Source organism: Paraburkholderia elongata (assembly GCF_013177735.1).
GTDB classification, from domain to species: Bacteria; Pseudomonadota; Gammaproteobacteria; order Burkholderiales; family Burkholderiaceae; genus Paraburkholderia; species Paraburkholderia elongata.
The window spans coordinates 1-57,671 of sequence record NZ_WOEZ01000191.1; the positions used below are offsets into that span (position 1 = coordinate 1).

Annotated in this window: 47 protein-coding genes; 17 read left to right on the forward strand and 30 right to left on the reverse strand. The window is 61.7% G+C overall.

Annotated elements, in window-relative coordinates; genetic code table 11:
• Positions 1–157 precede the first annotated feature (157 nt).
• Both GNZ13_RS33455 and GNZ13_RS33460 read right to left on the reverse strand, forming a co-directional pair.
• On the reverse strand, positions 158–424 hold the full coding sequence (locus tag GNZ13_RS33455; RefSeq protein WP_172172524.1) for a hypothetical protein: 267 nt from the start codon (positions 422–424) through the stop codon (positions 158–160).
• An 87-nt stretch (positions 425–511) separates the two neighbouring features.
• Complete coding sequence (locus GNZ13_RS33460; protein WP_172172526.1) at positions 512–1,990, reverse strand: sigma-54 interaction domain-containing protein; 1,479 nt, start codon at positions 1,988–1,990, stop codon at positions 512–514.
• Positions 1,991–2,301: 311 nt separating this feature from the next.
• Between GNZ13_RS33460 and GNZ13_RS33465 the strand changes: the two genes are divergently transcribed.
• Entirely contained in the window at positions 2,302–3,702 is a 1,401-nt protein-coding gene (locus tag GNZ13_RS33465) for a GntP family permease (RefSeq protein WP_172172528.1), read from the forward strand.
• Positions 3,703–3,786: 84 nt separating this feature from the next.
• Here the strand turns inward: GNZ13_RS33465 and GNZ13_RS33470 are convergent, their stop codons facing one another.
• Complete coding sequence (locus GNZ13_RS33470) at positions 3,787–7,332, reverse strand: ATP-binding protein (RefSeq protein ID WP_172172530.1); 3,546 nt, start codon at positions 7,330–7,332, stop codon at positions 3,787–3,789.
• Between the two features lie 613 nt (positions 7,333–7,945).
• Between GNZ13_RS33470 and GNZ13_RS33475 the strand changes: the two genes are divergently transcribed.
• The 5 genes from GNZ13_RS33475 (at position 7,946) to GNZ13_RS33495 (ending at position 13,246) form a co-directional block, all read left to right on the forward strand.
• A complete protein-coding gene (locus tag GNZ13_RS33475) occupies positions 7,946–8,197 on the forward strand; it encodes a hypothetical protein (RefSeq protein WP_007178686.1) in 252 nt (83 codons plus the stop codon).
• A 349-nt stretch (positions 8,198–8,546) separates the two neighbouring features.
• Positions 8,547–9,539, forward strand: a complete 993-nt coding sequence (locus GNZ13_RS33480; protein ID WP_172172532.1) for a DedA family protein/thiosulfate sulfurtransferase GlpE — start codon at positions 8,547–8,549, stop codon at positions 9,537–9,539.
• A gap of 93 nt (positions 9,540–9,632) precedes the next feature.
• Complete coding sequence (locus GNZ13_RS33485; RefSeq protein ID WP_172172534.1) at positions 9,633–11,345, forward strand: FAD-dependent oxidoreductase; 1,713 nt, start codon at positions 9,633–9,635, stop codon at positions 11,343–11,345.
• Positions 11,346–11,578: 233 nt separating this feature from the next.
• Complete coding sequence (locus GNZ13_RS33490) at positions 11,579–11,857, forward strand: hypothetical protein (protein WP_172172536.1); 279 nt, start codon at positions 11,579–11,581, stop codon at positions 11,855–11,857.
• Between the two features lie 165 nt (positions 11,858–12,022).
• Positions 12,023–13,246, forward strand: a complete 1,224-nt coding sequence (locus GNZ13_RS33495; RefSeq protein WP_172172538.1) for a winged helix-turn-helix domain-containing protein — start codon at positions 12,023–12,025, stop codon at positions 13,244–13,246.
• A 22-nt stretch (positions 13,247–13,268) separates the two neighbouring features.
• On the opposite strand, the gene GNZ13_RS33500 is transcribed toward GNZ13_RS33495, so the two are convergent.
• The 4 genes from GNZ13_RS33500 to GNZ13_RS33515 form a co-directional block, all read right to left on the reverse strand.
• The gene (locus GNZ13_RS33500) at positions 13,269–13,868 is read right to left on the reverse strand and encodes a LysE family translocator (protein ID WP_172172540.1); all 600 of its coding nucleotides are present in this window, start codon (positions 13,866–13,868) and stop codon (positions 13,269–13,271) included.
• 116 nt (positions 13,869–13,984) lie between these two features.
• Positions 13,985–14,242, reverse strand: coding sequence for a hypothetical protein (locus tag GNZ13_RS33505; protein ID WP_172172542.1), 258 nt, complete (start codon positions 14,240–14,242; stop codon positions 13,985–13,987).
• Between the two features lie 157 nt (positions 14,243–14,399).
• Positions 14,400–16,583, reverse strand: a complete 2,184-nt coding sequence (locus tag GNZ13_RS33510; protein ID WP_172172544.1) for an NHL repeat-containing protein — start codon at positions 16,581–16,583, stop codon at positions 14,400–14,402.
• 235 nt (positions 16,584–16,818) lie between these two features.
• Positions 16,819–17,688 (reverse strand): LysR family transcriptional regulator, encoded by an 870-nt coding sequence (locus GNZ13_RS33515; RefSeq protein ID WP_328807340.1) that lies wholly within the window; start codon positions 17,686–17,688, stop codon positions 16,819–16,821.
• Positions 17,689–17,816: 128 nt separating this feature from the next.
• Here GNZ13_RS33515 and GNZ13_RS33520 point away from each other — a divergent pair, with 128 nt between their 5' ends.
• Positions 17,817–19,247, forward strand: coding sequence for an MFS transporter (locus GNZ13_RS33520; RefSeq protein ID WP_172172548.1), 1,431 nt, complete (start codon positions 17,817–17,819; stop codon positions 19,245–19,247).
• 521 nt (positions 19,248–19,768) lie between these two features.
• Here GNZ13_RS33520 and scpB read toward each other — a convergent pair.
• From scpB to GNZ13_RS33535, 3 genes are all read right to left on the reverse strand, one after another.
• Positions 19,769–20,569 (reverse strand): methylmalonyl-CoA decarboxylase, encoded by an 801-nt coding sequence (gene scpB, locus GNZ13_RS33525; RefSeq protein ID WP_172172550.1) that lies wholly within the window; start codon positions 20,567–20,569, stop codon positions 19,769–19,771.
• A gap of 84 nt (positions 20,570–20,653) precedes the next feature.
• On the reverse strand, positions 20,654–21,913 hold the full coding sequence (locus tag GNZ13_RS33530; RefSeq protein ID WP_172172552.1) for a CaiB/BaiF CoA transferase family protein: 1,260 nt from the start codon (positions 21,911–21,913) through the stop codon (positions 20,654–20,656).
• 175 nt (positions 21,914–22,088) lie between these two features.
• Positions 22,089–23,417 carry an MFS transporter gene (locus GNZ13_RS33535; protein WP_172172554.1) on the reverse strand — a complete coding sequence of 443 codons (1,329 nt, stop codon included), beginning with the start codon at positions 23,415–23,417 and terminating at the stop codon, positions 22,089–22,091.
• 175 nt (positions 23,418–23,592) lie between these two features.
• On the opposite strand from GNZ13_RS33535, the gene GNZ13_RS33540 reads away from it, so the two are divergent.
• Positions 23,593–24,510, forward strand: coding sequence for a LysR substrate-binding domain-containing protein (locus GNZ13_RS33540; protein WP_172172556.1), 918 nt, complete (start codon positions 23,593–23,595; stop codon positions 24,508–24,510).
• A gap of 75 nt (positions 24,511–24,585) precedes the next feature.
• Here GNZ13_RS33540 and GNZ13_RS33545 read toward each other — a convergent pair whose 3' ends face one another.
• Complete coding sequence (locus GNZ13_RS33545; protein WP_172172558.1) at positions 24,586–25,485, reverse strand: DMT family transporter; 900 nt, start codon at positions 25,483–25,485, stop codon at positions 24,586–24,588.
• 142 nt (positions 25,486–25,627) lie between these two features.
• On the opposite strand from GNZ13_RS33545, the gene GNZ13_RS33550 reads away from it, so the two are divergent.
• Complete coding sequence (locus tag GNZ13_RS33550; protein ID WP_236002311.1) at positions 25,628–26,566, forward strand: AraC family transcriptional regulator; 939 nt, start codon at positions 25,628–25,630, stop codon at positions 26,564–26,566.
• A gap of 13 nt (positions 26,567–26,579) precedes the next feature.
• On the opposite strand, the gene GNZ13_RS33555 is transcribed toward GNZ13_RS33550, so the two are convergent.
• The 4 genes from GNZ13_RS33555 to GNZ13_RS33570 form a co-directional block, all read right to left on the reverse strand.
• The gene (locus GNZ13_RS33555; RefSeq protein ID WP_172172562.1) at positions 26,580–29,600 is read right to left on the reverse strand and encodes an FAD-binding and (Fe-S)-binding domain-containing protein; all 3,021 of its coding nucleotides are present in this window, start codon (positions 29,598–29,600) and stop codon (positions 26,580–26,582) included.
• Positions 29,601–29,624: 24 nt separating this feature from the next.
• Positions 29,625–30,374, reverse strand: coding sequence for a 2-keto-4-pentenoate hydratase (locus GNZ13_RS33560; protein ID WP_172172564.1), 750 nt, complete (start codon positions 30,372–30,374; stop codon positions 29,625–29,627).
• Positions 30,375–30,411: 37 nt separating this feature from the next.
• Positions 30,412–31,698, reverse strand: a complete 1,287-nt coding sequence (locus GNZ13_RS33565) for an MFS transporter (RefSeq protein ID WP_172172566.1) — start codon at positions 31,696–31,698, stop codon at positions 30,412–30,414.
• Positions 31,699–31,974: 276 nt separating this feature from the next.
• Entirely contained in the window at positions 31,975–33,195 is a 1,221-nt protein-coding gene (locus tag GNZ13_RS33570) for a pyridoxal-phosphate-dependent aminotransferase family protein (RefSeq protein WP_172172568.1), read from the reverse strand.
• Between the two features lie 162 nt (positions 33,196–33,357).
• Here GNZ13_RS33570 and GNZ13_RS33575 point away from each other — a divergent pair, with 162 nt between their 5' ends.
• Together GNZ13_RS33575 and GNZ13_RS33580 are read left to right on the forward strand one after the other, a co-directional pair.
• Positions 33,358–34,083 (forward strand): GntR family transcriptional regulator, encoded by a 726-nt coding sequence (locus GNZ13_RS33575; RefSeq protein WP_172172570.1) that lies wholly within the window; start codon positions 33,358–33,360, stop codon positions 34,081–34,083.
• A gap of 1,041 nt (positions 34,084–35,124) precedes the next feature.
• Positions 35,125–36,711 (forward strand): Na+/H+ antiporter, encoded by a 1,587-nt coding sequence (locus tag GNZ13_RS33580; protein ID WP_172172572.1) that lies wholly within the window; start codon positions 35,125–35,127, stop codon positions 36,709–36,711.
• Between the two features lie 53 nt (positions 36,712–36,764).
• On the opposite strand, the gene GNZ13_RS33585 is transcribed toward GNZ13_RS33580, so the two are convergent.
• Positions 36,765–37,058, reverse strand: coding sequence for a hypothetical protein (locus tag GNZ13_RS33585; RefSeq protein WP_172172574.1), 294 nt, complete (start codon positions 37,056–37,058; stop codon positions 36,765–36,767).
• A gap of 262 nt (positions 37,059–37,320) precedes the next feature.
• On the reverse strand, positions 37,321–37,959 hold the full coding sequence (locus tag GNZ13_RS33590) for an HD domain-containing protein (RefSeq protein ID WP_172172576.1): 639 nt from the start codon (positions 37,957–37,959) through the stop codon (positions 37,321–37,323).
• A gap of 240 nt (positions 37,960–38,199) precedes the next feature.
• Between GNZ13_RS33590 and GNZ13_RS33595 the strand changes: the two genes are divergently transcribed.
• Together GNZ13_RS33595 and GNZ13_RS33600 are read left to right on the forward strand one after the other, a co-directional pair.
• The gene (locus GNZ13_RS33595; RefSeq protein WP_172172578.1) at positions 38,200–39,162 is read left to right on the forward strand and encodes a GlxA family transcriptional regulator; all 963 of its coding nucleotides are present in this window, start codon (positions 38,200–38,202) and stop codon (positions 39,160–39,162) included.
• Between the two features lie 54 nt (positions 39,163–39,216).
• The gene (locus GNZ13_RS33600; RefSeq protein WP_172172580.1) at positions 39,217–39,975 is read left to right on the forward strand and encodes an SDR family oxidoreductase; all 759 of its coding nucleotides are present in this window, start codon (positions 39,217–39,219) and stop codon (positions 39,973–39,975) included.
• A gap of 660 nt (positions 39,976–40,635) precedes the next feature.
• Here GNZ13_RS33600 and GNZ13_RS33605 read toward each other — a convergent pair.
• From GNZ13_RS33605 to GNZ13_RS33650, 10 genes are all read right to left on the reverse strand, one after another.
• A complete protein-coding gene (locus tag GNZ13_RS33605; RefSeq protein ID WP_028196001.1) occupies positions 40,636–41,001 on the reverse strand; it encodes a response regulator in 366 nt (121 codons plus the stop codon).
• Between the two features lie 21 nt (positions 41,002–41,022).
• Entirely contained in the window at positions 41,023–41,994 is a 972-nt protein-coding gene (locus tag GNZ13_RS33610; protein WP_172172582.1) for a chemotaxis protein CheX, read from the reverse strand.
• 44 nt (positions 41,995–42,038) lie between these two features.
• Complete coding sequence (locus GNZ13_RS33615; protein ID WP_172172584.1) at positions 42,039–42,578, reverse strand: hypothetical protein; 540 nt, start codon at positions 42,576–42,578, stop codon at positions 42,039–42,041.
• The gene (locus GNZ13_RS33620; RefSeq protein WP_328807339.1) at positions 42,575–43,318 is read right to left on the reverse strand and encodes a methyl-accepting chemotaxis protein; all 744 of its coding nucleotides are present in this window, start codon (positions 43,316–43,318) and stop codon (positions 42,575–42,577) included. The genes GNZ13_RS33615 and GNZ13_RS33620 overlap by 4 nt, the downstream gene beginning before the upstream one ends.
• A 57-nt stretch (positions 43,319–43,375) precedes the next feature.
• A complete protein-coding gene (locus tag GNZ13_RS33625; RefSeq protein WP_172172586.1) occupies positions 43,376–45,766 on the reverse strand; it encodes a HAMP domain-containing protein in 2,391 nt (796 codons plus the stop codon).
• A gap of 285 nt (positions 45,767–46,051) precedes the next feature.
• A complete protein-coding gene (locus GNZ13_RS33630) occupies positions 46,052–46,747 on the reverse strand; it encodes a DNA alkylation repair protein (RefSeq protein ID WP_172172588.1) in 696 nt (231 codons plus the stop codon).
• A gap of 656 nt (positions 46,748–47,403) precedes the next feature.
• Positions 47,404–47,652 carry a hypothetical protein gene (locus GNZ13_RS33635; RefSeq protein ID WP_172172590.1) on the reverse strand — a complete coding sequence of 83 codons (249 nt, stop codon included), beginning with the start codon at positions 47,650–47,652 and terminating at the stop codon, positions 47,404–47,406.
• 372 nt (positions 47,653–48,024) lie between these two features.
• Positions 48,025–48,543 (reverse strand): hypothetical protein, encoded by a 519-nt coding sequence (locus GNZ13_RS33640; protein ID WP_172172592.1) that lies wholly within the window; start codon positions 48,541–48,543, stop codon positions 48,025–48,027.
• 223 nt (positions 48,544–48,766) lie between these two features.
• The gene (locus GNZ13_RS33645) at positions 48,767–49,246 is read right to left on the reverse strand and encodes a nuclear transport factor 2 family protein (protein WP_172172594.1); all 480 of its coding nucleotides are present in this window, start codon (positions 49,244–49,246) and stop codon (positions 48,767–48,769) included.
• A 13-nt stretch (positions 49,247–49,259) separates the two neighbouring features.
• On the reverse strand, positions 49,260–49,961 hold the full coding sequence (locus GNZ13_RS33650) for a TetR/AcrR family transcriptional regulator (RefSeq protein ID WP_172172596.1): 702 nt from the start codon (positions 49,959–49,961) through the stop codon (positions 49,260–49,262).
• 109 nt (positions 49,962–50,070) lie between these two features.
• Between GNZ13_RS33650 and GNZ13_RS33655 the strand changes: the two genes are divergently transcribed.
• Positions 50,071–50,724, forward strand: coding sequence for a YceI family protein (locus GNZ13_RS33655; protein ID WP_172172598.1), 654 nt, complete (start codon positions 50,071–50,073; stop codon positions 50,722–50,724).
• A gap of 98 nt (positions 50,725–50,822) precedes the next feature.
• Here the strand turns inward: GNZ13_RS33655 and tdh are convergent, their stop codons facing one another.
• Positions 50,823–51,854 (reverse strand): L-threonine 3-dehydrogenase, encoded by a 1,032-nt coding sequence (gene tdh, locus GNZ13_RS33660; protein WP_172172600.1) that lies wholly within the window; start codon positions 51,852–51,854, stop codon positions 50,823–50,825.
• A gap of 13 nt (positions 51,855–51,867) precedes the next feature.
• Positions 51,868–53,067, reverse strand: coding sequence for a glycine C-acetyltransferase (locus tag GNZ13_RS33665; RefSeq protein ID WP_172172602.1), 1,200 nt, complete (start codon positions 53,065–53,067; stop codon positions 51,868–51,870).
• A 164-nt stretch (positions 53,068–53,231) separates the two neighbouring features.
• Here GNZ13_RS33665 and GNZ13_RS33670 point away from each other — a divergent pair, with 164 nt between their 5' ends.
• The 3 genes from GNZ13_RS33670 (at position 53,232) to GNZ13_RS33680 (ending at position 55,513) form a co-directional block, all read left to right on the forward strand.
• The gene (locus GNZ13_RS33670) at positions 53,232–53,858 is read left to right on the forward strand and encodes a helix-turn-helix domain-containing protein (protein ID WP_172172604.1); all 627 of its coding nucleotides are present in this window, start codon (positions 53,232–53,234) and stop codon (positions 53,856–53,858) included.
• 125 nt (positions 53,859–53,983) lie between these two features.
• A complete protein-coding gene (locus tag GNZ13_RS33675) occupies positions 53,984–54,382 on the forward strand; it encodes a DUF2471 family protein (protein ID WP_115779261.1) in 399 nt (132 codons plus the stop codon).
• A gap of 63 nt (positions 54,383–54,445) precedes the next feature.
• The gene (locus GNZ13_RS33680) at positions 54,446–55,513 is read left to right on the forward strand and encodes a tyrosine-type recombinase/integrase (protein ID WP_172172606.1); all 1,068 of its coding nucleotides are present in this window, start codon (positions 54,446–54,448) and stop codon (positions 55,511–55,513) included.
• A gap of 88 nt (positions 55,514–55,601) precedes the next feature.
• Here GNZ13_RS33680 and GNZ13_RS33685 read toward each other — a convergent pair whose 3' ends face one another.
• Positions 55,602–56,807 carry a DNA-binding protein gene (locus GNZ13_RS33685; protein WP_172172608.1) on the reverse strand — a complete coding sequence of 402 codons (1,206 nt, stop codon included), beginning with the start codon at positions 56,805–56,807 and terminating at the stop codon, positions 55,602–55,604.
• Positions 56,808–57,671: the final 864 nt, after the last annotated feature.

Consider the following 57,671-nt stretch of genomic DNA (forward strand, 5'->3'; position numbering starts at 1 on the left):
GCAGATCAATGCCACTAAACTTCATTTCAGCCTCCTGAACGGGTCGGTTGGGCGTTGCATCCCAACTCTAGACCCTGGCCGCCCCCCTCCTTGGGGCGGCCAGGAGGCCTTTCAATGATTATCAATCCCGTTACGCCAGCCGTTGGCTGGCGTAACGTCATTTCGATTTCGCGCGGCAGGCGTATATCAGACTGAGCGTGCCGTTGTCGCGGGACTGGCGCACGACGTCGAAAGCGCCGCCGCAAGCCGCGTTTGCCTGCTGTGAGCAGGAGTCGGAGCCTGCTGGACACTGAACCAGCGTAGTCGGGCGGCCGTCCGACAGAAACAGCGGTGCGCTGCTGCTGCAACCGCTCAGCACCGCGATTGCGGGAAGCGCCAGCGCGGCACAGGCCCGGCGCGCGAAAGAGGAGAGACTGCGTTTCATTAGAAACCCCGATCACATCTTGTTTTTCGATCACGCGATTGTGCCACGCGGCAATTGCGCTGCGTCACTCGATGCCGCCGGACTTGGTCACACTTCGATGCCGTATGCCGCGATCTTCTTATAGAGCGTCGCGCGGCCCATGCCGATCTGCATGGCCGTCTCGATCACGCGACCGCCGTTGGCGCGCAAGGCGTCGCCAAGGTAGCGTTTTTCGAACGCGGCCATGGCGTCGCTCCACGACGTCGCTTCGGTCGCCCCAGAGGTCGCCCCCGAAGCCGCATCTGAAGTGTGCGCTTCAGAGACCATGGATACGTGCGGACGATGGCCGCCATGAGCCGGACCGATGAACGGCGCCAGCGCACGCGCATCGATTCGCTCGCTGTCCGAAAGCATCACCGCCCGCTCCAGCGTGTTGCGCAGCTCGCGCACATTGCCGGGCCACCCATACGAACACAGCAGCCGCAACGCGTCGTCCTGCAATTCGAAGTGACTGGCGCCGCGTGCTTGCGTCGACAGGTCCTCGAGCATGGCGTAGGCAAGCGCCTCGATATCGGACGAACGCTCGCGAAGTGCCGGCGCCTGGATCGTCAACACGTTCAGCCGATAGAACAGATCCGCGCGGAAACGCCCTGCGGCGACAAGCGCCGGCAAATCGGCCGAGGTCGCGGCAATAATCCGCACATCCGCGCGCACGATCCGGTTCGAGCCAAGCGGCTCGAACTCCTTGTCCTGCAGCACGCGCAACAGCTTGCCCTGCAAAGGCAGCGGCATGTCGCCGATTTCGTCGAGAAACAGCGTGCCGCCGTTCGCGAGTTCGAACTTGCCGACCCGCCCCTTCCGGTCGGCGCCGGTATAGGCGCCGGGCGCTGCGCCGAAGAATTCGACTTCGAGCAAGGTGTCCGGAATCGCCGCGACGTTGACAGTCACGAGCGGCTGATTCGCCCGCGCCGAACCGCCGTGAATGGCATGCGCCAGCAGTTCCTTGCCCGTGCCGGTTTCGCCGAGCAATAGCACCGGTGACTCGAGTTGCGCGGCGCGGCGCGCCTGGCGCTTCACCTCGAGACTGGCCGCGCTCGTGCCGACAAAACTGCCGAACGTGTACTTCGCCCGTCTTGCCTGTGCGAGCGATTGACGGGTCGCGATCAATTCTTCCTGCACCCGCGAGTAGTGGGAAAAAAGCGGCGTGAGCGCCTTCAGTTCGTCGAACAACGCGAAACCCACCGCTCCGACCGTTTCACCCGCATCGTCTTTCAGCGGCAGCCGCGTCACGACAAGCGGCTCGCGGTCCGTTTCGAGGATGTCGAGCAGAATCGGTTTGCCGGTGTTCACGACCTCGCGCATCAGGCTGTTGGGAATCACCTCCTCGCAATCCCGACCAATCGCCTGCTGCGGGTCCGAAAAACCAAAGCGCGCGGCGTAGCGCTTGTTGATCCAGACGACGCGTGCTTGGGCGTCGACGATGAACGTGCCTTCGCTGAAGTTTTCGAAGGTACGGAAGAGCGAATCCATCGCGCGGCGGAGTACGTCGCCGTAGGTGGCAGGAAGGCCCGCCCAGTCGTTCATCATGGTGTCGCTGTCTCCGGCTATCGTTCTATTTATGCTTGTCTCATATCGTAGACAGCTTATCTCATCGACGAGATCGCCAGCAAGCTCACCACATAAGGGTTTAACCTCAATTCGGTCTATGTTCATATGATTTTCGTCCCGTTTTCGAGACATTTGGGTACAATCGGCCGCATCACGTTTCGAACTTCGCCTGTGAAATCAACGGGCAGGCCACTGCAGCGCGCATGGCATGGAACCTGCGTTTGCGGGCGCCGGGCCGTCGCACTCATCGGGACGGCGTACACGTAGAACAACCAAGCTTTGGAGACTCAATGTCCTTTGTCATCGTCCTCGCCGCGCTGGCGTTTCTGATGTTTGCCGCGTATCGCGGCTACAGCGTCATTCTGTTCGCGCCGATCGCCGCCCTCGGCGCGGTGCTGCTGACCGATCCGGGCGCCGTCGCACCGGTGTTCTCCGGCATCTTCATGGAGAAGATGGTCGGCTTCGTGAAGCTCTACTTCCCCGTGTTTCTGCTGGGCGCGGTGTTCGGCAAGGTCATCGAACTGTCCGGTTTCTCGGAGTCGATCGTGGCCGCGGCTATTCGCTATATTGGCCGCTCACGCGCCAATGCGGTGATCGTCGCGGTGTGCGCACTGCTCACCTATGGCGGCGTATCGCTGTTCGTGGTGGTGTTCGCCGTGTATCCGTTCGCGGCCGAGCTGTACCGCCAGAGCAATATTCCGAAACGCTTGATGCCTGGCGCGATCGCGCTCGGCGCGTTCTCGTTCACAATGGATTCGCTGCCGGGCACGCCGCAGATCCAGAACATCATCCCGACCACCTTCTTCAAGACGACGTCCTGGGCCGCGCCCGCGCTTGGTGTAACCGGCTCGCTGTTCATCATCGTGGTCGGCCTCACGTATCTGGAATGGCGCCGCCGCGCGGCGATGGCAACCGGCGAAGGCTATGGCACGGATCTCGTCAACGAGCCGGAGCGCGTCGAATCGAAGCAACTGCCGCATCCGCTGCTGGCCGTTGCGCCGCTGGTGCTGGTCGGCGTGGCGAACTTCCTGCTGACCCGCTCGATTCCGAACTGGTACGGCGCGTCGTACACCATCGCACCGGACATCCTGCCGGGCATCCATGCGCCGGTCACGACGGCAATCAAAAGCGTCGTCGCGATCTGGTCCGTTGAAGGCGCGCTGCTGCTCGGTATCATGATGGTCGTGGTGACGGCGTTCGGCCGTGTGCGCGAACGCTTCGCGGTCGGCACCAAGGCGGCGGTGGCGGGCGCACTGCTGGCTTCGTTGAATACCGCGTCGGAGTATGGCTTCGGCGGTGTGATCGCGGCTTTGCCGGGCTTCCTGGTGGTCGGCGACGCGCTGAAGAGCATTCCGAATCCGCTCGTCAATGCCGCGGTTTCGGTGAGCTCGCTTGCGGGTATCACGGGTTCGGCATCGGGGGGTATGAGCATCGCGCTCGCGGCCATGTCCGACACGTTCATCAAGGGCGCGGAAGCGGCGCATATTCCGATGGAAGTGTTGCACCGGGTCGTTGCGATGGCGAGCGGCGGGATGGACACGCTGCCGCATAACGGAGCCGTGATCACGCTGCTGGCGGTGACGGGTTTGACGCACCGTCAGTCGTACCGCGATATCTTTGCGGTGACGGTGATCAAGACGTTGGCGGTTTTCTTTGTGATCGCCGTGTATTACTTGACCGGGTTGGTTTGATCGACCGATTCGCTGACTGGCTCAACGTGCCGAATCGATCGGGGCGTTGAGCTTGGGTCTCGTGTGGGGCGTCATGCGAGACAATCAATGCATCGACGCTTCATCCAGCCCAAAGTGATCGCATATCGCCTCGTGCAGCGAGATCGCACGTTCGTCCATCTCGGTCGTCCAACGTTCGCCGTTCTCGCATAGCCGTTGCAGTTCGCGGCATTGCTGTGCGAATCGCTGCTCCTGCACGACAAGGAACCCGCCGGCCGCGCTATGCGCCCAGCCGCCCAATGCTTCCCGGTCTTCCTGTTCGACAATCGCCAGCAGCCTCGGCAGATCGTTTTGAAGATGCTCCTTGAGCATGGCCGTGAAACGCAACTTGTCGTCCGCGCTGAGCGTGTTCGCCGGGTCGGTGGCTGCGCCAGCCGCCGCCGAGGTCGCCGCAGCCGTCTGCGCGCCTGTTGCCGATGCCGGCGTCGCTGCTGCCGCCGGTACCGGCGCAAGCTGCGGCTTCGCGGACGTCACCGCGAGCAGCGCCGCCTCCAACTCACCCAGCGACGCCGGTTTCGCGACATACCCGGTAAAGCCTCGCTCGCGCCAGCCTTCCTGCTGCTGGTTGTCGGTCACCGCGCTAAAAGCCAGCACCGGTAAGTCCGCATGCGCTTTACGCAGTGCCGCCAGCAACGCGTATCCATCCATGACCGGCATGTGGATATCGGTCAGCACCACTTCGAAATGCCCCTGCTCGAATGCCGCCAGCGCTTGACGCCCGTCGCCGGCAATCGTCGGCAGGCAGCCTAGCGCATCGAGTTGCTCGACGATCAAGGTTTGGATCAGCGGATTGTCTTCGGCGACCAGCACCGTCAAGCCTTGCAAGGCCGGATCGGCTTCGGGAAGTGGCAATGCGGCGGGGGCCGACAACGTCGCTACGGCATCGGCGGCACCCGTGGCCGCGAGATCGATCGCAGCCAGAATCGCCTTGCGGCTGAACTCCGTCACTTCGAGCACGCCGTCGCCACACGCAGTGGGACGATGGGGTCCGGTGCGCGTGATCCACACCACTCCGGCCGGGCGCACCGCACGCAACGCTGCAATCGCTTCGAGATCGTATTCGCCGGTGACCACCATCGCCTCCGGCCGGTTCACGCGCAACCACGCTTCTGCGCTGCGCATCGACACGACCGTGTGAACAGTCCACCCTACCCGGTGCAAGCCGCTGTCGAGGATCTGCCCTGACTCGCGTTCCTGCGACACCACCAGCACGTTGCCGCGGCGCGCCGGTTCGACGACCGGCTCGCGCAACTCATCCGGGGGCAGGGCGAGCGGGATCGAAGCGCTGAACGCGCTGCCGACACCCAGCACGCTCTCGACCGAAATATGGCCGCCCATCAGCTCGCACAGCCGCGCGCAGATCGACAAGCCGAGGCCGGTGCCGCCATAGCGGCTCGACGTGCTCGCTTCGCCCTGCACGAACGGACTGAAGATGCGCGCCACCAGCGCCTGATCCATGCCGATCCCCGAATCGCAGACCCGGCAGATCAGAATCGGGCGGCCTTGCAGATCGTCCTTCACTTCGGCATTCAGCGTGATCTTGCCGCACGAGGTGAATTTGAACGCGTTGCTCAGCAGGTTGTTGACGATCTGCGCGATGCGCGTGCGGTCGCCACGCAGCACCTGATCGAGCGTCGGCGACAGATGCGCATAGAAGCGAATAGCGCGATCCGCCGTCATGGGCGCGTAGGACAGCGCGATATTCTCGAAATCGTCGAGCGGACGGAACGACTCGCTCACGAGCTTCATCTCGCCGGCATCGATCTTCGAAAAGTCGAGAATGTCATTGACGATGTGGCGCAGCGCATCGGCCGCGACATTCAACGCCGTGAGTCGTTGCGCGTGCGCTTCGAGCCCCGGTGTACGGGCGAACAATTCGAGGTTGCCAAGCAGCGCGTTCAGTGGCGTACGGATTTCGTGGCTCATCGATGCGAAGAAATTCGAGCGAGCCCGCATCGTGATCTCGGCGGTCTGCTGTGCGAGCCGCAATTGTTGTTCGAGCGCATGTTGCGCGGTGACATCGAGGATCGCGCAGAACAGCACATCCTCGTCGGCGTAACGTGCCGGCGCGTAGGTGAACTGTAGAAACTGCGCATGCGGCGAGGCGCTTTCGTCGGGCGCCGGTTGTGATGGCGGTTGTGGCTGTGATTGCGCTTGCGGCTGCGCAGGCGCAACAAAAGCGGCGATCCTGGCGAATGCGGTAATCGAAGGCTCATCCGGCGCCTGCGCGCGAATCTCGTCGACGATATGCGACGGCAAGCGGCTGCGGCCGGCTTCGATGTGCAGCAACTCGTCGGCCAATGCGTTGGCGATGATGATCGAATAGTCGCTCTGCCGGACAATGCACAAACCGACCGGCGTCGCACTGACCAGGACGTGGTTGATGGTTTCGCTTTCCAGTGCGCGCGACGTTTCCGCGAAGGTGCTGCGGATCAGGCGCAGCCCCCAGAACCGCGCCGCCAGCGCGATCCCCGCCAGGACCAGCAGCGCGAGGCCGGCGAGCGCGGCCAGTTGCCAACCGAGCGCGGCCATCAGCTCGCGCCACGACAGATAGCTGACCAGCGAGCCGAAGCCGGACATCAACGGCTCGCTCAGAATCACGCCATCGCGGGTGTAACGGTATGCATCGGATGGCGTATGCGCGACTGCGTCTTGCAGCATGGCTGCAGTCGGCGCATCGACGGACGGCGACGACACGATCACATGACGGTCCGCCGTCATCAGCAACAGCGTTCCCTCGCGGTCAGGCCGCGCGAGACGCGCTAACAGCCCGTCAAGCGGAATGCTCATCGCGATCAGGGTGGTTGGCGTATCGCCGGCATAGTAAGCGCTCACCGCGGAGATCACCGGCACGCCTTGCAGCGGATCGCGATATGGGCCGAGCCAGATCCGCCCGCCCTTGCCGGGCACGCGCTTGCCGATTTGCGCCTGCAGTTGCTGTTCGAGGGTCTCGCGCAACGTGCTCACGATCGCCGGTTGCAAAGGCGGCGCAGCCGCGACGCCGCGATCGGCGCCTGAATTAGCGACCGGTTGAGCGAGCGAAGGCAGGATCGCGGCATAGTCTTCGGTCAGCCCGAGCAGGATCGCCCGTTGCGGTAGCTCGAACGACTGCTGGGTCACTAGGGTCGACTGCGCGGCTTCATAGATACGCCACAGGTTCGTGCCGAATTGCGGCCCCCATGCCGCGCGCGTGGCGTCGCCGACCAGCAAGTCGAATTGCGCGTCGACCCTTTGCACCGTACCGCGCGCAACGCCGCTCAGGCGCACCGCATCCTCGACGCTTGCAGGCACGCGCAGTACGTTGTCGGTGTCGTGATAGTAGTCGAGCGTAAATTCGGCACGCCGCATAAACGATTCCTGCCGATGCAGGAGCCGCGAGATGTCGGCGGCGCTCTGGGACGCGAACGTTCGCCGGTATTCGAGTTGCTTGTCCGCGGCAAGGACGGCAAGCAGCAGCGCAAAGATCACCACGATCAACATCAGCGAAGCGATCGTCGCGAGGTACAACCGTTGTTGACGCTTCGCGCTATGGGCCAGCGACGCGAATGCGTGCGCCAGTGATTCCTGAGTACGGTCGAGGATCTTCTGCATCGGCTGGCAAAGTTAGCGTGGTTCGCGCACACAGACCGCTGCGGCTCAGTGGAGCACGGAACACGTCTGCAGCCCTTTAATCGGCGCAGTTTAGCGCTTTTGCAGATAGCACGCGAAGCATCCGGCACTGATTTTCACGGCTACTCGGAACGCATGAAGGCAACCACGCACAAAGCGGCGCTGGATCCGGCGCATAAGGCAGCGCCAGAATTTAGGCGCAACGCTGCGCACGACGTCGAGCAGGAAGAATCGACATTGATCTGATAGATCGGCGTTACTCCCACCTCGACAGCCGACAATTGACGCATCACGATGCGAACGTCAGCGCCCAATTAGTTGCACGGGCTGGCTGACCCGAGTAACAACGGCGTTTAGCAGCCCGCCCTTTCAAGGACGGGCTATTTTTTTGCCGCCTCGTGCTCTCGTTGCGCTCGTCCGTAACCGAAGCGCGCGTCAGCACCGTGACAGCCGGGGAGAAGGGCTGCACCGCCACGGGGCACGAAAAATGCAGCCGTCGTTGCGGGGAGTCGCGTTAAACTGGTTATCACAGTCGGGCGCCGCGCTCACGTGCCCGTACAATGGTTCGATCAACAACGGAACAAGGACAACCTCGATGCGCACTACCGGGTCCTCCGGGTCAATGGCCCTGCTCACTGAATACGACGACGCAACGGCGCGCGAACTCCGCTCGCTGCGCCTCGAATCGACAGAAGACGGCAAAGGCATTCTTCTGATCGAGGTCGATGAGCGCAAGCCAGGCATTCACCGCGAAGTGCGCTACGAAATCACGCCTGCCGAACTGATTGCGGCGATTCGCGCGCATGGCGCGGAGTTACCGGGCGAACAGCACAATCATCGCCAGTAAAGCTGCTGCGCACGGTATCACGCTCACGCGCGAATGCCGTGCACGGCCTCTGCAGCGCCAGCTTGGGTTTGCGTACTGCAGGACAGCCTGCGGGCGTCCGTAGGGTTTTATTCGCCTTATTCGCCACTAGTTTGCCGCGCGAAAAGCTTCATCAATTCCGCTTTGTTCCATGAGCGCTTCCAATCCGCGCTTTTAGTCCGCCGGGTATGCCGCAGTCGCGCTTTTAAGATCCGAATAGCGGGCCTATTTCCCGGGCGTTTGCACGTCTTGAAAATACGTCCATAATCCTTACATACTCCTTTGTTTTCCCTACCTGCGCCGTGCTCGAAAGGGCTGCGGATGTAAGCCGATGCTACATGATCTCGTCGAGCAATATGGACCAGCACTCGTCTTCGCGAACGTGCTGGCCGCCTCGCTCGGGCTGCCGGTGCCGGCGATGCCGTCGCTCGTGCTGTTCGGCGCGATGGCGGCCATGCATCCCGGGTCAGTGGGCACGCAACTGATGCCGGTCCTTGTGTTGTCGATATTCGCCACGTTGATCGGCGATAGCGCCTGGTATCTCGCCGGCCGTATATACGGCGGCAACACGCTGAAAACGATCTGCCGTCTTTCGCTGTCGCGCGACACCTGTGTAAAAAAGACCGAACGCTTTTTTGGCCGCTGGGGCGTGCGCGTGCTGGCAGTGGCAAAGTTCGTGCCGGGCCTGTCGATCGTGTCGATTCCGATGGCCGGCGCAATGGGCGCGCGCTATCGCACGTTTCTCACGTACGACAGTATCGGCGCCGCGTTGTGGTCGGGTACCGGTTTGATCATCGGTGCGCTGTTCGCCCGGCAAATCGACATGCTGTTCGCCATGGCCGGACGCCTGGGCCGCACGGCCGCGCTGGTGGCCGTCGCGTTGCTGCTGCTGTATGCGGCCTATCGCTGGATTCGCCGTCGCCAGCTGATTTCCAAGCTCGCGACCCAGCGAATCGACGTCGACGAGCTGGCGGCGCTGGTCGCGGCCGGCAAGGCGCCGGTAGTGTTCGATATCCGCTCGCAGGAGAAGCGCGCGCTCGACCCGTTCGTGATTCCGGGCTCGCAATTCGCCGACGAGCGGCAGCTCGACGAGATCGTCGCGACGTACCCGCACGATCAGAAGGTGGTGATTTACTGTTCGTGCCCAAATGAAATCTCGGCGGCATGGATGGCCAAACAGATGAACGAAGCCGGCTTCGCCGACGTGCTGCCGTTGCGCGGCGGCATGGAAGCCTGGCGCGACTCGGGCAAAGTGGTGGACGCGCTGTCCGGCATGTCGCCGCCCGACGTGGCGGTCGACGATATCGCGCCGAAGGCCGTGTAGCGCAGCAGCGCATTCACATCGGCGCCCTCGCGCGCCCGCGCCGCTTCGCCCCCCGTGTCGATCAATCAGGATGAACACAGAAGGAGCGGTTCAATGCTGTCGACTCAAGAAGCAGAAGGGCAACAAACCGTCGTCGCCGACGCGCCGTTTTCGTCGCTCTCGACGCGCATGCATCAGATGTTCCCCGAACTCACGTGCGCAGAAATCGATCGTCTGCGCCGGTTCGGCGAAGTGGGCCACTGGGAAGCCGGTGAGCTGCTGTTCGAGACCGGCCGCACCGGCCCAGGCATGTTCGTCGTGTTGAATGGGCGCGTGAAGGTTTATCAGCGCGATGGCATCGGGCGCGAAGTGGTGATTGCAGAACATGGCGCCAAGCAGTTTCTCGCTGAAGTCGGTCAGTTGTCCGGGCGGCCCGCGCTGGTCAACGGCATGGCCGTCAACTCGGTCGACGCTTTGCTGATTCCGCCGGACAAGCTGCGCGCGCTGATTGTCGCCGAGGCCGAACTGGGCGAGCGCATCATGCGCGCGCTGATCCTGCGGCGCGTTGCGCTGATCGAAAAGGGCGCGGGCGGCCCGATCCTGATCGGCAACAGCAGGGACGCCAGGCTCGTGATGTTGCAAGGCTTCCTGTCGCGTAACGGTCATCCTCACTCGGTCATCGACGAACGCGACGAAGACGCGCTGCGTCTGATCGAGCAATTCGCCGCGCAGGAAGAAGACATGCCGCTGGTGATCTGCCCGGACGGCTCGGTGCTGCGTCATCCGAGCATGCCGGAACTCGCCACTTGCCTCGGCTTGCTGCCCGATCTCGACGATTCGCATGTGTACGATGTTGCGATTGTCGGCGCGGGACCGGCCGGCCTCGCCACCGCCGTGTACGCGGCGTCCGAAGGCCTCTCGGTCATTGTGCTCGACAGCCGCGCGCCGGGCGGCCAGGCGGGCGCCAGTTCGCGGATCGAAAACTATCTCGGCTTTCCGACCGGCATCTCCGGTCAGGCGCTGGCAGGCCGCGCGTTCGTGCAGGCGCAGAAATTCGGCGCGCACGTCGGGATTCCGGTCCATGTGAAGGCGCTGCATTGCGCGGAGTCGCCGTATCGGCTGGAGCTCAAGTGCGGCGGCAAGATCACCTCCCGCACCATCGTGATCGCGAGCGGCGCGGTCTATCGGCGCCCTGCGATCGAAGGGCTCGACCGCTTCGATGGGCGCGGCGTCTACTACTGGGCGTCGCCGGTCGAGGCCAAGCTGTGCAAGCGCCAGGAGATCGTCATCGTGGGCGGCGGCAATTCGGCGGGCCAGGCGATCGTCTATCTGGCGACGCACGCGGCCAAGGTCCATGTTCTGATCCGCCGAAGCAGTTTTGAAGCCACCATGTCGCGCTATCTGATCGACCGGATCCGCTCGCTGCCGAATGTGTTCGTGCATCCGAATTCGGAAATTGGCCGGCTCGAGGCGGACGAAATCGGACTGGCGTCGGTCTCGTTGAAGAAGCCGCTGCCGGACGGCACCGAAAGCTTCGATACGCGGCACCTGTTCCTTTTCACCGGCGCGGATCCGAATACCGACTGGCTGCGCACCTGCGGCGTGGCGCTGGACGACAAGGGCTTCGTGCTGACCGGCACCGGCGTGGATGGCGCATCCGTCTGCGATCTCGCTACGACTGTCGAGGGCGTGTATGCGATCGGCGACGCGCGCGCCGGGTCGACGAAACGCGTCGCGGCGGCAGTCGGAGAAGGCGCAGCTGTAGTCGCGCAGATCCATCAGCTGCTGGCGGTATCGGCGGGAGAAGCGGTCGCGTTGGGGGCCTGAGCGGGCTCCCGGGTAATCTGCTGTTACACACGCCTTCAACTGGTTGCACCTGCTTTGCTTTCTGTCTCGCAAGATTGCCGTCAGCCATTCGACAGCGAATGGCTGACTCTTTCGACCGCAATCTTGCATGGGACCAGAGTAATCGCGCTGAAGCGCGAACTCTGGTCGACAGCTAAAGCGCTAACTCTGGTCGACAGCTAAAGCGCCAACTCTGGTCGACACCGGAGACAAGCATGATCCAACGCGCGATTGTTTTCGCCGCCTTCGGCCTTGCCGCCGCCTGCGCATCGACCTCTGCCTCGGCCCGGGTGGACGTCGGCGTGTTCGTCAATACGCCCGGCCCTTTTTATGCACCGCCGCCTGTGGTTTATGCGCCCCCGCCGGTCGTCTATGCGCCTGTGCAACCGGTGTATGGCTATGGGTATCGCGGCGATTACTACCGCGGGTATCGCGAGCGCCATGACAATGGCCGCCACCGCGGCTGGGATAAGCACCACAGGCGCGACTGGTAATGTCCCTTCGGCCGCCTTGCCTTCCACGGTGCCATGTTCCGGTCGTGCCCCACGCCGATTCGTCTGCCTTATTCGCGCTACAGTAGCGGCTGCTGAACCAGGCCGGACCTCGCGTCCGCTCCCATCGCAGTCACTCATTGACCAACGCTCGTGACCGACGCCCGCGTGAAGACTCTTTCGCTATCCGCCGCACGCACTCTGCATCTGGCCGCGCAAGGTTTGCTGACGCCGCCGCGCCGCAAGGCCGTCAAAGCCGACGTGCTCGACGCGATCCGCCGCATGGCGCAATTGCAGATCGACACGATTCACGTCGTCGCGCGCAGTCCGTATCTCGTGCTGTTCAGCCGGCTCGGCGCGTATCCGCAGCAATGGCTCGACGAGCATCTCGCCGAGGGCAAGCTGTTCGAATACTGGTCGCATGAAGCCTGTTTCGTTCCGACCGAAGACTACGGCCTGCTGCGACACCGCATGCTCGACCCGAGCGACATGGGCTGGAAATACGCGGCTGAGTGGCACAAGAAGCATCGCAAGGACATCGACAAACTGCTCGCGCATATCCGTGCGACGGGTCCCGTACGTTCAGCGGACTTCGCCCGCGAGGCGGGCAAGGGCAACGGCTGGTGGGACTGGAAGCCGGAGAAGCGCCACCTGGAAGTGCTGTTCGCGATCGGGCAACTGATGGTGGCCGAGCGGCGCAATTTTCATCGTGTCTACGATCTGACCGAACGCGTGTTACCAGGCTGGGACGACGCGCGCGACCTGCCGCCGCTGGAAACCGTCGCCGAGGAAGCGTTGCGGCGGACCTGCCGCGCGCTCGGCGTCGTACGCGCCGATTGGGCCGCCGATTACTACCGGCTGCCGCGCCGTCCCTATCGCGACGACCTGCGTGCGCTCGCCGATCAGGGTGAGCTGATCCCGGTGCAAGTGGAAGGCTGGAAGCAGGACACTTTCGTCCATCATGAATTCGCGCCGTTGATCGACGACGCGGCGACCGGCAAGCTCGTTTCAACCGTCACCACGGTGCTGTCGCCGTTCGATCCGGTGGTGTGGGACCGCAAGCGCGCTGCCGCGCTCTTCGACTTCGACTATGCGATCGAATGCTATACACCGGCTGCGAAGCGCAAATACGGCTACTTCGTGTTGCCGCTTTTGAGCCGGGGGCGCCTGGTGGGCCGCGTGGATGCGAAAGCGCATCGGACCAGCGGCGTGTTCGAACTGAAATCGCTGCACATCGAACCCGGCGTGCGACTCAGCGCGAGGCTTGCGGGTGACCTGCGCCGCGCTCTACAGCGCTGTGCGGACTGGCACGGCACGCCACAACTGGAAATCGCATCCGCGCCGCCGGAATGGCTCGAGGCGTTGAGCGTAGACAGCAGGATGGAAGCATGAGCGCGTGGCACAAGACGCGGTCTTAATGCAGCGCCGCCCACGCGAGCGACAAGGAAAACACGCCCAGCACGATCGACGCGCCGCGCTGCATCTTCACCGGATTCAGCCAGGTCAGTTTGCCGCTGCCAAGCGCCGCGCCGAATGCGATCCACGCAAGTGCGATCGGCACCAGCAGGCAGGCGAACATCAGCATCGCCATGGCATAGGCGGGAACATGTGCGAACGCGACGGCGGGAAAGATCGTGCCGGCGAACAACAGGCCTTTCGGGTTGAGCAGCGTGGCCACGAATAGCGTGCGCGTGCCGCTCGCCCGCTGCGTCGAATCGGGCAAGGCCACCGCCGCGCGCCACATATCGACAGCGAGATACGCGATGTACACGCCGGCCGCCACGCGTAGCAGCGACGGCAACCACGGCAATGCGTGCGCGGCTTGCGCGAGAAAATGTCCCCACACTGAAATCGACACGAGATAGCCGGCCAGTTCGGCGGCGATCAGCGGCAACGAACGCCGCACGCCCTGGCGCAAACCGGCCGCCGCAAGCAGCGTATTGGTCGGGCCCGGCGTAATCAGTACGACGATAATACCGACAGCCAGCAACGCGATAGCAGACGAGGAAAGCATAAAAAAGGCGCAATGTTGGAAACAAGGCGCCTTTTTATCACAGAGAACCGCGCCGCCGAAATGCGGTGGCGATGGCGATGCGAAGCACGCCGCCTGCAGGCGGCGCACCACAGCCTTCAGTGTTCCAGCTTCGCGCGCAATTCGCGAGCGGCTTCCAGCAGCCCTTCATAGCCCGAACGTGCGTGCTCCGGCAGATCGGGATCGCCGACGAACGCGCCGAGCGTTTCGATCAGGCTATACAGAATGCCCTTTGCGGCACCCGAAGCAATGCTGCCGGACGATACCTGCTGGTTCACGTGACTGAGCGCGGCATCGAGGTTTTCCAGGTCGGGGCGGTCGCCCGTGGGCGGCTTAGGTGTTACGTCTTGCGTCATGATGAAACGTCTCTCCTTGTCGATCCGGAGTTAGCGCTTTAGCACTTACTCCGGTCCCATGCGTCGGTGAACAAAGCCATCCTTTCACGTTGTTATATACCGATCGTGCGCTGCCGTCCATTCGTGATCAGACTCAGCGCGATCCACGTCATCCACGTTAAGGCGTCCATCGATACATCAGGATTTTCGCGCGCGCGTCGTCTTCCAGCAGAACGACGTATTCGCCATTGCCGCGCTGCACCGCGCTGATGCCGAGATAAACATCCACCCAGCCGGTGGTGTTGCCGACGCTCGCACCCGGCGTCATATAGCCGACCGCCTGCCCGGTGCGCGCGTCATACACGTCCACCTTCGCGGTGTACAACTCAGCGATGAAGACGTAATTACCCGCTACCGCGACGCCGACCGTCGTCGTCTGCGGATTGGTCTGCGTGTTCCATGGCAATGAGACCGTGTATTGCTGCGTCGGTGTGCCCGAGCTCCAGTTGTCATAGCGCGCGAGCACCGGGCCGGCCTCTTTCCAATGCGTCGAATCCCATGGAATGGCGCTCGTAAAGCCCGATACGTACATCGTGTCGGTCTCGGCGACGTAGACGATCCGCACAATCCGCGTGAACGGCGGCGGCATCGCGAACATCTTCGAGCTCGCGTACGTGTAGATCGGATTGCCGGCCGAGTCGAGACCCTGCAACGGCATCCCGCGGATTCCGCTCGTCGGCGTGGCGAGCCACACGTTGCCCGGCGTATCGACCCACCAGAAACCGTTGCCGACCGTGCTGCCCGTCGACGGATTGCCGGTGATCTCGCTCGCGTCGACGGTGCCGTTGCCATTGCTGTCGCGCCACAGCCATTCGCCATAGGTGGGTTGCGCCGCGGGCCACGCGCCCGGTAGCGGATTTTCCGCCAGCAAGCCGGACGGAATCGCCATTTCTCCATGCGCCGCGTCGAAGCGATAGACATTCAGATAATGCGCGCCCGGATCGAGCGTGTAGAGAAACCGCTGGCCGTTGATTCGCCGCACCATCGGCTCACCGCGCACACCGCGCGGCTCGTGAAAGGTGGGGTCGTCGGGATAGTCGAAGCGGTCGAGCGTGAAGCCCGCATACGACCACTCATGGCCGACCGGTTGGCTGTAATCGAGCGTGAATCGCTTCGAGCCGGTGTACACGGAATTCGGCGTTGCCGGATCGAACGCGGCACTATCGACGAAAGTCAGCCCGTACAGGCGCCAGTTGAGTGCATGCGTGCTGTACACATAGCTCTCGAGCACCGCACCTTGGCCGACCGACGCCGAGCCGAGCGGCCGCGGCCCTTCCCCGTTCTGCGCGACGTACAGATTGCCAGCCGGATCGACACCGATACCCGTGATGCCGTTGAAGCGCCAGTTGCCCGGCACGCCCTTGACCACATGGAAGATGCCGCTGCGTGTGCCGATCGACGCAGCAGCCTGCGGCTGACCGCTAGCGCCCTTGTTGTAGACGAGGATCTGCTGCGACGGTCCGTTGTCGGCGACGAGGATCTGTCCCGCGGGCGTGATCGCGATGTCGGTAGGCACCGTGCCGGCGGGCAACGTCAACGTGCCCGGGAGTGCGGTGCCGTCAGCGGCACAGTGAATAATGCTTAGGTTTCCCGATGAGATACCGCTCATCACCCACAGTGTCGAATCCGTATCCACCGCAATGCGTCCCGGCGACGTCACATTCCACGAGCGCAAGCGCTGCATCGAATTCGCGTCCAGCACAACGATCCGGTTGCCGTAGGTATCGGCCACATACAGTTCGGTATCCGTGGCGGCCATGCCGCGAATGCCTGCGTCGGTGCCGGTCGTCACCGTGTCGAGCACCAGAAAGCTGTTCTTCGTCGCATTGGCGCTATTGCCGATGCCGCCGCTGAACGGCGCGCCCGTCGCCAGATTGGCGAGCGTGCGGCGCGTGATGCCATACCAGGTCTGGTTCGCTGGCGGATAGTCCGCGCCGACCAGTCCGTTGCTCTCATTGCCGATCGACATTGCCGCGTACAGGTAGCTATGGTTCGTCGCGACCGCATCGCCGCCCGCTGCGCCCCAGCCATGCGTCGAGCCGGCCACGGCGATCTTGTCACCCGCACGATAGGCGGCGATTTCGCTACCGCTTTCGTCCCAGGGGGCATTGGTGTAAACGGTGCCATCGGCGCCGACGCTGATCGCCTGGATGTCCTGTTGCATCCATTTGCCATCGCCAAAGCCAAAGCTATTGCCGATCCAGGACGTGGTGTAGGTCAGTTGCGATTGCGCGGATGCGTTGAGCGGAAGAAGACTGTGAACGACAAGAACAGCCACGCCAAGGCGAGAGGAAAATTTCACGACGGTATTTCCTTGCGAGGTGCGAAGCGCGCGCGGCCGGCGTGTCCGGCGCGCTATCGCGTGTATGCGGACCGATTAACTATCGCGCATACGTGAACGTTGGCTTTTTATCCTCGCATAGAAAAGGCGGAAATTAATTCGCAAAAAATTCGCGGTAAGTAGTCGATCCTCCAAACCATTCGAAGCGCATAAACATGCGCGGCAATACGCGTTGGCGTGCACTAGCTAGTGCGTCTCAACGCGCCTGCGCGAATGCCTCCGCCACCGCCGCAATCAGCACCTGCATCCGCGCGGTCTTGTACAGATCGGCGTGCGCGACCGCCCAGACATTGAATGGCTCCGTTCGATGCGGCATCACGCGCACCAGCTCCGGTTCGTAATCGGCACGAAAACGCGGAAGCTCGGCGATACCAAATCCTGCAAGGGCCGCTTCGAACAGCATCGCCGTAGATTGCGTCTGGAACACGAGACGCCCACGCGAAGTCGGCTCGCCGCACAAAGCCGCCCACATCGACGGCGAGGCCGGCTGTTGATACATCAGCAGATCGTGACCGTCGAACGCCTCGCCGTCGCGCGGCTCGCCGCGTGCGGCAATGTATTCGCGCGACGCGTAAATACCGACCTCCAGTTGCGCGAGCTTGCGCGCGATCAGATCCGGCGCATCGGGCCGCAGCGTGCGGATCGCCACGTCCGCTTCACGCCGCGTCAGATTGGTGATCTGAGCGGACGTCACGCAGACGATCTCGATGCCCGGATGCGCACGCCGTACTTTGGCGATGGCCGGCATCACGAAGTGTTTGCCGAGCGAATCGGTGGTGGCGACGCGGATCGTGCCCGCCAGTCGGTCGTCGAGTCCGGCAATCCGCCGTTCGATCGACAACGCCGCCTGCTCCATCGTCTCGGCCGCCCCGAGCAACGCCTCGCCGGCCGGCGTCAGCACGAACAAGGCGGGGGTGCGCAGAAACAGCGTCGCCGAAAGCGTTTCTTCGAGCGCGGCGATTCGCCGGCCGACCGTCGCCTGATCGACATCGAGTTGTGCCGCCGCGCCGCGCAGCGTCCCCGTGCGCGCCACGGCGAGAAAAAATCGTGCGTTGTCCCAGTTGATCATTGGCTGCGTTATCCGTGATGCATTTTTGCATCATACACATGCGAAATCACTGCTTTATTGCATTCGCGTATGTGACTAGACTTCGTCGATCTATTCAACTGCAGATCTAGTCCAAGGAACGCACGATGACCGAATGCGCCGCTGAACAACCGCTGTCCACCGAGCTTGCCGACACCGAGCGGTCCGCCAGGCGTCGGCGGCTGACGCTCGCGCTGGTGGCGAGCGGCATGTTCATGGCCGTGCTCGACACCACCATCGTCAACGTCGCCCTGCCCGCGATGCACGTCAGCCTGGGCGCGTCCGTGGGCGGTCTCGCGTGGATCGTCGATGCATACACGCTGAGTTTCGCCGCGCTGATCCTTGCGGGCGGCGTCGCGTCTGACCGCTTCGGTGCGAAGGCAGTGTATCTGTGGGGACTTGCGTTGTTCGTCGTGGCGTCGGCGGCTTGCGGGCTGGCGCCGAATGTCGGCGCGCTGGTCGCCGCGCGTTTCGTTCAGGGCAGCGGTGCGGCGCTGTTCCTGCCGGCGTCGCTCGCCATCGTGCGCGGCACCTTCGACGACCCCGTCGAACGTGGGCGTGCCATCGCGGCGTGGGCAGGGATTGCTTCGATAGCGGCGGCAATTGGGCCGGTGCTTGGCGGCCTCCTCGTGCAAGGGTTCGGCTGGCGCAGCGCGTTTCTGATCAACGTGCCGACTGGGCTGGTTGCGTTCGCCGGCGCATGGGCCGTCGTGCGTCACTCGACGCGCAGCGTCGGCCGCCATTTCGATTGGCGTGGGCAGTTGGCGAGCATCGTCGCGCTCGGGGCGCTCTGCTATGCGGCGATCGAATTGCCGTCGCGCGGAATCGCTGCCCGCGAGGTGTGGGGCGCGGCGCTGCTCGCCGTGCTGGCAGCGCTGACGCTCGTCGCCGTCGAGCGGCACGCACATCATCCGATCGTGCCGGTCGAGTGGTTCAGAAACCGCATGTTCGTGACGATGAATGCGATGGGGACGCTCGTCTATGTCGGTTACTTCGGATTGTTGTTTGAGTTGAGCCTGTATCTGCACGGCGAGTTCGCCTTCAACGCGCGGCAGATCGGTCTCACGTTGTTGCCGCTGGCCGGCAGTCTGTCGCTTGGCAATGTGCTGGTGGGCAAGTTGCATGGACGCTTCACGGCGACGCAATTTATGACGACCGGCCTCGTACTGGCCGCCGTTGCCGTGCCGGCGATGGCAATGAGTCTGGAATGGCGCGCGCCGTGGGTCGTCACGTATGCAGCGATGGTGATGTTCGGCGGCGGTACGGCATTGTCGGTGCCGCCGATGATTTCGACGGTGCTGGAACAGGTGCCTGGTGAGTTGGCCGGCGTGGCCTCGGGGTTGTTGAATGCCTTGCGGCAGGCAGGAGGCTTGGTTGGCGTCGCGATGGCAGGGGCGGCGACGATTGTGGCGCCGCATGTGTCGGTGGCGTTGTGGTGGGTTGCTGCGATGGGGCTTGTGACTTATGCCGGTGCGGCGGGTTTGGCGGCTTGTGCGGCCTTTGCGCCGGGGTGGAATGAAGGACGGCGGGTGAGTTGAGTTTTTTTGCTTGGTGCTTGTTCGTCTGTTTGCCTGCGGCGTTGGCCTTTCCTTGATTTCTTAGTGGTCTATTAGTGTCGCCCCTGTGCGGGGCGGGCACTTACTTTCTTTGCCGCCGCAAAGAAAGTAAGCAAAGAAAGCGGCTCACACCGCTAATTCTTAAGCGGGTCCCTCGCGCAGTTGCGGTAGTGGTGCATCTGGAATCTGTGTTCTCGCACATTCGGCGTGAGTGACAAAGGTGTCATTCTTCCGGCGGCGCTACGCGCGCCGAAGGGTACTTCATAAAACCATCCCGCAGTCTTTTTCGCCGCATGCGGGTTGCCCGGCGAGACACTTGCAGTTCCGCGCTCCACGCTTTTTTCGTTCCCGGAAAAGCTCACCGGTGGTGTCTTTCGCTTATTTTCTTGCTCCCGGAAAGACTCACCTTTAACGCCGTCGGTGCAGACGCGATCGCTCAGGAAATCACCGTTCCTTGAACCGCCCGCCCCAAACATCCTCACGGACTCCGGCAAACGCCTCGTTCACTCGCCTTTAAACACCGGTGGCCGCCTCCCCGAAAACGCAGCCAGCCCCTCACTAAAATCCGCGCTTTCGCATGCCTGCCGACGTAGCTCGGCAATCTGTTCCATCGCCTGCACCGGCATGGGTTGCAAGTCTTCAAGTATCCGTAGTTGTTCCTTCACGGCCTGGATCGCAAGGGGCGCCTTGCTTGCGATTCCGCGCGCCATTTCAAGCGTCGTTGCTTCCAGCTTGCCGCTTTCGACCAGGCGGTTGATCACGCCGAAACGCTCGGCGCGTGCGGCATCGAGCGGCTGCGCGCTGAAGAACATTTCCTTCAATACGTGAATCGGCAAGTTGTTGAAGAAACGCAGCAGGCCGCTCGTCGTATAGGGCAAGCCAATGTTCGCCGGCGTCATCGCAAACCGCGCACTATCGTCGGCGACAACGAGGTCGCAACTCATCGCCAGATCGACGGCGCCGCCCCACGCGGAACCCGACACCATCGCGATCACCACGCCCGGGTAAGCACGTACGCGACGCAACACCTGCTCCAACGGCTTGCCGTAGGCAATCGGATCGCGGTCGTCCACCAACTCTCCAAGGTCGTGGCCCGCGCTCCAAACTTCCTGCCCAACGCCGCTCCCTAGTATCACGACCGGTATCCGCTGCGCGGCAAGGTCGATAAGGTGCGAGTCAAGCGCATGCAACAGCTCCGCGCTCAGCGCATTCCGGCGCGTAGGATGACTGAACGTCAAACGTGCGATCCGTTCATCCACAATATCGACCGTTACCATAAACGGCGATGCGTTCGGTGTGTTCATCGTGTGACCTCTGCAGCATGTTCCAAAGTTGGTGACCTGTTCATTGCGCGACTTCCATCGGATGATCCAAGTTTTGCGTCAGACTCATTGCGTAGCCCCTGCCACGCGTTCCGATACCTTCTCCGGCGACAGATAGTCACCCTGTTGACGCACCGCTTTCGCGGCAAGCAGCGCTGCAATCGAGCCCTCATCGAAACCCGCCTCGCGCAATACATCGACAGTATGTTCACCAAGGCCCGGCGGCGCATAACGGCTGATGTGATGCGAAGCCCCATCCGCTCCCGTGGCGCCAGACACCGGCGTCACGACCTGACGCAGCGCTCCGAGCGTCGGATGGTCGACCGTTTCCACCAATCGGCAATGCTTCACTTGCGGATCGGCGAACACTTCGTCCAACGTATTGATCGGACCAGCGGGCAACCCCACTCCGATGAAAAATTCTGTCCACTCCCGTTTGCTGCGCGTCTTCAAACGCGCCTCCAACACAGCCTTCAATTCATCGCGATGCGCGACGCGGGCTTCGTTGGTCGCGAAGCGCGGATCGTCCGGCAACGCGGGCAAATCGAGCAGTTGGCACAAGCGCAGCCACATGTCTGACGTGATCGGCGCGATATTGAGCGGGCCGTCGGCGGTTTCGTATACGCCATACGGTGCAATCACCGAATGCGCATTACCGGTGCGGCGCGGAATATCGCCAAGGCTCAGATAGCGCTGGCCATGCACGCTCAGCAACCCCACCAGACTCGCGAGCAACGACGTGCTCACATGCTGGCCGCGCCCGGTTCGCTCGCGCTCCAATAACGCGGACAGTATCGCCATCGCGAGCCACATGCCCGAACTCAGATCGCCGATCGCCGTGCCGGTGCGCGTGGGGTCGCCATCGGCGAAACCGGTCAGGCTCATCAGGCCGGAATAACCTTGCGCGATCTGGTCGAAACCCGGCCAGCCGCTCATCGGACCATCGGCGCCGAACGCGTTGATGCTGCCCATCACCAGCCTCGGATTGCGCGCGCTGAGGACGTCATAGCCGAGCCCCATGCTGTCGATGGTGCCAGGCTTGAAGTTCTCGATCACCACGTCGGCATCGTCGATCAGACGGTGGATCGCGGCCAGTCCTTCCGGGTTGCGAAAGTCGATGCACACGCCGCGCTTGTTGCGGTTGCAGGAGAGATAGTAGGTACTCACGCCCCGGTCGAACGGCCCCCAGGTTCGGCTCATGTCGCCGCCCGGACCCGGTTCGACCTTGATGACGTCCGCGCCGAGATCGGCCAGCACCATCGAGCAGAACGGCCCCGACAGCGCACGGCTCAGTTCGACGACCTTGATTCCTTGTAACGCTTGCATTCAGTTCTCCAGCGAATTGATGACGGTTGCGGACAGCCTGAGTGATGCGCTTGCGCTATGCCCGCAGTGTCCGAGGACGGGTGCGGATAACGCGAGCGATGCACTCGACGAGGCGCTCTTCCGGCGGCGTCTGAGCACCGGCCCGGATAGCGCGAGCGATGCGCTCCAGGAGGCGCTATTCCGGCAACGTCTGATGACGGGTCTCGACAGCAAACGGCAAGATCAGCAGGCCAATCACAAAGGCCACCGCGGTCCACGCAATCGGCAACCCGAGCGAACCCTGCCAATGAATCGCGGCAGCCAGCAGGAAGTTCACACCGGCGCCGAGCAGGCGGCCCACCGACGCATTGAAGGCAAACGCGGTAGCGCGTATCCGCGTCGGATATTGCTCAGGCAGCCACAGCGAAAAGATCGCGAAATTGCCGCCGAAGAAGCCGAGAAACAGCAGCGACACCATGAACAGGTTGAGTCCGTTCGGCAGATAGAAGACCCAGCCGAAGGCAAACACGATCGACACCGCCATGCCAGCGAAGTACGCGCCGAGCGCGACGCGGCGCCCGAGTCGTTCCGCCAGCCACGGCGCCGCCAGACATCCGAGGATCGTCCCGACCGACAGCACCGCCGCCCCGATCGAAGCAAGGTGCACAGCGCCGACTCGGTCGATGCCGGCACGCATCGCCAGCGTCACTACCGCACTCGCTTCGTAGACCGACCCGGCCCACAAGCCGATGATCGCGACGCCCACCAGGCTCGCACTCGTCAACGTGCGACGCCGATAAGCCGGCGCGAATATCTCCATCAGCGGCCGACGCTTGGACACCGCTACGGCGTTCGTCTGACCGACGCCATGAGCGGCCTTGCGCCACTGACCCGGCTCCTTCACCCTGAGCACCGTGAAAATCGCCAGCAACGCCGGAGCGAGACCGCACAGGAACATGGCGCGCCAGCCGTACGTCGCGCCAACCGTATAGTTCAGCAAGGCGGCAAGGAAGAATCCGACGTAATAACCAGTCTGCAGATAGCCCGCGCCCATCTTGCGGCGATCTTCCGGCCAGCTCTCGGCGACATAGGTGCCGGCCAGCGCCCATTCGCCGCCCACGCCGATGCCGGCAATCAGCCGGAACGCGGCCAGCTCCCAGACGTTGTGCGCGAATGCCGCGGCGCCGGTGAATACTGAATAGATCAGAATGCTCGCGGCCAGCGTCTTGACCCGCCCGAAGCGGTCTGCAAGCGGCCCCCAGATGAACGACAGTCCCCAGCCGATCAGAAACAGCGCAAACAGGATCGAGCCATACATGCCGAGATTGCCCGGCGTCGCCGCAATACCGGAGTTGGGCAGCAACTCGGTGAGCGCCGGAATCAGCACCAGCGCGTAGATCACGGAATCCACGCCGTCCAGCACCCACCCCGAGTAAACCGCCCAGAAGCCGCCGATCTGCTCGCGGGTGAGGGGCGTGCGCCGGAGCTTGAACCCGGGTGTCGATGCAGCGATCGCTTTGGACATTCTTGTCTCCAGGCCGGCAGACGCCGGCCGTTTTGAAGCGGCACCGGACAGCTCAGGCTGGGCACGCTTCGGTTTTTTGTGGATTGAGTATAAGAACGCGCTCGATAATCGAAAAATATGATATTTCTCTAGCTCAATCGGATTTCGTTATGGGATGAAGGAGCGAGCGACGCGCATGGACCTGCGGCAACTGCGGTATTTCGTCAAAGTGGTGGAGTGCGGCAACGTCACGCGCGCGAGCGAAGCGCTCCATATCGCGCAGCCCGCGATCAGCCAGCAGATGCGCAATCTGGAGCGCGATCTGGGGATGCAGCTGCTCGAGCGCAGCGTGCAGGGTGTGGCGCCCACCGCAGCCGGGCAAACGCTTTACCGGCACGCGATCGAGTTGCTGCGGCAGGCCGACAGTACGCGCGAACTGCTGCGGCAGGACGCCGAGCTGCCGCAGGGCAGAGTGTCGGTCGCCATGCCGTCGAGCACGGCGCGGATGGTGGCGATCCCCCTTGCACGCACGATTCGTGACCGTTACCCCGGCATCGTGCTGGAGTTGGTCGAAGCACCAAGCGCGGAGCTCGGCAGTCTGATCGGTAGCGGACGGGTGGACCTAGCCGTCGTGGTGGACGCGGTCGAAACGCGCGGGGTCGCCGCGCAAAGGCTGCTCACCGAGGCGCTCTATCTGATCGCCTGGCCAGAATTTCAGATGCCGCGCGAGCCGGTGTCGATCACCGAACTCGCGCGCATGCCGCTGATCCTGCCGAGCGCACCGAATACGATTCGCAGCCGCGTCGAGTGGGCGCTGCGCGAAGCCGGGCTGCCGTGCGAGATTCTGTTCGAGGCCAGTTCCACCGCATTGTTATTCGCGGCGGTGATGGCTAAGTTAGGCGTGACAATCCTGCCGTGGACCGCCGCGCACGTTGAACTCGATGAGCACAAGCTCAAGCTTGCGAAGGTCGATCACCGGTTGTTCGCGCGCGACCTGTCGCTCTGCTGGCACGACACGGCACTACTGAGCAATGCCGTGCAGAAGGTCAAGGCGACGATACTCGAACTGTTCGACAGCCTTGGCAAGCGGCCGGAGTGGGCGGCGTCGGATTAAGGCGCCGTCGCCCCAAAGCACCGTCATTCGCGGAGCCGTCCGAGGGGGCGCGGTTGGCCCCCAGGCACCGCGTCCTCAGGAAGTCCTCACGCGTCGCACAAAAATACGCCGCGTGAGATCGAACGCCACCAGATTCCCCGCCACCACCAGCAGGAGCCCGAGCACCGCCAACGCGGACCATCGGTAGCCCTCGAATACCGTCGACGCCGCCAGCGCCACAATCGGAAACAACACGGTGCAGTAGGCGGCCCGCTCCGGCCCGATGCGCCCGACCAGCATCAGGTAGGCGGTAAAGCCGATCACCGAGCCGAAGATCGCCAGATAAGCGAGCGCGCCGAGATAACGCGCGTCAGGCTCGATGGAGAATGAAAAGCCGGCCAGCGCGCTTCCCACCGTCAAGATGCTGGCGCCGATCAGCATTGCCCAGCTATTGGTGGCGAACGGGTGCAGACCCATCGATTGCATCCGGCTCGACAGCAGATTGCCGGCTGAAAAACACAAGGTGCCAAGAAACGCGATCGTGAGTCCCAACCATACCGTGTGGTCGCCCAGGTGTCCTGCCATCTGCTGGACGAACAGGCACACGATGCCGACGAGTCCCAACGCCGCACCGGCAATCGCCGACGGTTGCAAAGGACGGCCCATGAAGAGCCGGCCGTTGATCGAATTCAGCAGCGGCGCGGTGGAAAACACCACCGCGACGAGGCCGCTCGGCACCACCTGTTCGGCATAGTAGAAGCACAGAAAGTTGAGACAGAAGAGCGCCAAGCCTTGCGCGGCCAGGAAGCGCCATGCGGCGCGCGGCGGCCAGATCGGCCGGCGCATGATGCGCAGCAACGCGAACAGCACCAGGGCGGCGATCCAGAAGCGCCACGCAATCGACACCGGCGGCGGCACCGCACCCAATTGCCATTTGATCGCGATCCACGTGGTGCCCCAGATGAGCACGGTGACGGCATAGAGCGAAAGATTCATGACGAAGCCTGCAGCAGCAATAAGCGGGAGTCCCACTATGCTGCAACGCCGGCGGCCGCACTTGTCCAGGATTGCGCACTTTTTCGGAGGGACGCGCGGCCGGTGATCGCTCGCCCTATACTGACGCTTACCCTGTCATCGAATGCATCCCGCTCGTTCCGTGAACGCCAGACCGCCCGCCCCCGTGATCGAATCCACCGAAACGCCGTTCGGCCTTCAGTCGGTCTGTCACACGCTGCAGAGCGCCAACGCGAATCTCGAACGCTTCGCGTGGCTGGGCGATCGGCTCGCCATCGCCGTCTGGACCCGCGACACCGAGGAAGCCGAGACCATCTATGAGCGGCCCGGCCATCACACGCTGTCGTGCTATCTGGATGGCGGCTATCGCACTGAGCGTCAAAAAATGCCCGGGCGCTACGGCGCGCCGTCGCGGCTCTGCGCCTTGCCCGGCGAGCATGAATCGCGCTGGTGGGTGCGCGGCCACATGCATTTCATGCATCTTTACTTCTTGCCCGAACACTTCACGCAGCGCGCCGTGCAGGAACTCGATCAAGAGCCGCGCGAATTGACGCTTGCCGATCGCACCTATTTCGAAGACGCCCGCATCGCGAGCCTGTGTCAATCGCTCGCGAATGAAGATTGGCAGGACCCCGATGGCCTGCTGCGGACCAATGAAACGGCTCATCAGGTATTGAGTCTGCTGCTGCGCGCACAAGGCGTGCGCCGCACGGACGCATCGCTCAAGGGCGGTCTGTCGGTCGCGACCCGGCGGCGCTTGCGCGACTACATCGAGAATCATCTCGCGCAAACACTCACACTCGGTGAACTTGCCGGTGTAGCGGCGCTGTCGGAATTTCATCTGGCGCGCATGTTTCGCACGTCGTTCGGACTACCGCCTGCGGCCTGGATCGCGCAGCAACGGCTGGAACGCGCACGCACGCTGCTGCGCACCACGAGACTGCCGCTCGCGCAAGTCGCCGAACAATGCGGCTATGCGAACGCCAGCCATTTCAGCCATCGTTTCCGTGAAAGCGTCGGCGTGGCGCCGGCAGCGTATCGGCAGGTGGTCAGCGCTGGATAGTGGCTGAGGGTCCTCACTCCAAAGCCATCGCCAGCACGCGCGCCACGTGGATAGCGTCGACGCCCGCGCCATCGTGAATCTGATGCCGGCAACTCGTGCCGTCCGCGACCATCACCGTGTTGCCGTCCATCTTGCGCACCGCCGGCAGCAGTGAGAGTTCCGCCATCGCCTGCGATGTGGCGTAATGTTCGGCTTCGTAGCCGAAGCTGCCCGCCATCCCACAGCACGACGATTCCACCGTCGACACCTTGAGATCGGGAATCCACTTCAGCACGGTTTGCACGGGCGTGAACGCGTCGAAGGCCTTTTGATGGCAGTGGCCGTGTACGAGCGCCTGCTCCTTGGCCAGCGGCTTCAACGCAAGCTGCAAGCGCCCGGCCTTTTCCTCACGCACCAGAAACTCTTCGAACAGAAACGCCTGTTTCGAAAGCCGTTGTGCTTCTTCGCCGAAACCGTAGTGCAGAAACTCGTCACGCAATGACAATAGGCACGACGGCTCCAACCCGACGATCGGCACGCCGCGCTCGACAAACGGTTTGAAGAGATCGAGCATGCGCCGTGCTTCCTGCTTCGCTTCATCGACCAGACCGGCCGCAAGGAAGGTTCGGCCGCAACACACCGGCCGCTCGCCCCGGCGCGTATTGAAGTGCACCGTGTAACCGGCAGCTTCCAGCACCTGCTGCGCGGCGCGCGCGTTTTCAGGCTCCATGTTGTTGTTGAATGTGTCGACGAACAACAGCACTTCTTTCAGCGTGCCGCCTTGAGCCGGCTTGGCTGTCACTGCGCTAGATAGAAATGATTTCTTGAAGCGTGGCAACTTACGTTCAGATGCAAAGCCCACCGAGCGTTTAAGCCACGCCGACAGCACCGGCACGTTGTCGGCCAATGCCATCAATCCCGGCACGCGGCTCGCCGTTGCGGCATAGCGCGGCATGAAGGCCACGAGTCTGTCGCGCAGACGCAGCCCATGCACTTTGGCGCGCGCCGCCCGCGCCTCGATCTTGAACTTCGCCATGTCGACGCCCGTCGGGCAATCGCGCTTGCAGCCCTTGCACGAGACGCACAAATCGAGCGTGTCCTTGACGTCGTCGCTGGCGAGACCTGCTTCGCCGAGTTGCCCGGAGATTGCCAGACGCAACGTGTTCGCACGTCCCCGCGTCACATGTTGCTCATCCTTCGTCACGCGATAACTCGGGCACATGGTGCCCGCGTCGAACTTGCGGCAATGGCCGTTGTTGTTGCACATCTCGACGGCCTTCGCGAGACCGCCCGACAGATCGTTGCCGCTGCCCGGCAGCGTCTCCTGCCCTGTCAGCGGATCGCGTTCGACGTTCCATGCGGACCAGTCGAGCGCAGTCTCGATCCGACGTGCCTGGTAGCCCGGCGCAAAGCGGAAATTACGCGCGTCGTCCATCTTCGGCGGACGCACGATCTTGTCGGGATTGAAGCGGTTGTCCGGATCGAACAGCGCCTTGATCTCGGTGAATGCCTGGTTCAGACGCGGTCCGTATTGCCACGCGACCCATTCGCCGCGGCACAAGCCGTCGCCGTGCTCGCCCGAATACGCGCCCTTGTATTCGCGCACCAAGGCCGCCGCTTCTTCGGCGATCGCACGCATCTTCACCGCGCCGTCGCGCCGCATATCGAGAATCGGCCGCACGTGCAGCGTACCGACGCTCGCATGGGCATACCAAGTGCCTTCGGTACCGTGCCGGTGGAACACTTCGGTCAGGCGGCTCGTGTATTCCGCCAGATGTTCGAGCGGCACCGCGCAATCTTCGATGAAGGAGACCGGCTTGCCGTCACCCTTCATGCTCATCATGATGTTCAGCCCGGCTTTGCGGACTTCCCACAGAGCTTTCTGCTCGTTCTCGGCAGGCATCTCGACGACCGAATCGGGCAAGCCTAGATCGGCCATCAGCTCGGTGAGTTGTTTGAGCGACGCGAGTTGCTGGTCACGGTCATCGCCCGCGAATTCCACCAGCAGGATCGCTTGCGGCTCGCCGACCAGCGCCTTCTCGATCACCGGCCGGAAGGCAGGATTGCTCATCGCCAGATCGATCATCGTGCGATCGACCAGTTCCACGGCCACCGGCTTCAGCTTGACGATGTGCTGCGTGAGATCCATCGACTGCCAGAAGGTCGGGAAATTCACCACGCCCAGCATTTTATGCGTTGGTAGCGGCGCGAGCTTCAGCGTCAATTGCCGGCTGAACGCAAGCGTGCCTTCCGAACCGACCAGCAGATGCGCGAGATTGGCGATACCGTCGTCGGTGTACGCGCGCGGGTTCTGGCAATCGAACAGGTCGATGTTGTAGCCCGCTACACGACGCAGGACCTTCGGTATGCGTTCGACGATTTCATCATGCTCCCGCTCGGCAATCCGCTTCACGCCTTCAACTATCTGCTGCAAGCGCGCGCCTTGCGGCGCCTCTCGCAATGAGGCGAAACGTGCTTCGCTGCCGTCGGCGAGAATGGCGTCGATCGCGTCGACGTTGTGCACCATATTGCCGTATTCGATCGAGCGCGAGCCGCACGAATTGTTGCCGGCCATTCCGCCGATCGTGCATTGCGCCGCCGTCGAGACGTCAACGGGAAACCACAGGCCATATGGCTTCAACCACGCGTTCAGATGGTCCAGCACGACGCCGGGTTCCACCGTCACCGTGTGCGCGTCGGCATCGAACGCGACGATGTTGTTCAGCCACTTGCTGGTGTCGATCACCAGCGCCTCGCCGACGGTCTGGCCGCATTGGCTCGTGCCCGCGCCGCGTGCGAGCAACGGTACTTTCTCGCTACGCGCGATTTCCAGTGCGATGCGCATATCATCCTGATCGCGCGGCACCACCACGCCGATCGGCGTGATCTGATAGATCGACGCATCGGTTGCATAACGGCCGCGGCTCGCCGCATCGAACAACACGTCGCCGCGCAGTGATTTGCGCAGATGCTGCGCAAGCGGCGTCATCAGGCGCGCGGCGGACGGGACCAGATGGATCGGCTTGACGAGTAAAGCGGAAGTGGGGTTCGTCATATCGTCGGCCTATAAGAAAACGGGCTAGTACAGCGTCAGGCTGATCGGTGCGAGCCCTTCAATACACCCGCTCGCCGTGCCCGCACTCTGCGGAAAAAACATTCCGGTGTACGAACCGGTGGTGACGACCATCTCCGGCGTGACAGCGATGCCGCGCGACGTGGCGTGATTGACGAGCCACGTCGGCAGGCGCCGCGGATCGCCTGCCGGATTGGTGGGCGTCGTCTCGACCACGTCACGCCCTTCAAAACTGAAGCGGGCCGACGGCGCCACAAATGGAAAATCCTCACGATACGGCGTAAATTCGCCGACGACCAGCGCACCGTGATTCTGCAAATCCGCGAGTTGTGCAAGCTTGTCGATCTTGGGCCAGCCGGCGTAACGACTCGCCACGATCTCGATGGTCGCGCCGATCGAGCCGATGCCTGCATGCACGTCGGCTTCGCTATAGGTCGTTGTGGAAGGCTCGAAGCGGCGGCCGAAGCGGAATGCGATCTCCAGTTCAAGTCCCAGCGGCGCGAAGGCTTCGCGCGGAAACCGTGCGCCGTCGGCGTGCAGATCGCTCGCAGGCAACGGTGCGCCCTGGATCGGACCGCTATCGGACTTCGCGCCGATCTTCCAGCCGCCGATCGGCGCGTCCAGTACGCGCAAGATGTCGTGCTGAATCGCGTAGGCGGCGGCGCCGTCTGCGGGCGTTTGCTCCGGCGGCAACGCATCGAGCGTCAGGTGATTGCGGCGCGCGTCGGCGAGACGTTGACTCAGTGGTGTTGTCATTGCTTTAAAGGCGAAGAGAGGGAACGGTGCAGTCTGCTTATGCACCCACGCCCGTGGTGGCGTGCGCTTTGTCGGCCGCGTTGAGTTCGAACTTGCTTTCCGGTTGCATGCGGAACGCGAGCACCACGCCGAGCGCCATCAACAGCATGCTGCCGACGAACGGCAACTCCCAACTGCCGAAGTAGTCGATCAGAAATCCGCCGACCACCGGCGAGATGATCGCGGCCAATGCCGAGCCGGTATTCATCATGCCGCTCGCGGTACCCGAGTATTCCGGCGCGATGTCCATCGGAATCGCCCACATCGGGCCAATCGTCATTTCGGCGAAGAAGAAGCCTGACGCGAGACACGCCATCGACAGATACAGGCTGTGCGTGAACATCAGCGGAATGAGCGAGAACAGACAGAACAGCATGCACACCGACACCATCCAGCTTCGCGCACGCTTCAGGCTGCGGGTCCGCGTGAAGATCCAGTCGGTCACGATGCCGCCAAGCGTGTCGCCGATCACACCGGCAAAGAACACGACCGATGCGAAGATCGCCGACTTTTGCAGTTGCAGGTGATAGCTGTGCAGGAAGTACTGCGGAATCCAGCTGAGGAACAGCCACAAAGTCCAGCCGTAGCAGAAGTACACGATCGTGACCGGCCACATGCGGCGAAACAGTTTTCCCCACGGCACGCCGACCGCCTTCGGCTTCGGCGCGGGCAAGACTTCGAGTTCCTCGGTCGTGATACGCGGATGATCTTTCGGATGTTCGGTGAACGTGAACGACCACACTGCCACCCACAGCAGGCTGAACACGCCGCAGATGTAGAACGATTCGCGCCAGCCCCAGGTCGCCATCACCAGCACGATCAAACCGGGTGCGATTGCGTTGCCGATACGCGATGCAGCGTGTGTGATCCCCTGCGCAAAGCCGCGTTTTTCTTTCGCGACCCAGCGCGCCATCGCGGAGGTCGCAGCAGGAAACGTGGCGCCTTCGCCGAAGCCGAGCAACACGCGCGCGGCCAGCAATGAAACCAGGCCACCGGCGAGACCGGTCAGTAAAGTCGCGACGCCCCAGATAGCGCCGCAGAAAATCAACGTACGTTTCGCACCGAAGCGGTCACTGACCCAGCCACCGATGATCTGAAAAATCAGATACGGATAAGCGAAGGCCGAAAACACCAGGCCCACTTCCGTATGCGAGAGGCCGAATTCCTTGCCGAATCCCGCGGCCGCGGTGCTGACGTTGACGCGGTCCAGGTAAGTGATGAAGTACATGATGCATAGCATCACTAAAACGATACTGGTCGCACTGCTCACACGAAACCGCTTCATCGTCTCTCTCCATTGCAGTCTATCGACGGCACGCCTGGAATGGCGCGCTGCGTCGTCGCCCGTCAGCGACATACGCCGCGGGAACATCGCATGTTGTTCATGGGCCGCGTTCTATGCGCGGCTTCGTGAGGGAAGTGCTTCCCGGCTTCCCTTGCTGCGAGATGCGCTGTTGCTTGTCGGCTGTTGCGCGGATGCGCTGACGTACCGATGCGCGTGGCGCCAGTCCGCGACTGCACCGATGCGCGTCATAGCGCCGTTGCGGTTGCGCTGACGCGCTTAAGCCGCTGCTTTCAGTCCCGACGCGTGCGTCGGCTGGCTCAGCCACTCCATAGCGGCAGGCAGGCCACTCTCCTTGAGCGGCACGCCCGCGAGCCGCAGACCCATTTCGCAACCGGCCAGCGTCGCCAGCAGCATCAGGTCGTTGCAGTCCCCCAGGTGGCCAATGCGGAACATGCGGCCTTTCATCTTGCCGAGGCCCGTGCCGAGCGACATGTCGAAGCGTTCGTAGATGACCTTGCGCACCGCGTCCGCATCGATGCCCTCCGGCATCATCACGCCGGTCAGCACCGGGCTATACACAGCGGGATCCGCACACTGGATTTCCAGACCCCACGCGCGAACCGCACGGCGGGTGGCTTCGGCGAGACGCTCGTGACGGGCGAACACGTTGTCGAGCCCTTCGCCGAGAATCATCTCCAGCGCCTCATGAAGCCCGTACAGCAGGTTCGTGTTCGGCGTGTACGGCCAGTAGCCGGTCTTGTTCATCTCGACGATGTCGGTCCAGTCCCAGAAGCTGCGCGGCAATTTGGCCTGCTTGCTGGCGGCCACTGCCTTCGGCGAAATCGCGTTGAAGCTGATGCCCGGCGGCAGCATCAAACCCTTTTGCGAGCCCGACACGGTGACGTCGACACCCCATTCGTCATGGCGATAGTCGGCGCAAGCGAGGCCCGAGATCGTGTCGACCAGCAGCAGCGCCGGGTGGCCGGCGGCGTCGATCGCGCGGCGCACGGCGGCGATATCCGAGGTGACGCCCGTGGAGGTTTCGTTATGGACGACGCACACCGCCTTGATCGCGTGCTGCGTGTCGGCGCGCAGGCGCTCTTCGATCATGTGCGGCTGAACACCGCGCCGCCAGCCTTCGATGCCGGGCAAGCCGAGGAACTCCGGCTTCAACCCGAGGCTTTCCGCCATCTTTTTCCACAGCGTCGCGAAGTGACCGGTTTCGAACATCAACACGTTGTCGCCGGGGCTCAACGTGTTCGACAGTGCCGCTTCCCAGGCACCGGTGCCGGAGGCCGGATAGATCACCACCGGGTGCTGCGTCTTAAAGATTTTCTTGATGCCTTCGAGCACCTTCAGACCGAGTTCGCCGAACTCGGGACCGCGGTGATCGATGGTCGGGTAGCTCATCGCCCGGAGAATGCGATCGGGCACCGGGCTCGGACCCGGGATCTGCAGGAAGTGACGGCCAGCGGGGTGAAAGTCTAGCTTGAGCATTTGGCTCCTCCGATTGAATTTTGCATGCAAAAAACTATATCAGACGATCCGTGACGATCCCAAGACGAAAATTGCGTGCTGGCACCCGTGTTTACCCGCGCTATTAACTAATCTTTATGCTTCCGATAAAATCTCATCTGACACGATGCTGAGGGCTTTTGTATGCAAAATTCGGATTTCGATGCGGGTGTGACCGCTTCCCCGCTGATGCCGAAGGTCGAGCGTCAGCGTTTACACGACACGGTGGTGGAGCACATTCGCCGCTTTATCGTCGAGGGGGTGCTCGAGCCGGGCAAGAAACTGAACGAGCGCGAGTTATGCGAGACGCTTGGGATTTCGCGCACGCCGTTGCGGGAGGCGCTGAAGGTGCTGGCCGCTGAAGGGCTGATCGAGATTTCGCCGAATCGGGGCGCGTCGGTGTCGAAGATGTCGGAAGCGGAGTTGCGCGAGACCTTCGAATTGATGAGTGGTCTTGAGGCTTTTTCCGGCGAGTTGGCGGCCGAGCGGATGACGGCTGCCGAGCTTGCGGAGATCAAGGCGTTGCATTACGCGATGCTGGCTTGCCGGACGCAGAACGATCTGGCCGGGTACTACAGCCGCAACCAGGCAATTCACGACAAGATCAATGAGGCGGCGAGGAATTCAGCACTGCGGCAGACTTATGTCGCTGTTAATCGACGCCTGCAGGCGTTGCGGTTTCGGTCGAATTTTCAGATCCCCAAGTGGGATAGCGCGATTCATGATCACGATGAGATGTTGAAGGCGCTCGAGGCGCGGGATGGGAAGAAGTTGAGCGCGATTCTTCGGCAGCATTTGCTGGATAAGAGGGATGCGGTTTTGCAGGTGCAGTCGCGGGAGGAGGTGGCGGGTTCGCCGCTGAAGGCTTGATGGTTTTTTTGCCTTTGGCGGCGGCATTTGTAGGCGCTTCTTGGGGTGTTGGCGTTTACTTTCGTTCGCGGTGCTTGTTCGTCTGTATGCCTGCGGTGTTGGCCTTTCCTTGATCTGGTTTCTGGGCCTTTCCTTGATTTCTTATTGGTCTATTAGCGTCGCCCCTGTGCGGGGCAGGCACTTACTTTCTTTGCCGCCGCAAAGAAAGTAAGCAAAGAAAGCGGCTTCACACCGCTAATTCTTAAGCGGGTCCCCTGGCTTGGAGGGGGTAGTGGAGCATCTGGAATCTGTGTTCTCGCACATTCGGCGTGAGTGACAAAGCCGTCATACTTCCGGCGGCGCTGCGCGCGCCGAAGAGTACCTCTTAAAGCCGTTCGCTGTGTTTTAGCGCTCGCGTCTTGCTTAGAACCCCGGCTCGTCATCGCCACCGCCCCGGGGCAACACACCGACACTTCATTCGAAGTGGGGGGGCGCCCACGAGAGCAGCGGCGCATCGCCGAGGCGAAGCCGATGGCCCCCACCACGCGCAAACGAAGCCACTGGTTCCCCATGCAGTCCCATCCGCGACGCACGCAGTGCGGAGTGGGAGCTGATGAGCGCTTTGTCACTCACGCCGAATGTGCGAGGGCACAGATTCCAGATGCTCCACTACCCCCTCCAAGCCAGGGGACCCGCTTAAGAATTAGCGGTTGGAGCCGCTTTCTTTGCTTACTTTCTTTGCGGCGGCAAAGAAAGTAAGTGCCTGCCCCGCACAGGGGCGAACGCTAATAGACCAATATCAAATCAAGGAAAGGCCAAAAAACCCGATCAAGGAACGACCAACACCGCAGGCATGCAAACGAACAAGAAGCGCCGAGCAGGCAAAAACTTATCCACATAATTTGTGATCAAGGCTGTGGACAACCTGCGCACAGTCAAGCCAAGTGCTTGACGCCGCAGGCGTATCTCCCACCGGCTCAGCCGCAGGCAGAAACCCCGGCGCACCCGCAATCGTGTGATAAAAAGTAACTCCCGCTCCACGCCACTCGTCGAGGCTCCCGCATGTCCTCCGTCATGGCCTTCAAACTCGTCCTGCTGTCGCTTGCCGCGATGATCGGCCTCGAACTGCTCGCCAAGCGGCTGCGTCTGCCACCGGCCGCAGCGCTTCTGGTCGGCGGCGCCGCAATGGCCTTCGTGCCAGGCCTGCCACCCGTCAATCTCGATCCCGAACTGGTCCTGGTCGTGTTCCTGCCGCCGCTCCTCATGGACGGCGCGTACTTCTCCGTCTGGGACGAATTCAAGCGCAACATTGGCGGCATCCTGCTGCTCGCCATCGGCGCCGTCGCGTTTACGACCCTCGCAGTCGGCCTGGTCGTGCATTGGGTGGTGCCGGCCTTACCGTGGAGCGCGTGCTTCGCGCTGGGTGCGATCGTGTCGCCGCCGGACGCCGTCGCCGCGAAGGCCGTACTGGAACGCGTCGCGCTGCCGCGCCGGTTGATGGTGCTCCTCGAAGGCGAAAGCCTGCTCAACGACGCCGCCGGCATCGTGCTGGTCCGCTTCGCGGTCGCGGCCTCGCTGACCGGCACGTTCAGCGCTCAACACGCAGTCGGGCAGTTTGCCGTGCTCGGCCTGGGTGGCGTGGCGGTGGGCATCGCGATCGGCTTCGTGATCGTCAAGCTGCTGCGCTACCTCGACGACGCCTACCTCATCATCACCGCATCCGCACTCTCCCCGTGGATCAGCTACATCGCCGGCGACATGCTGGACGTCTCGGGCGTCATCGCGACTGTCAGTTGCGGAATGGTGCTTGGCTGGCATCAGCACGAAGTCTTTTCAGCTTCGGTGCGTACCCGCGGCACAGCCTTCTGGCAGGTCCTGATCTTCCTGATGGAAGCCATGGTGTTCATTCTGATCGGGCTATCGCTGCGCGGCGTGATCGTGCGGCTGGGTGGTGTCGGCGACACGTTGACGACGTTTGCACCCTCCGTCGGTGCGGTGATCGCAGCGGTCGTGCTGTCGCGCTTCGTATGGGTGTTCGCCGTCGAATGGTTGAAGGGACTGGCGTGCAAGCTGATGCCGCGCGCAAACATTGCGCTCGACTGGCGCTCGGCGACGGTGACGAGTTGGGCCGGCATGCGCGGCGTGGTGACGCTGGCGATCGCGCTCTCGTTGCCCGAAGCGATGCCTGGGCGCGATCTGATTCTGGTCGCGTCATTCGCGGTGATTCTCGTGACCGTGCTCGGGCAAGGGACCACGATCGGACCGCTGATTCGCTGGGTCAATCCCGACCACGCGTCCGAGAGAAATGCCCAGCATCTGACCGAGCCGCAGGCGTGGGCACGGCTCGAGGCGGCGCAGCTTGCGGCAATCCAACCGCTGGTGCATGACGCACATGGACAGGTGATTCATCCACGATTGCTAGAGCAGTACAGCTATCGCGCGCGCATTACCGAGGCCTATCAAAGCGAGGCCGCGTATCCTTCGGATGCCCGTGCGGCGCATTACGACGTAGTCCTCGCCGCCGTTTCCGCAGGACGCGCCGAACTATTGCGTATGCACCGAACGGGTTTGATTCATGACGAACTGCTGACCATTCTCGAACACGATCTGGATTTGCAGGAAATCGCTGCGATGCATGGCAGAGGATGACCGGGCCGCGTCTGACGGTAGTCGAGACGCGAACCGGTCGAACCGTGCTGAGTTCAATGGCCTTTGAAAATATCCAGCAGTTGATTCTGCATTTGCATCATTTCATGCGCATGCTTCATCTCCATCTGCGCGACCGAGTCCTGATACTCCATTTCCATCTGCATCATTTTCTGCTCAATGCCGATGGCCTGAGTACGCTGCTCAGGAGTCAGCTTCTCCATCATCATGCCGAAGTTCGGCGGCATCAGATAGGTGCCGGCACGCCCTATTCCCTGAGCCTGTACAGAACCCGCGATAAGCGCGAGTGGCAACAAGCTACACATCATTACAGCTCGAATCGATTTCATGTCATCTCCAGTCTCAAGTGAGTAGCCGGGTTTGAAAACCGGCTACATAGGCGACATTCAAACGCTCAGACAGACAGGCCGCGGTCGATCCGCTGCCTACGCCGGGTCTGGGAATGCAACACCCGGGGCTGGCCACCGTGCACGATCGTCCGGGTGTTTCATGGGTTTAGTCGCGAACGCTTACTGGAAATGACATGCTGAATGAAAATTGCGCCGGTGATCTTTTTTCTATGTCGCTGTCACTTTCGCGACGATGTGCCGACTAATCCCTCCACGCCGACCCCAGAATCATCGTGCAGAAATTCTCACGATGATAATGCGGGTCTTTCAGCGCCAGCACGTCCGCCTTTACGTTGCCGAAAGTCGTTTCCGGCTTGTGGATCGTGCCGTGCGCGAATGCGTCGATGATGCCTTCCTTGAAATGCGCGCCGCGCGGGTGCGCGTGAATCACCTCATGACGTTGCTGCTCGCTGAACTCATCGTAAGCAAGGCCCAGCACATCCATCTCCACGCCCGCCGTCACCAGCGCGACCACCGGCTTCATGTATTGCGGAATCCCAGGCGTGGTGTGCAGCGCAATCGAGTTCCACACCTGCTCGATATCGTCTTCGCCGATGCCGTGGCGCTGCAGAAAATCACGCGCCGCGTTCGCGCCGTCCACCTCGAATCGATCATGCTCGCTGCTATACGGCGCGACGAGCCCCATGTCATGAAACATCGCACCGATGTACAGCAGCTCGGGGTCGTACTTGAGTTGCTTGCGCGCGCCGGCCAGCGAGCCGAACAGGAACACGCGCCGTGAATGGTGGTAGAGCAACTCGGTTTCGGTATCGCGCACGAGCTGCGTGGCTTCGCGCGCCATCATGCTGTCGGGGATCTGGATGCCTGCGATCGTGGTCATGTGAAGTGCTCCATGAAAGACTTGAATGAACCGGACGCGCGGCCTTTGTGAGTTGATGGCGCGTTTGGTATGCTGGTCCGCGATGCTTTTTCTGACCGTTCAAGCAGCGCGTCCGATGAAGTTCAGTATTGGTCAGCGCGCTGTCGCGGGCAATCGCCACGAACCGTTGAACACTGCCAAACGCACCGCGTTGACTGCCGCAGGTTGCGGATTCCGTCCATCGTCAAAGGAAATCATTCGATGCCTACCGTTGCGATCGCGATCTTCCCTGGCGTGCAGGCGCTCGACGTCGCCGGTCCAGTCGATGTGTTCTCCGAAGCCAATCGCTTCATCGCGCCGCAGGATCGCTATGAGGTCACGCTGGTGAGCGCGGAGCCGGGTCCGCTGCGTGCCTCCAACGGCATGACGCTCATCGCCGATGCCACTTTCGACCAATCGCGCCGACCGTTTGACCTTGCGCTGGTTGCAGGCGGCCCCGCGCTGCCCGACGCTACCGCGCCCGACACACGTTTGCTGGAATGGTTATCGCGCATCGCCACGCAGTCCACACGTTATGGCTCGATCTGCACCGGCGCGTTCGCGCTCGGCCATGCCGGACTGCTCGACGCGCGCAATGTCACAACGCACTGGCAGCACGCGGCGCAACTCGCCGAGCAGTTTCCGCACGCACACGTCGATTTCGACCGGATCTATCTGCGCGACGGCAACCTGGTCACGTCGGCGGGTGTAACGGCGGGTATCGATCTATCGCTTGCGTTGGTCGCCGAGGATCACGGACCGCACACAGCGCTCGCCGTCGCCAAACGGCTGGTGGTGTTTGCACAGCGACAAGGCGGGCAGTCGCAGTTCAGTCCTTATCTCATCGCTCCAGCCGATGACACCTCACCGGTCGCTAAAGTTCAGGCGCACGTGATGGAGCGGATTCGCGAGAGCTTCACGGTCAAACAACTGGCGGGCGTCGCGGGAATGAGCGCACGCAATTTTGCGCGCGTGTTCGTGCAGGAGACCAAGGTGACGCCACACGAGTTCGTCGAGCGTGCACGCGTGGATGCGGCGCGCAAGTTGCTCGAAAGCAGCGATGCAGCGCTCAAGGCGATTGCCTACGACTGCGGCTTCGGCACCGCGGACCGGATGCGTATTGTCTTCACGAAGCGGATCGGCGTCACGCCGATGCAATATCGCGAGCGCTTTCGCTCAACGTGAAGGTGAGCGTGAGAAAATGGCGGTCTTCTCAAGCCAACGATCACAAGGAACGACATGTCCACCTCTTCTCCGATTCGAGCGATCGTTACCGGCCACGCTCGCGGCCTTGGCGCATCCCTTGCTGAACAACTGCTGGCGCGCGGCGTCGCGGTACTGGGTTTGTCCCGCTCGCGTCACGCCACGCTCAAAGCGCGTTTCCCAACGCTGCTCGAAGAAATCGAACTCGAGCTTGCCGATCCTACGCGCGTGGCGCAGTGGGTCGCAAGCGATGCACTGCGCAGCTTCGTCAGCGGCGCGCAGAGCGTACTGCTGATCAACAACGCGGGCATGGTTCAGCCGATCGGTCCGATCGAAGACCAGGACGCCACGGACATTGCCACAGCCGTGAGCCTGAACGTGGCCACGCCGCTGATGCTGGCGAGCGCGCTCGCCGCAGCCAGCGTCGACGCGACCGACCGGCGCATCGTGCATATCTCTAGCGGCGCGGCGCGCAATGCATATCCCGGTTGGAGCATCTACTGCGCGACCAAGGCCGCGCTCGATCATCACGCACGAGCCGTTGCACTCGACGCGAATCGTGGGCTGCGTATTTGCAGCCTGGCGCCGGGCGTGATCGATACGAATATGCAGGCGGAGATTCGCGGCAGCGGCACCGAGCAGTTCCCGATGCGCGAAAAATTCGAAGACCTCAAGCGCAACGGCCAACTTTCTACACCTGAACAATGCGCCACCCAGTTGCTCGACTACGCCTTCAGCGATGCGTTCGGGCAATCGCCGGTAGCCGATATTCGCGAAGTCGCGAAGCAAGGCTGACACGAGAGCGCCACGCTCCCGTAAAACCTCACCTTTCGGCCGATACACCGATACTCACACGCCGGGCGCAACCATCGCGCCGCGCTCGCAAAGTCACGGTACGATGCGCGCGCCTGCTCCCGAAAAGTCTCACCTTTGGCACGGAGCGGTTGAGGTTCGGCGCGAAGTGTCCATGGGGCGGCTCCCGAAAAAGCTCACCTTCCGGGCTTGGGGGCAGGCCGCAAAGGCATGCTGGGCGTGGCATCAATGGCTCTGAACAGGCTACTCCCGCAAACCCTCACCTTTGGAGAGGGTTGAGTAATCTGCATACCCAGGTAAGAGGTGGTGTGTGTCAGGCGCTTGCGCTTACCAGCGAATGCTTGCGGGAGTCGTCTTCGGAATTGCTGGAGGGTGAGGCGGAATGATGCGTGCGGGCTCACGTGTCGATGCTTGCCTGTCGACTCCCGAATGTTCTCACCTTTGAGTTTTTTTGAAGGCATTCGGAAGGCCGGTCGCCGTCAAGGCAGCCGGCTCGTTCAGCGTGAGCGCGAGCAGTTGGCACATGTCCGCAGACTAGCGTGTTTCAACCGCCGCCGTTATAGCGAATCATGCTTCGCAAATCACCGGCGCGAGGACTCCCGAAAACCCTCACCTTTGGCCGGTTCGCCGCCCGTGCAGCGTCTAGCTCGCCAGCTTGCGGAACGTTTCCAGCACCGCGTCGCCCTTGAACGGCTTGACGATCCAGCCTTTCACGCCCGCCGCCTTGCCGCGCTCTTTCATCGCCGGGCTGCTCTCGGTCGTCAGCATGATGACGTTGACGGTCGTGTTCGCGAGTTCGCCGCGAATCTTCTCGACCATCGTCAGGCCGTCCATGTTCGGCATGTTGACGTCGCTAATCACCAGCTTGATGCCAGGGCTGGCCTTCAGTTTGGCGAGGCCGTCCTTGCCGTCCACCGCCGTGTCGACGTCCAGACCGTTCTTCTTCAGAAAGCCGGCCACTTCGTCGCGCACCGTGCTCGAATCATCCACCACCAGAATTTTCGACATGTTTGTTTCCTATGACAACACTCAGAACAGATCCAGTTCACCCGCTTCGACCATCGCGCCGACATCGTCCGTGACTTCCTTGAAGTCTTCCGGCGACCAGCTCAGGCTGAACACAAAACGTTGATGCAGCTTGACCGAACGGCCCGACTGCGGGTCAGTCAGCGAGTACATGAAACACAGTTGCGGATTGCCGCTGCCGAACGAGATGTACTTGTGCTTGTGATTCACCAGCAGCGGCACCTGCACCTGGCTGCGCAGCCAGGCGTCCGCATCGCCGACATAGCGGTTCTTGAACGAACCCCAGATCAGATTCGTCACCTCGCCGAGCACGCCATTCAGGTCGCGGAAGTTTGCTTCGCCGTCTTCTGAGTTATCGGTCATCCGATAGCGATCGAGCAGTTCGAGAATCGGCGCCTCTTCCGCCTGCATCATCATGTAACCGCGACACCACGCGCTTTCCAGCGGAATCAGGCTGAACACCTCGCCGAAGATGATCCGGTCGCGCACGATATAAGGCGTATCGCAGGTGATGGTCAGGTCCTTGAACACGTCGCCGAGAATCGCCTGCGTCATGTCGGCGATGCCACGCACTAGCGCGTTCGGATAATCCAGGCTGAAAATGTATTCGTCGATCACCTTGCGCAGCGGCGCCATATCGTGCGCGACGTAGGCCGCGCAGACCACGCGGCGCAAGCTCTCCGGCAAACCGTCGAGGCTCGGATCGTCATCCCGCCGCATGATGATCGGCAATTCGGGGCGCACCGCGTTGATCCTGACCGCGATTTCGGCGCTCGCTTCGGCTGAGCCGCCGTAGCTTTCAGCGAACAGAACCGCGCCCAGATCGATGTTCGAGCGCAACACCGACTGCAAGCGGTTCTTGCCGACTTTCACGCCGACCAGATTGTGCTCGTCGCAGAAGCGCTTCAGCGCCTCTTTATGCACCGGGCAGTCGTCCAGCACCAGCACCTTGCTGACCGGTTTATTCATGTTCATTTCGCATTCCTGCTCGCTGCGGATATCGACGTCATGGTCAACACTCAAAACAACTCCAGCTCACCGCTGGATTCTTCAATTGCGCTCGTGTCCGCCACGAAGTCGATCGACGCATGCGCGCACACGCATATCGTCGCGGCGAGCTGCACGGAACCGTTAAGCGTGATCGAATACGAGGACAGCAAACCCGGCTTCAATTCCGGCAGATGCCGCAGACAACTCGCGCTCAATACATAAGGCGTCGACATGCCGAGGTCAGGAAAATAGTGCAGCAGTTCCTGATTCATCGCGCCGCAGCACAGATTGCAAATTTCCAGAAAGGCTTCCTGGAAAGGCAGTTCGTCGGCCTCTTTCAGGTAGTAGTTGCGGGTGCTGTCGTTTTCGTCGAAGTGAAGGATCAGCAGCAGTCTGAACACGATCGACGAGATGGTCAGCACGACCACCTGGGTGTCCTTCGTAGCGCCCATGCCAACCTCGGCGAGCGACGCGATCTCGCACGTATCGCCTGAATCCCGCGGCAAGCGCGTCTGCGCCGCCTTGCGGAAAATGCGTTCGAAGCTGTCCTTCGCGTTGCCCGTGATCACATCGACACCTGGTGCAGCTTCGAGTGAAACTGGTTGGCGAGCGATTCGACGCTGGAGAGCGACGCCGCGATCATCTTGCCGCCCGCCTGAATGTCCTGGAACGTGGAAGTGGTGGTCAGGTCGTTGCGATGCAGGCTATCGCGATAGCTTTTCGACAATTCCTCAGAACGCGCGGCGAGTGCCCGGACCTCGCTTGCCACCACCGCGAAGCCGCGTCCGGCCGGACCCGCGCGCGCGGCCTCGATCGACGCGTTCAGCGACACGATCACCACATGCCGGACGATCGACGACAGCTCCTGATTCTTCGCGTGCATGTCGTGGTTCTGCGTCATCAGCGAGATCATCTGCTCGTGCCAACGCTCGAATGTCGCGCCGAGGCTCTTCAGACGCGCGGCTTCGCCGGCGATCTGTTGCGCCTGATGCGCCCACTGGTCTTTGTCGTCGGTCGCTGCTTTCAGCGTTGCGCGCAGCTCTTCGACGCTGGCCGATTGCTGCCTCAGTTCCTCATGCAACTGTGCGGCCAACGCTTCCATCTCTTGCGCGGCCTGTTCGCGTTCGCGGATCGCTTCACCGTGGTCCGCCTGTTCCGCCGACAGCGCTTCGATCCGGGCATCCGCTTCGGCGCGCAGTCGTGCCGTCAGTCTCGTGCTTTGCAACTTGTGCACGACAAATGCCAACAGCGCGGTCACCGCGCTGCCTGCCACCGCCGCCAAGGCGTACTGTTCGTACTGTTGAATCACAACCTATCCTTCCGAAGTCCGTCGCGAAACGCGTGTCAATCCGCGTTCGACCAACGTTCAATCTGCCATCGTGTCGAGTTGCACTTCGCCGGCGTCGCCGCGCGCGTCCACACCCAGCGTGTCGACTGCGACGCTATCCGGCAGGCAGACGATCGTCTGGAACTGACGGAACGAGGCGCCCTTGTGATCGTCGGTGAAGCGCAGTTCAATGCGGCCGTTCTCGCGCTTGAGGAAGTCGCGCACGGCGTCCATGCCCACGCCACGGCCCGACACTTCCGTGACTGTTGCAGCAGTAGAGAAGCCTGGCCGGAAAACGAATTCGGCGATGGCTTCGTCGCTCAGCTGTTCGTCGCTGCCGATCCAGCCGCGCTCCATAGCAATGCCGCGAATCCGTTCGAGCGCGAGGCCGCGACCGTCGTCGCTGAGCGTGATCTGCAGCGCGTGATTGTCGACCCCCACTTCGATATCGATCGTGCCTGCCGGTGTCTTGCCGTGTGCGCTGCGCGCCTCGGCGGTTTCGATACCGTGGTCCATCGAATTGCGCAGCAGATGCATGAACACGTTGTTCAGCGTGCCGCCTGCCTGACCACGCAGACGATAGCCGTTGTCGTCGATGCGCACGGTCGGCGCCGGCTTGCCCAGTTCCTGCGCGAGCGAAGGCAGCGAGTCCAGCACGCCGGATAGCGCATCGCGCACGCTTTCGCTGCCCAAGGCGAGCAAGGTTCGGCGCATCGCATCGCGCATCGACTGCAATTCGTGGAGTTCGCTGGCGTTCGTCTTGTCCAGCATGCTTAGGGTCTGCTGAATCTGGTCCTTTTCGACCATCACGTAACGGCTTGCGTTGCCGGCGTTGTTCGTGCCGGCTTTGGCCTTGCGGCCAAGGCTCTGTTCGTTGATTCTGGCGTAGCTCTCGATCGCCTCGCGCACGCGCGTCAACTCCTGCATCAGGTGTTCCTGATCCCACGATCGGTCCGCGTCAGGTTGGCGCAGTTCGTCATAGCTCTGCTCGGTTTCATGGACGACATTGGTCAGATGCGCCAGGTTGTAGGTCCGCGCATTGCCCTTGATGGTGTGCATGTTGCGGAACAGCTCCGCGATCGCGGCATGGTCCGCTTCCGAATGCTTGCGGATGATGCGCTCGTTCTCACTGACAAAACCCGCGGAGCTTTCGATGAAGTGATGGAACTTCTCTTCGCTCACCGCGAGAATCTCGCCGATCATGTCGAGACGGCGGCGCTGTTCGCTGGCTTCCGCAGCGAGCTTGCGCAGTTCGGTGACGTCGCGCACGCACAGCATCAAACGCCCGATCACGTCGTTTTCGTCGGTGATCGCCGACCAGCTGAGGTCGAGGATCTTCACACGGCCATCGGGCATGCGCTTCGAAATTTCGCCGACCAGAAGATGCTGATTGAACGCGAAGTTGATGCAGTCTTCGCCGAGGCACGCATGCGCTGCCGCATCGACTTGCGAGAGCACGTCCGAGCCGAGATCGGTATCCGAGAACACCAGATCCATCAGACCGCGACCGGCGATGTCTTTCGTTTCGAAGATGTCTTCCAGATACGCCGAGTACTCCGCGTGGATCACGGCGCCGTCGATCACCGTCAAAATACCTTGCTGCATGTTCTGCAACATCGCCTGAATGTCGGCGGTCTTCTGCTTGAGTTGCGCCGAGCTTTCCTGAATCTTTTCGATCATGCCGTTGAAGGCGACGATCGAGTGACCGATCTCATCCAGCCGGCCCACCGGCACGCGGCGCGTGAAATCCTGACTCGACGCGATCTCGCTCATCATGGCTTGCATGCGGCTGAGCGGACGGGTGATCTGACGGTAGAGCAGCGTGCCGATGAAGGTCAGCAGAATGATCGCGATGCCGGTGACTGCAGCGATGGCTGTCGTGGTGGTGGAAAGCGTGGCGTTCAGTGCGGTGATCGCCTCGTCTTTCTGGCGGTTCTTCTCGACGCGCAGGGTTTCGACGATGCCTTCGAGTTCGTCGCGATACTGCGCGACGTTCGCGAACAGATACGCTTGCGCGAGTTCGTTCTTGCCGTCGGCCTTCATTTTCGCCGTCTCGGCGATAGCGGAGAAGTAGTTCTCGAGGCTGTCGTTGGCCTGGGAGACAAGACCTTGCTGGGCGTGGCTCGCGGCGTCTTTGGCTTGCAGCGCGAGGGCCTGTTGCAACGAGGCCTTTTTCTTCTTCAGTTCGTCTTGTGCCTGGGCGACCATGTTGGCGTCCGGCGCGTAGACCAACGTCATGGTCGCGAGCTGTACGTCTTTGACTTGCGAGACGAGGTCAGCGGAAGCCAGCGCGCTAGGCACCACGCCTTCCGTCACTTTGCGTACTTCGGCTGCGCTGCCGCGTGTCTGATACACGGCGTAACCGCCTATCGCCGACAAGGCGACGAACATCAAGACAACCAATAGTGTGATGCGATGACGGATAGTCATGTGAAACCCCCGAGGGTATGGCCTTCGCGTCAGCCCTCGATCGGAGCAGCGCGTTTTTTGCGAATTTAAGTCAAGCTTGCAGCGCTGCCGAGTATTGCTGGGGCATATTACTAAGCTGTGACTACAGGGCGTTTGGCCACGCCAACGAGATTAAATATTCTTCTAAAGTTTTTGGTTTCGACGCCGTTTACGGCAGTCGTTTTTCGCCCCGCGGCGCGTAGTTTTTTTGCAACAGCCGGCGTTGCGTCGACGCTAATTGAACGGCAGCTGTTTTCGCCAGACGCTTCAGCGAATCGACGGCAGATGCTTCGACGCCTCACGCACAGTAAGCGGCGACATGATGTCCCGCGAAGCGGCAAGAAATGCGCTCACCGCGTGAGGAGCATGCCACGCGTAGTCCCGCAACGCCCAACCGATAGCCTTACGGATGAAGAAGTCGCTTTCCGCGGCGAGCGTTCGCGCGTACCCGAAAAGACGCTCTTCGTCGGTGTGCTCGCGCCAGCCGAGTTGATGAATCATGGCAATGCGCCGAACCCACAGCGATTCGTGCTGGAGTGCCGCATCCATCGCGGCCTGCACCTTCGGCGTATGGGCTCGCGCCGCTTTCAGAACGTCGCCGACGACACCCGCTAGCGGATCGATCGAATCCCACCAGGCGCTCCGCTGAGCGAGCGTTAATAAGTGTGCGATGTCCGCCGCCGCAAGCGTCTTCCATTTGCGCGCCAACAGGTCGGTCGCAATGTATTGGAATTCGCGTTCCGGCATCGACCATAAGACATTCGCGCACGCCAGTAGATGATCGGCATTCTCCACCGGCAGCCGCTTGAATACCGGCAATACCGCTTGCCGCCGCAGCGGGGTCGGCACACCGATGAACTCGAAGTGGTGACGCATATAGGCGCGCATCGCAAGCGCGCGTTGAGCGTCGGCGTGCGGCACGAGCGCCGCCTTGATTTCTTCGCCAAAAGCGTCTGGCGTCATGGGGGAAGTACTCCAGGTGAATGGAAAGTAACTCGCAGCTGGGTGCGTTCGGGTAGGTCTCCCGAATCTTCTCACCTTCGAATCGAAAGTGCGCTGACAGGTAGCAACATTATCACCGCACGCGCTCCCGAATATTCTCACCTATGCGTTTTTCAGCTTCCCTTCTAACCGGGCCATGGGGAGCACTCCCTGGAAATCCTCACCTTATTACAGGTGCGTGTTCAACATGGCGATTGCTCACCTCCTGGAATCGCTCACCTTTTGCGAGCGATCTCCTGGAACTCCTCACCTTGGCGCGTCTTGGCTTACTTCCACGGTGCAGTTCGGCTCCTGGGACGGCTCACCTTTCGCTGATATGGCGGCACCTCCTGGAACGGCTCACCTCTTCCCGACGTGATGCCATGCCCCCTGGAACAACTCACCTTTCGTTGAGGTGGCGGCGTCTCCTGGAATTCCTCACCTTTGGCTGTGTTAACGATATTTCCTGGCGGTCCTCACCTTTGATCACGACGACGCCATCTCCTGGAATTCCTCACCATCCTGGAACTACTCACCTTTGAATGGATGGCCGCGCAGGATGGCAGACCGTCAGTCACGCCTCCCGGCGCGAGCCCGTTTGGTTTGCCGTTTTTGTCCCGCGCGACATCAGTTTGTCTTTAGCTCCCGCCGAAGAAGATATTGCATTGCGGGTCGATGTTGCAGGGCTTGATATGTTTCCCGCCGCTCTGCGCTTTCGTGTCGGGCATGCCGCCGTATCCCTGCGTCGCCGTGTTGGAAGGCGCAGCCTGAGTCGCTGTGTTTTCCTGTGGAGCGGGTTGTTGAGTTTCCGGCATGCTTTGCGAATGCGCGATCCCTGCCATGACAAGCAATCCGGCGGCAGAAGCCACCATCAGGTGTGATTTCATTTTTAGCTCCTTAATTAAGGGTGCGTTATTCACTGGTGTGATTCGTTATCCGCGGGCCCGGACGTCGGCATGGATAGGGGATTTTCGGGCGCGCGAACGCTCTTCGGGTCGCAGGCGATTTGCCCGAGGCCAAAGTTTTAGGTGGTTATGAAAATACGGGGAGCAGTGCGCCGAGCCGAGGTCCTGGGGCGCAAGATGGCGTGCAAACTGGCAGTGTCAACGGATTTCGTGAACCCATCGGCACGGAATAATCGCCCTGCAAATACGAGTTATAGGGCGTGAGATGCTTAAGCGATAGCGAATATTTGCGTGCGTCCATCCACGCACTCGCAAGCGTCTTTTTACGCCAGGCCCGGGGCTTATTACGCCAGATTAGAACTTCACCTTTACCTGAAACCCGATCGTGAACGGAAGATGGTCCGAGGGGATCGGCGGAATCACAATGAAGTTAGCCCCGACGCGCTTGTAGTCAACCATCACGATCGGCGCGACCACTGGCCCGATCGTGTGGTCGCGACCCAGACCCCAGTTTCCATAGTTATAGCCCGAGATAATCCCGCCCATCGCCGCGATCCGCACGATGCCCCAGTGCGCGAACTCGGGCGCCCAGACACCGCCGCCATAGTACGAAGGCCGCCGCAGTGAGTTGCGAAAACCGCCGGCAGTCAGTGCCCATTGATTGTTGAGCCAGCATTCGACGCCAAGGCCAGGATTGAACTGCTCAAAATGGGTGTTGGGGTCGGGGTTGATGTGATACGAGCCGAGCATTGCGTCGACCCATACGCCGCCCTCGCACCAGTTGCCCGCATGCGCAGCGGACGCCGCGGCCAGGCTCGCGGCCAGCGCCACGGCGGTACGCCGGATGTTCTTCTTGATCTGCCGAAAATGCATGTGCTCTCCGTCACCGGTCGAGCGCCGGTGTCATCTATGTTCCAGGTATTCCTGCATGTCGTCCGTCGCGCACTGTACCTCAACCCGCACCGGCGATGTGGAGGACACGCTCGGGCGCGCGGGCACAGGACGTGCCCCGCGGCGCAGATGCAACCATAACGGAGAACCGATGGCAGAGCGGTGAACACCCGGCAGGTGTCCAGCTTCAATGTCTGGGAAACGTCTAGAGGCCGAGATCGGAGAGGCCCGGATGATCGTCGGGGCGGCGGCCGAGCGGCCAATGATAAAGACGGTCGGCCTCGCGGATCGGCAAATCGTTGATGCTGGCATGACGGCGCGCCATCAACCCGTGCTCATCGAACTCCCAATTCTCGTTGCCGTATGAACGGAACCAGTTGTTCGAGTCGTCGTGCCACTCGTAGGCAAAGCGCACGGCGATGCGGTTATCCGTGTATGCCCATAGTTCCTTGATCAGGCGGTAGTCGAGTTCCTTTGCCCATTTGCGGCGCAACAGTCCGACGATCTCCGCCCGTCCATGCGTGAACTCGGCGCGGTTGCGCCAGACGCTATCTGGTGTGTACGCGAGCGACACGCGCTCGGGGTCGCGGGTATTCCAGCCGTCTTCCGCGGCGCGCACTTTCTGGATCGCGGTTTCGCGTGTGAACGGCGGTAGTGGCGGGCGGGTTTCGATCGAATCGGCCATGGTGGTTCCTCAGTCAGGTTGCGGTGCGCCGGGATGGCGGTCGTTTGCTTGGGGTTTTGCCTCGCGACTTGCTCGCTGGTTGACCTGCGCGTGGGTCCGATTCGCTTGCCGACTCGGTATCGAGCAAGGCTTCCGCTGCGGCTCGCGCGTCGAGCGCGGCGTCGGCCTCGCCGCTCACCAGCGCCACGGCGATGGCACCGTCGAGCAAGATCAACCATTGGCGCGACAAGCGCCCGGCGCGGCGGGCGTCCATACCCGATTCGGCCGCGTATTCATCCCACTGGGTTCGCACGAACGCGAGCAGGCGTTCCTTGTGTTTACGCGCGACGATCCGGATCGGATCATCCGCGGAGGCGATTTCGCCGGCGGCGTTCAAAAACGCGCAACCATGAAAATCCTCCGATGCAAACCATTCGCGCAGCACATCGAACATGCCGAGCAGGTGCTTGCGTACAGTCTTGCCATGCTGCAGCGTGCCCGCGATAAACCAGTTCATCCAGCGTTCATCGCGCCGCTCCAGCGCGGCGGCGACAAGCGCGTCTTTCGATTCGAAGTGCGTGTAAAAGCTCTTGCGCGCGGTGTCGGACTGCTTGACGATCGCATCGACGCCTGTGGCGTGGATGCCGCCGGCGTAGATCAACGCTTCCGCAGCGTCGAGCAGCCTTTCACGCGCGCTGCCGGACGCAGCCGATTCAATTGGGTTTTGAGTAGCCATGTGCAAAGGGTAGAACGATCATTCTCCTTCGTCAAGTTTTTATGCGCTTCGGCGGGAAGGGTACGCTTACTGCTATCGTGATGACGATCGATCAACTGGAACGAATCTCATGAGTCGCTCTACTATCCGCGCAACGTTTGTACGTGCGCTGCTCAGCGCAACGCTGCTGACGGCAATGATGGCCTGTACGCCTCTGCAAGTGCTCACCCATACGGTCAGCCAGAACGAAGCGCGCGTGCCGGCCGGACGCTACGACCTCGATCCGGACCATTGCAGCATTACCTTCGACATCGATCACTTCAAGTATTCGCGCTTTACCATGCGCTTCGACCGCAAGCAGGGGCAGCTCGACTGGAACGAAGGAGGTCTGGACAAGAGTAGCGCAACGATCACGATCGACGCCGCGAGCATCGATACGAATGTGTCGCTACTCGACAAGATGGTGAAAAGCGCGAGCATGCTCGACGTGTCGCGCTATCCGGAGGTGCGCTTCGCCAGCACGCGCTTTGAGCGCACCGGCGAATCACGTGGCACGTTGAGCGGCAATCTGACCATTCACGGTGTCACGCAACCCGTGACGCTAGACGTGACTTTCAACGGTTTCGCGCCCGATCCGCTCACGAAAAAGGACACGCTCGGCTTTTCTGCGGACGGTCATTTCAGCCGCGCGAAGTTCGGTTTGGCGACGTGGTACCCGGCCGTCGGCGATGATATTCATGTGCGCGTTCAGGCCGAGTTTGTTAAAACGCCCGCAGGCAGGTGAGCGCGGTGCGGGCGTTTCGTTTCAGGCGTTTTTGTTCCAGGCGCTTTGTTCCAGGCGTTTCGTTTCAGCGGCTACGCCTGAGTGTGCCGTTTGTCAGCTCACGCAGCAGTCCAGTCGAGAATCACCTTGCCGCTCTCACCTGAGAGCATCGTGGCGAACGCTTCCTGATATTCATCGACCTTGAAATGATGCGTGAGGATCGGCGACAGGTCCAAACCGCTTTGCAGCATCGCGACCATCTTGTACCAGGTCTCGAACATCTCGCGGCCATAAATGCCCTTGATTTCGAGGCCTTTGAAAATGACCTGGGTCCAGTCGATCGCGGTCTGCGCGGGCGGAATGCCGAGCAGCGCAATCTTGCCACCGTGGTTCATCGCTTCGAGCATGCTGGTGAAAGCGCTCGGCACACCTGACATTTCCAGCCCGACGTCGAAACCTTCGGCCATGTGCAAATCCGCCATCACGTCGCGCAACGATTCACGCGAGACGTTCACCGCACGCGTCGCGCCCATCTTGCGCGCGAGTTCGAGGCGATAGTCGTTGACGTCGGTGATCACCACATTGCGTGCGCCGACGTGTTTCGCAATCGCCACCGCCATGATGCCGATCGGCCCAGCGCCGGTAATCAGCACGTCTTCGCCGACCAGGTTGAACGACAGCGCCGTATGCGTGGCGTTGCCGAACGGATCGAAGATCGCGGCGAGATCGTCGGAGATTTCAGGCGGAATCTTGAACGCGTTGAACGCGGGAATCACGAGGTATTCGGCGAATGCGCCTTCACGATTCACGCCGACGCCCACCGTATTGCGGCACAGATGCCGGCGTCCTGCACGACAGTTGCGACAGAAGCCGCACGTGATATGCCCTTCGCCCGACACGCGATCGCCGATCGCAAAGCCGCGCACTTCCTGGCCCATTTCGACGATTTCACCGACGTATTCGTGGCCGACATGCATCGGTACCGGAATCGTCTTTTGCGCCCAGTCGTCCCATTTCCAGATGTGGATATCGGTGCCGCAGATCGCGGTGCGCGTGATGCGGATCATCACGTCGTTGTGGCCGACTTCGGGCTTCTTCACATCCGTCAGCGTGAGGCCCGGTGCGCGTTCGAGTTTTGCCAATGCTTTCATGTGCGCCTCCGCTTCAGATGATGCCGAGTTGACGGCCGACGCGCGCGAATGCGTCGACGGCTCGATCGATTTGTTCCGGCGTATGTGCGGCGCTCATTTGCGTGCGGATGCGCGCACGGCCTTTGGGCACCACGGGGAACGAGAAGCCGATCACGTACACGCCTTCCTTCAACAACGCGTCGGCCATATTCGATGCGAGTTGCGCGTCACCCAGCATGACCGGAATGATCGGGTGTTCGCCGGGCACGAGCGTGAAGCCGAGCGCGCTCATCGCGCGGCGGAAATGCGCGCCGTTTTCGCGCACGCGCGCGCGCAGTTGCGCGCCTTCGTCGCTGGCGAGCAATTCGAGTACTTTCAGCGAGGCGGCAGCAATGCTCGGCGTCAGCGTGTTCGAGAACAGATAGGGACGTGAGCGTTGACGCAGCAGATCGACCACTTCCTGGCGCGCGGCGACGTAGCCGCCCGATGCGCCGCCCAGTGCTTTGCCGAGCGTGCCGGTAATGATGTCGACGCGCGACAGCACACCGCAATGTTCCGGCGTGCCGCGCCCATGTTCGCCGACGAAACCGACAGCGTGCGAATCGTCGACCATCACCAGTGCACCGTAGCGGTCGGCCAGATCGCAAATGCCGGCGAGGTTGGCGATGATGCCGTCCATCGAAAACACGCCGTCGGTGGCGATCAGCTTGAAGCGCGCGCCGGTGGCATCGGCTTCTTTCAACCTGGCTTCGAGATCGGCGAGGTCATTGTTCTTGTAGCGAAAGCGCTTCGCCTTCGAAAGCCGCACACCGTCGATGATGCTCGCGTGGTTCAACTCGTCGCTGATGATGGCGTCGTTTTCGTCGAGCAGGGTTTCGAACAGACCGCCGTTCGCATCGAAACAGCTGGAATAGAGGATGCAGTCGTCGGTTTGCAGGAATGCGGCCAGCGCTTTTTCGAGGTCTTTGTGCACGGTTTGCGTGCCGCAAATGAAACGCACCGACGCCATGCCGAAGCCGTCGTTATCCAGGCCAAGCTTTGCGGCCTCGATCAGCCGTTCGTCGTTAGCCAGACCGAGATAGTTATTCGCGCAGAAATTCAGCACTTCCGTGCCGTTCGCGAGACGCACATCAGCCGACTGCGGGCTGGCGATCACGCGCTCGTTCTTGTAAAAACCGTCAGCGCGAATCTGCTCGAGAGTGCCGCGCAGATAGGCGAGGTAAAGGTCACGCATGAACCAGACTCCTGAAAGGGTGATGCGCCCCGACATGTCCGGCATCTGCGGCATTTTCGACGTCAAGGCGGGCTGTTATAGTCGGCTGTCAGTTTTATCGGATATTTTCGTTTTTCCGAACTAAAATCCGGTATGCCGAACAACTCTAAACGATAGGTCAGTAAATGGCAAGTTCGGGAATTCGCCGCGCAGCAGCCAACGCGGCACCTACTTCCGGCGCGAGCCCGGTTCCGGCGATCGCGGCGCCGCCTCGTGTCGGCGAACAGATTCAGCGTCTACGCGCCGAACGGCGCATGACGCTCGACGACCTGTCGCGTGCGGCCGGCGTGTCGAAATCGATGCTCTCGGAAATCGAACGCGACAAGGCCAATCCGACGATCGCCGTCGCCTGGCGTCTGACGAACGCGCTCGGCGTCAGTCTCGATTCGCTGTTCGCGCCGCAAAAGGCGCCGGAGGCGATCGCCGTCTCCGGTCCGCACGACATCCCGACTTTGAGCGGGCACGAGGCCAAGTATCAGTTACGTGTCTGGGGGCCGATCGAGTTGGCCGGCAAGTTCGAGTGGTACGAACTGACGCTGCAGCCAGGCGGGGCGCTGGTGTCGAACGCGCACGAGCCCGGCACGCGTGAGCATCTGACCGTGTTGCAGGGATCGATCGAGATCGAGGCGGCCGGCACGACGAAGCGGCTCAAGGCCGCGGACACAGCGCGCTACGTCGCCGACGAGACGCACGCGATCCGCAACGCCGGCAAGGGCGAGGCGAAGGCGCTGCTGGTGGTGATTCACGGCTGAGGGGCGGGCGCACCGTTGCTGATTATTGGTTGACTCGGGCGGAAACGAGCTGAATTGGCCGTTCGGCTAAGGTTGCGCGAGACACTGTATATTTGTACAGTACAGGGTATCGACTGGAGCCGATAATGAACGACCTGACCACCGAACAAGCCGAGCATGCTCTGGCCGCGCTGCGCTATCAAACCGCGGCGCGCGATCTTGAACACATCGTGCGCAACATCGCCGCGCGCTACATCGTCCAGCAGGTACCGCTCTCATGGCGCCTGCTCCATGCAATCGAAGCCGAAGCGTTGGCCGATCTCGGGTTTGCCAGCCGGCACGACGCGATCATGCTCGGGCTGTTCCAGCGGCCGTCCGAGTTGCCTTATCCGGAAACGGACGAGGCGGTGGACTTCGGCACATCCACCGCGTTGCCGGCGGTGTTTGCGTTTGCCGTCTCGGCCTATGAAGAGGCGGCACGCCGCGCCGCGCAACCTGCGTCTAAAGGTGCTCCGCTAAAGCACGCGCGGGCGTGGGGCGACTGACTTAGGCGCTGTACTTTCATCGGTTGCCACCTACAATATGCGCAACTAACGGAAAGATAGCGTATGTCACCTCCTCATCTGTCCGACCCGGTCCCGCGCCCTGCACCGTCAACCGATCTCTTCGATCGGGAGCGCGAAGACTGGCGTCGCGATCCGCAAATTGCGTTCGACGCATGGCTTGCCAAGCAGCATTTCAGGCGTTCTTCCGCTGAAGTCTATCAAGCGCAGTGGGGGCTTTTCCTCGACTGGCTTGCGGTTCGTCAAAAGAGTCTGGTCACGGTCGATACGCAAACCATCGCTGAATTCGTGGGCGGGCTTGCGATTCGAAAACCGCAACGCGTGAGGTATTTGCGACTCATTGAACGGGTGCTGGACCACGTGCGCGAAATCGAATCCGCGTCGACCAATCCTGCACGCTTCATTGCTCAGGATGGCGAAGCAGCATGGCGAAATGCACGCGATAACGAGCCGACCGGTTTTCTCAACCATGCCGAACGAACCGCGCTCATTGCCCATCTGTTTTCGCCCTTGCCGGCCTTGTCCGTAGCGCAGCGCCGGAGAGAGCGACGCGATCGTGCATTGATTGCGGTGTTTCTCGGTGGCGGACTTAAGACCAGCGAGGCCGCGACGCTTACGGTTAGTTGCGTGAACGTCGGCTCACCCTGGGTCACGATCGAGTCCGCGAATCCGATGCTGACGCGGCGTACCCGGCTCGCGCCTTTCGCGGCCGCGATTCTCGACGCGTGGCTTGCCGAACGGCGCCTCTCCGAACTGGCCGGCAATCTGGTCTTTCCCGCTTCGCCTTCAGGGCGGCCAATGCACAAGGCCACAATGCTGCGCGCAGTCGACGCGTTGATCGACGCGGCCGGAATTGCCGCGTCGCGAGCCTCACGCGCCAGTCCGCAAACTTTACGCAACACCTTCGCGGCGGACCTGTTCGAGAGCGGGGTTGAGGCAGAACTGGTCGGGCAATGGCTGGGATTTGTACAGGCAGTGTCCGCCAACCGGTTGTATCGGGCGTGGCAAAGGTGGATGGATCAGCAGGATTTGCCGGTCGTCAATGAACCGGATCCAGCTGCCGCGCCATTGCCCGCGCCTAGGCGTGACGGGCGTTTGACGAGAAAAGGGTGATCGGATGAGCCCTGAAAATACTCACCCTTGGGGTCCCGAATTTCCTCACCTTTGGCGATTTAGCGGCTATGACGTCCGCGCCGAGCGGTCATGTCGACGCCGCAATCGAAGCGCGCGATAAAAACCGGCTGACCGCCTCCAGCCTTGATTCACCGGGCCCTGACGAGTGATCGCACTCAGGACACTGCAGTTCGAAGCGGTGATTCACTTGCGATAGCTCGGGCTCACCTTCCTTACATTTTGGGCAGCGCAGCGGTAGCGTGACATGGCCGTCCGCTGCGGTGCCGATCACGGTCAACTCGTCGGTCGTGAGCCTGCCTGCTTCGACCAGCGAACACAGCAGGCTCGCGATCGCCGCGTCGATTCCCTGTTGGCCGCGCAGCATGGCAACTTCTTTCGTCAAAACATCCACTTCGTCCGATTGCTCGCGCAGTTGCGCGTCGAGCCGGTCGCCGCGCGCCTTGGCCGCGGCAATCTGCTGGATAAACTCGAATTCCTTGCGGCTTGCGTCACGCACCCCCGACTGATAGGTGGCGGCCATGCTGCGTAATGAATCGAGTTCGACCAGCATCGGCTTCACACGCCGCTCGGCTTCGGCAACGGCGTCCTTGATCTGTTGCGCATAGTGTTCGGTGCTTTGGCGCAATTCGACATGCAGTGCATCGATCCGGTCGCGCAGCGCCGCGTTGGTCGCCTGTTCGGTTTCGAGGCGTTGACGCAGCGTTTCGTTTTCACCGTCGAGCCGGCGCACCGTTGCCTGCAAGCCTTCCTGGTGAGCGGTCCCATGTGTCGTGGTGCTGGATAGCTCAGTCTCGAGTGCGCGGACGCGCTCCCACGCAGCTTCAGCTCTCAGTTCGCTGCGCTTGATCGCCTCTTCTGAAACGTCGCAGCGAATTTCCGCTTCTCGTGCGCGTTGGTCGGCTGCGGTGACCTGGGCCCGAATTTCCTCGCGCTCGCTGTCAAGGGTCGAGCGGGCATGGACAACGGCTTCTTCAAAGAGTGCGCCCAATAGTTCTCCGGCGCGATCTTCCAGTACTTTCGGGATAGCACCGGCACCGACTTTGACACGCGACACCGTTCTGATGCGTTCCCAGAAATGGTCGATGTCTTTCGGAATGTCGCTTGCGCTGCCAGTTTGGGTCAGGTCGCGAACGGCCGCCATCGACGGGCGAATCCCCAAATCGAAAAAGAGTCGCTTGCAGGCGTGAAGTGACAGTTCTTGCCGCCGTGCCCCGCCAGCCCTCAACGATTCAAGCTCGTCACGGATGGCTTGCCGTTCTTGGTCCAGATTCATATCTACCTCGATGTCGCTCGAATTGGATGAATCATAACAATTTACGTATTATTTGCTACGTATTTGTTTGTGGCGAGTGCTATTTGGCTAGTTGGCGTGTTTTGGGGCGGCCGGTAGGTTCAGAGATTGGGGGAAGCTGAATTTTTCCGTGAAACAAATCGAAGACTAGCCAATAAGCCTTTGTAAATAAAGCGCTTTCATCAGTTTCTTTCTGATCGCGCACTGTTTCACGAACGCGTCATGGTAGCTGGGGGGGTGGGGAGGTCTTGTCCGAAGGACGCGCGGGGAAATTCTAGAGAGTAATAAAAGTAAACACCTTTGAACCCATGTTAAAAACGTTAACGCCATGGCAAACCCTTACCAGGCAGGGGTTCCAGCCCGGTAAGGTGAAGCTTTGCGGGAGAGGTGGTGAGGTCTTGCGGGAGTGTCGAGTGATGAGGTTCGGGAGCCTCGGTGAGCGGGTCCGGGACAGAACGTGAGCGGGTTCAGGAGCCGCCCCAAAAGCGCGGTTTGGCTAAAGGTGAGATTTTGCAGGACCTGAGCGCCCCGGATCGCCCGGCAGCACTTAAAAGTCGGTTCAGAGCGCGGCCGGCCTGAAGGTGAGCGCTTTCGGGACCGCCGTGGACCCCAATTTTTGACCTTATTTTGGTCTCGTAAACCCCATTGGTGAGTCAAGACAGGAGAAAACGCGAACCGAAGGTGAGACTTTCCGGGGCCGAGTCGCCATTTTTGCCTCAATTTTGTGCATTTTGGCGCTTAAGGTGAGCGTTTGCGGGAGCTGAACGGGATTTCGACCGAAATTCTGTCCGCTGCGTCGACGGGGTCGTCAGTCACCCTTGAGGAAAGGTGAGCGAATTCGGGAGG

Excerpts from the sequence above, each read along its gene's own strand:
- GNZ13_RS33455 (WP_172172524.1), bottom strand. The coding sequence starts at position 424 with ATGAAACGCAGTCTCTCCTCTTTCGCGCGCCGGGCCTGTGCCGCGCTG.
- GNZ13_RS33460 (WP_172172526.1), bottom strand. The coding sequence starts at position 1,990 with ATGATGAACGACTGGGCGGGCCTTCCTGCCACCTACGGCGACGTACTC.
- GNZ13_RS33465 (WP_172172528.1), top strand. The coding sequence starts at position 2,302 with ATGTCCTTTGTCATCGTCCTCGCCGCGCTGGCGTTTCTGATGTTTGCC.
- GNZ13_RS33470 (WP_172172530.1), bottom strand. The coding sequence starts at position 7,332 with ATGCAGAAGATCCTCGACCGTACTCAGGAATCACTGGCGCACGCATTC.
- GNZ13_RS33475 (WP_007178686.1), top strand. The coding sequence starts at position 7,946 with ATGCGCACTACCGGGTCCTCCGGGTCAATGGCCCTGCTCACTGAATAC.
- GNZ13_RS33480 (WP_172172532.1), top strand. The coding sequence starts at position 8,547 with ATGCTACATGATCTCGTCGAGCAATATGGACCAGCACTCGTCTTCGCG.
- GNZ13_RS33485 (WP_172172534.1), top strand. The coding sequence starts at position 9,633 with ATGCTGTCGACTCAAGAAGCAGAAGGGCAACAAACCGTCGTCGCCGAC.
- GNZ13_RS33490 (WP_172172536.1), top strand. The coding sequence starts at position 11,579 with ATGATCCAACGCGCGATTGTTTTCGCCGCCTTCGGCCTTGCCGCCGCC.
- GNZ13_RS33500 (WP_172172540.1), bottom strand. The coding sequence starts at position 13,868 with ATGCTTTCCTCGTCTGCTATCGCGTTGCTGGCTGTCGGTATTATCGTC.
- GNZ13_RS33505 (WP_172172542.1), bottom strand. The coding sequence starts at position 14,242 with ATGACGCAAGACGTAACACCTAAGCCGCCCACGGGCGACCGCCCCGAC.
- GNZ13_RS33520 (WP_172172548.1), top strand. The coding sequence starts at position 17,817 with ATGACCGAATGCGCCGCTGAACAACCGCTGTCCACCGAGCTTGCCGAC.
- scpB (WP_172172550.1), bottom strand. The coding sequence starts at position 20,569 with ATGAACACACCGAACGCATCGCCGTTTATGGTAACGGTCGATATTGTG.
- GNZ13_RS33530 (WP_172172552.1), bottom strand. The coding sequence starts at position 21,913 with ATGCAAGCGTTACAAGGAATCAAGGTCGTCGAACTGAGCCGTGCGCTG.
- GNZ13_RS33535 (WP_172172554.1), bottom strand. The coding sequence starts at position 23,417 with ATGTCCAAAGCGATCGCTGCATCGACACCCGGGTTCAAGCTCCGGCGC.
- GNZ13_RS33540 (WP_172172556.1), top strand. The coding sequence starts at position 23,593 with ATGGACCTGCGGCAACTGCGGTATTTCGTCAAAGTGGTGGAGTGCGGC.
- GNZ13_RS33545 (WP_172172558.1), bottom strand. The coding sequence starts at position 25,485 with ATGAATCTTTCGCTCTATGCCGTCACCGTGCTCATCTGGGGCACCACG.
- GNZ13_RS33550 (WP_236002311.1), top strand. The coding sequence starts at position 25,628 with ATGCATCCCGCTCGTTCCGTGAACGCCAGACCGCCCGCCCCCGTGATC.
- GNZ13_RS33555 (WP_172172562.1), bottom strand. The coding sequence starts at position 29,600 with ATGACGAACCCCACTTCCGCTTTACTCGTCAAGCCGATCCATCTGGTC.
- GNZ13_RS33560 (WP_172172564.1), bottom strand. The coding sequence starts at position 30,374 with ATGACAACACCACTGAGTCAACGTCTCGCCGACGCGCGCCGCAATCAC.
- GNZ13_RS33565 (WP_172172566.1), bottom strand. The coding sequence starts at position 31,698 with ATGAAGCGGTTTCGTGTGAGCAGTGCGACCAGTATCGTTTTAGTGATG.
- GNZ13_RS33570 (WP_172172568.1), bottom strand. The coding sequence starts at position 33,195 with ATGCTCAAGCTAGACTTTCACCCCGCTGGCCGTCACTTCCTGCAGATC.
- GNZ13_RS33575 (WP_172172570.1), top strand. The coding sequence starts at position 33,358 with ATGCAAAATTCGGATTTCGATGCGGGTGTGACCGCTTCCCCGCTGATG.
- GNZ13_RS33580 (WP_172172572.1), top strand. The coding sequence starts at position 35,125 with ATGTCCTCCGTCATGGCCTTCAAACTCGTCCTGCTGTCGCTTGCCGCG.
- GNZ13_RS33585 (WP_172172574.1), bottom strand. The coding sequence starts at position 37,058 with ATGAAATCGATTCGAGCTGTAATGATGTGTAGCTTGTTGCCACTCGCG.
- GNZ13_RS33590 (WP_172172576.1), bottom strand. The coding sequence starts at position 37,959 with ATGACCACGATCGCAGGCATCCAGATCCCCGACAGCATGATGGCGCGC.
- GNZ13_RS33595 (WP_172172578.1), top strand. The coding sequence starts at position 38,200 with ATGCCTACCGTTGCGATCGCGATCTTCCCTGGCGTGCAGGCGCTCGAC.
- GNZ13_RS33600 (WP_172172580.1), top strand. The coding sequence starts at position 39,217 with ATGTCCACCTCTTCTCCGATTCGAGCGATCGTTACCGGCCACGCTCGC.
- GNZ13_RS33605 (WP_028196001.1), bottom strand. The coding sequence starts at position 41,001 with ATGTCGAAAATTCTGGTGGTGGATGATTCGAGCACGGTGCGCGACGAA.
- GNZ13_RS33610 (WP_172172582.1), bottom strand. The coding sequence starts at position 41,994 with ATGAACATGAATAAACCGGTCAGCAAGGTGCTGGTGCTGGACGACTGC.
- GNZ13_RS33625 (WP_172172586.1), bottom strand. The coding sequence starts at position 45,766 with ATGACTATCCGTCATCGCATCACACTATTGGTTGTCTTGATGTTCGTC.
- GNZ13_RS33630 (WP_172172588.1), bottom strand. The coding sequence starts at position 46,747 with ATGACGCCAGACGCTTTTGGCGAAGAAATCAAGGCGGCGCTCGTGCCG.
- GNZ13_RS33635 (WP_172172590.1), bottom strand. The coding sequence starts at position 47,652 with ATGAAATCACACCTGATGGTGGCTTCTGCCGCCGGATTGCTTGTCATG.
- GNZ13_RS33640 (WP_172172592.1), bottom strand. The coding sequence starts at position 48,543 with ATGCATTTTCGGCAGATCAAGAAGAACATCCGGCGTACCGCCGTGGCG.
- GNZ13_RS33645 (WP_172172594.1), bottom strand. The coding sequence starts at position 49,246 with ATGGCCGATTCGATCGAAACCCGCCCGCCACTACCGCCGTTCACACGC.
- GNZ13_RS33650 (WP_172172596.1), bottom strand. The coding sequence starts at position 49,961 with ATGGCTACTCAAAACCCAATTGAATCGGCTGCGTCCGGCAGCGCGCGT.
- GNZ13_RS33655 (WP_172172598.1), top strand. The coding sequence starts at position 50,071 with ATGAGTCGCTCTACTATCCGCGCAACGTTTGTACGTGCGCTGCTCAGC.
- tdh (WP_172172600.1), bottom strand. The coding sequence starts at position 51,854 with ATGAAAGCATTGGCAAAACTCGAACGCGCACCGGGCCTCACGCTGACG.
- GNZ13_RS33665 (WP_172172602.1), bottom strand. The coding sequence starts at position 53,067 with ATGCGTGACCTTTACCTCGCCTATCTGCGCGGCACTCTCGAGCAGATT.
- GNZ13_RS33670 (WP_172172604.1), top strand. The coding sequence starts at position 53,232 with ATGGCAAGTTCGGGAATTCGCCGCGCAGCAGCCAACGCGGCACCTACT.
- GNZ13_RS33675 (WP_115779261.1), top strand. The coding sequence starts at position 53,984 with ATGAACGACCTGACCACCGAACAAGCCGAGCATGCTCTGGCCGCGCTG.
- GNZ13_RS33680 (WP_172172606.1), top strand. The coding sequence starts at position 54,446 with ATGTCACCTCCTCATCTGTCCGACCCGGTCCCGCGCCCTGCACCGTCA.
- GNZ13_RS33685 (WP_172172608.1), bottom strand. The coding sequence starts at position 56,807 with ATGAATCTGGACCAAGAACGGCAAGCCATCCGTGACGAGCTTGAATCG.